We start from the raw sequence: 57,671 nt of genomic DNA, 5'->3' as shown, positions 1-57,671 counted from the left end.
TGGCTCATATTGGCAAGAAATTCGCTCTTAGCTTGGTTAGCAGAATCCGCCAATAATTTGGCTTGCTCTAGTTCTACAGTTCGTTCATTGACTTTTTGTTCTAGTTTTTGCGAATATTCTTCGAGTTCTGTAAATGAGTTTTGTAGCTGTTGCGCCATGTAATTGAAAGACTTGGCTAATTCTCCCAATTCATCTTCACTATCAACCACTAGAGATTGATGCCATTCCCCGGCTGCAATTTGTTTGGCGGCTGCATTTAGGCGCAGAGTTCGATTCACAATTAGCGAGCGCGCCAACCAGCGAACGATGGCAACTGTGAGTGCTAGGATTATCAAGAAAATGCCCAGCGCAATCGTACCCCCTATCATTTGGGTTCGCATGATCGAACTGGCATCTAATTCAATTGCTAAAATTCCCTCTAATCGACCGAATTGATCTTTGATGGGTGCGTACCCATGCAATACGAGCTTTCCATCCTCATTACTCAAAAACTCCTTCTCAACTTTGGGTTGAGAGAGAGGCGCTCCTTGTGATAGGAGAATTGGAGTCAAATTCACTAGACGATCGCCTACTGATATCAACGATTTTGATGTGGGAGCGTAATTTAAGACAACTGTAAATTGACCATTATCTTGCGGACGAAGAGTATAAATACGAGTGATTTCTTTGGTAGTTGCTTGAACAGTTTTAAGCGTCGTAAGATTAATTGTGTAATAAGGTTTATCCGTATCATTCGGGGTTAAAGTGAGCGAATGATAGTCGCTGTCAATTCCTGGTACTGTTAGACTGAGTATGTCCAATAGGCGATCGCGCATTGCTTGCTGCTGGGCGGTGCTAAACTGCCAATAAAGAGTCGTGGTGAGCACACCAGTCATCAGGGCAATTAAGCCTGAGTAAGCAGCAATCACTTTCGTGCTCAGATTCCAGTGCAACATAGACTTTACTCCTGACAATTACTCAATTCCTAAACTTGCTCGGTAAGCTTTTAATTGAGAGTCTCGACCCGTTTGATTTGTAATTTCCTCCCACTTTCGCTCGATTTTCCGCATCGTTTCCTGACGATTTGACTTGCCTGCGAGAAAATTTGTCAGTGCAGCATCCAAAATTTCTCGCTGATAGAGAGCGCTTTCCGGTACACGCAGATCTAAGACCATGTTGGGATTTTTTAAACTTACAGAAATCCCACCCAAGTATTTACTAACTGCGGCTTCTTTCATACCTGCCTTTAACCAGGTTTCGCGATTGGTAAATTGCGATACTCGGTAAGGATTAAAACCAGTAATGCCAATCGTTACGTCAACATTCGATTGGGTGGGCTGACTGATGTAGGAAATCAAAGCATAGCCAGCATCTTTAACTTTCGGTTGGGCTGTGGCATTAATCCCGCCAACCCATCCACCTACTGCCCCATAGGGTGCGTGATTAACGCCATCGATCGCGTAGGGACAAGTAAATTTATCGCAGGCTACTAGTTTGCCTGTTTTGCGATCGAGTACTTTTTTGCTACCCGGCAAGATCGATGCGCCAACTTTATCCAGTATTTTCGAGAGAGTTGGATCGATCGCTAATGTACCAACGTCGCCCCAATCTACAGTCATCGCACAACGTCCATCCAAGAATAATTTTCTTGCTCCATCTAGGTTCAAAGTCAATTCTTTGGGTGGCGCATATTTGGTCGTTTCTTTATAGATATCCAAGGCTTTAGAAAAGGCGGCATTATTTACTAATGGCTTCATTGTTTCGGGATCAAAAAATGCTCCTTCCTTTGTTCCTTTGCTTTGGAGAAATGGAGACACTACCGACCACAGCATCTGATGACTGACGTGGTTTGGCTGTTTAGCCATGCAAGAACCATAGTCTGCTTGACCATCAGCATTGAGGTCTTGTCCGTGAAGTTTTTTGGCAATAGCAATATAATCATCCCATGTCTGCGGGGGGGAAATCCCTGCTTTTTCTAATATATCTGTGCGATAGTATATCATCTGAAAATCACCATCTATCGGAACAGCGTAAATCTGCCCTTGATAGGTGGCTGTAAAATCTCGAAAAAAGGGCGCAATATCATCCCATTGCAGTTGGCTATCGGCCTTAACGCGAGTTGTTAAATTTTCCAGATATCCCGGCACTACAAAATCCGCCATCCATTGGGGTGAGAAAACAACGACATCATACTGGTTGGTTTTATTCAAAAACTCCCGTTGCATAGATGGAAAAACTTCTTTCTGAGGAAATGTGACTATATTGACCTTGGCACCTGTGAGTTTTTCAAACTCACGAGTTCGGCGCTCAACCCCTACCCCAATTGGTCTATCCATAGTCGCAACTGTGATGTTAATCCCGTCAAATCTTTGCTGGTTTTTTGAACTATCTACTGGATTTTTAGCTGGCGTTGTTTCAGGCACAGATTTACCCTGATGGCAACTCACCATATTGAAGAACAGGAAAAAAGCTGTGATTGAAGCAGAGAGAATGGCACTATCTTTTTTGTTCAGAATTTTCATGGTTTCAAAAAAGGTTACTGGTACTTTTTAGACAAACTCTGCATAAATCAACACCTTTTTTGACGCAGTTGGTGTTGGGGCGCAGGCATTGACTTGAATTACATCACGTTGTCATTAAGATACAGAGTTGGCAAAATCATAAGTCAATCATAGTTCGCGTTTTGAGAACCATCCAACCAAAGCCCAGATCAACGACGGTTGAATCGAAACATCCTGCTCTAGAATAAAGAGTCTCGATCGCCCCGCCAGAGCCATGAGCAACCAACCCCGCCGCTACCACATCACCACCTTCGGCTGTCAGATGAACAAGGCCGACTCCGAGCGGATGGCCGGCATCCTCGACACCATGGGCTTTGCTTGGACTGAAGAACCCGAAGAAGCGGATCTGATTCTCTACAACACCTGCACAATTCGCGACAACGCCGAACAAAAGGTCTATTCCTACCTCGGGCGGCAGGCCAAGCGCAAACAAACCAACCCCGACCTGACAATCGTGGTGGCCGGCTGCGTGGCCCAACAGGAAGGCGAGCAACTGTTGCGGCGCGTGCCCGAAGTGGACTTGATCATGGGGCCGCAGCACGCCAATCGCCTGGAAGACTTGCTGGAGCAGGTGTTCAACGGCAGCCAGGTGGTGGCCACGGAACCCGTCCACATCATGGAAGACATCACCAAGCCCCGCCGGGATAGCCAAATTACGGCTTGGGTGAACGTGATTTACGGTTGCAACGAGCGCTGCACCTATTGCGTCGTCCCCGGGGTGCGTGGCGTGGAGCAATCGCGCTATCCCGAGGAAATTCGCCGGGAAATGGAGGAGTTGGGTCGCCAGGGCTACAAGGAAGTGACCTTGCTGGGTCAAAACATTGACGCTTACGGGCGCGACTTGCCCGGAAGCTTGCCCGACGGACGGCATAAGTACAACTTCACGGACTTGCTGCGGGAAGTGCATGACGTGGCAGGCATTGAGCGGTTGCGCTTTGCCACCAGCCACCCGCGCTACTTCACGGAGCGACTGATTCGCACTTGCGCCGAGCTGCCAAAGGTTTGCAAGCATTTCCATATCCCGTTCCAATCGGGCGATAACGAGGTGCTGAAAGCCATGTCGCGCGGCTACACCCACGAGCGCTACCGGCAAATTACTGACACGATTCGCCGCTATATGCCCGATGCGTCGATTAGCGCCGATGCGATCGTTGGTTTTCCTGGCGAAACGGAGGAGCAATTTCAAAACACCCTGAAGCTGGTTGAGGATATTGGCTTTGATCAGCTCAATACGGCGGCCTATTCGCCTCGGCCGGGCACGCCTGCGGCCCTGTGGGACAACCAGTTGGACGAGGAAACCAAGAGCGATCGCCTGCAACGGTTGAACCATCTGGTGTCGGTTAAGGCGGCGGAGCGATCGCAGCGCTATTTTGGCCGCACGGAATATGTGTTGGTGGAAGATGTGAACCCGAAGAATCCGAGCCAGGTGATGGGCCGCACCGATGGCAATCGATTGACCTTCTTTGCGGGAGATTTTGCAGAACTGCGCGGCAAAATTGTCCCCGTCAAAATTACGGAGGTACGAGCCTTCAGTTTGACCGGTGAGGCTTTGTTGCCCGCTCTTTGCTAAGACAACCTATTCATATTGGGTTCATATTGGGCGGCGATCGCCCTGAGGTGCGAATTCCCTGGGAATACAGCCCACATTAGTTCGCCCAAATTAGTTCGCCAAAGCTAGTTAAGCCCGTTAGGCCAAGGCCGCTCGCGGCGCGTTCGTGCTGCTGGTGGCCTTCTGGTTGAGGGTTTCCAGGGCAGCGGCGGCGGCGGATTTTTCGGCTTCTTTTTTGGAGCGGCCTTGACCGGTTCCTAAAATTCGAGACCCCAACGAAACTTGGCAGGAAAAGAGGGGATTGTGATCCTGTCCGGCAATCTTTTGGGTGTTGTATTTCGGCAAGGAAAGACCGCATTTGTGGGCCCATTCTTGCAGTTGATTTTTCACATCAAGGCTCGATCGCGCCTGGAGTTCTTCGATCGGCACTGCGTCAAACAAGGCTTCCACAAAGGGGCGAACAATCTCCACATCCCCATGTTGATCGAGATAGTAGGCCCCGACCAGAGCTTCAAAAGCGCTGCTGAGTAGGTTGGGATTATGGCGACCTCCCATCTGCTCAACCCCTCGGCTCATGCGCAGTTGCTGACCCAAATTCAGGGCGATCGCAAACTGAGCCAGTTGCTTTTCGTCAACGAGGGCTGATCGCCGCCGGGTCATTTCGTCCTCGCCCAAATCGGGAAAGCGGCGATACAAATAAGCCCCACTAACAAAGGTCAAAATTGCATCACCCAAAAATTCCAGTCGCTCGTTATCCTCACCCAGCCGTGGATTTTCCCGCACGAGCGATCGATGGGTGAGGGCCTGAATCAACAGGCTTTGGCAGTTAAACCGAGGCAGCTCCGGCACCAAGTGGGGCATCAGCGACGTTTGGGCGATCGACTCCTGAACAGCAAGGGATTTGGCAGGTCGCGGCCAGGTAACCACCCTAGGGCGTTCGGAACCAGACGGCTGTTGAGCAAAGGCGGTCATAACGGCGTTGAGTCCTTGGATTGGGAGACTTTGGGCATTGGCAATGGGCCAGTGATCCTAAATAGGCAAGAGGCACAACAACAGGACAACTAAAGTTGGGAGCGCCAGCCACCCAATGCAATCACAACTACGGCGCAGCGTCTGATCTTGAATCTCAGCCGAGTTGCTAGCTATGTGGGCTGCGAACCTCAGGACTTTGGCGACTGTTGGCGTTCTTGCATATCAAACCTTTACCGAAACTGGAGCAGAGCTTAAACCCCTATTGGGTTTGGCAGATTATGAGTAGAGATTGTCTTATATGGTTAATACCGTATCGATCAATCGTAAAAAACTCGGGAAGACAATTCTTCAATTCAAACCCGCTCTAAGGGTAGTTTACCGCGCTCGAATAGTTGCAGGCCAAAGCATTGGGGGCTTTTTAAAGGTTTCATCAAGCCCCTTGATCATGAGTGACAGATATCAAATTGGCACGCGATCGCCCAAAGGACTCTTGCTCCTCCATCTAAGAGGATGTCTGAGAAGTATCTTTTAGTGCGGGCCAGGCATCGACACAAGCATTAGTAGAAGCGTCAATAGAAGCGCCAATTATTTTAGGGGCAAGGAGTTTCAGCCCCTTGTCTATGTCGATTGCTGGGGTATCCAGAGCAGCAACTTTGGCTTTTCAGACATCCTCTAGGAGGACAGATTAGTGCTAGGAATTGGCGCGATGGATCGGTAACACCACAAGGATTTCCGTTCCTCGATTGAGGGTCGATCGACAGATCAGTTGTCCCCGATGATGTTCCACCACAATTTGATAGGTAATGCTTAGCCCCAAGCCCGTTCCCATGCCCACGGGCTTGGTGGTGAAGAACGGATCGAATAATTTGGGTTGAATGGCTTCGGGAATTCCGGGGCCATTATCCGCGATCGTGATGGTGAGGTGCTCAGAGTCGGACAGGGCTGTGGCGATCCGAATTTGACTCGGTTGATTGAGGCATTCTTGGTAGCTTCGTGATCGATCACGCTCATCCAAGGCATCGATCGCATTGGTCAGCAAATGCATCAACGCTTGATTGAGTTGTCCTGCAAAACAGTCGATCGGGGGAACAGGGCCATAATCACGAACAATTTGAATTTCCGGACGTTCATTCTGCTCCCGCAATCGATAGCCCAAAATCGTGAGGGCACTCTCGATCGACTCATGCAAATCAATTGTTTTGAATTCCGCCTCGTCCAGCCGCGAAAACACTCGCAGGGATTTCACAATATCGCGAATCCGACCAGTGCCCACTTCCATCGAAGAAAACACGCGATCTAAATCACCTTGAATGAATTCCAAATCGCTTTCTTGAATCGCCTCTTGCAAATGTTGGGGAGGGTTGGGATAGGCTTCTTGATAAAGCGCCACTAGGGCTTGCAACTCCTGGGCATAGTTCTTGGCATGGTAGAGATTGCTATAAACAAAACCCGCTGGATTATTAATTTCATGGGCAATGCCTGCCACCATTTTGCCTAGGCTAGACATTTTTTCCGAATGGACGAGGCGACTTTGAGCCTGGTGTAGCTCGCTCATATATAAATCGGCCCATTCAACCAATTGATTAAACGCCATGGATAAATCAGCAGTGGTTCTATCCTCTTGGGTAATCGATGCCCTTAATTTTAAGTTGTTCTCTGTGGTAACTTTTTGAACTGTTTCAGTCAGCTCCAACAGGGGTGTTGTGATCGTTTTGCCGGCCATTAACGACAGAAAAATTCCCAACAGCAAACTCACGAACAGACTGCCACCCACAATCAGCGCTTGAATTTGTCGAATTTCCTGTAGTTGGTCAGTGCCAATATTTTCCTGTTCTTCTACTTTTTCCGCAACAGTCAAAAGTTCCTGGTGAATGCTGTTCAGTTCTAAATAGAACGATCGATAGGAATCGCTCACCAGAAAATTCACCAGAGTCTGATGGGCCACCTCATATTCCTGAGTCGTGTATCCCGGCCGAAGGGTCAATGACTGTAACAGGGGAGAAGCAAAGCGCTGATAGTGGCGCATCGACTCATTCAGGCGATTCATTAATTGTTGCCACTGAGCCGCATCGATTCCATCTTCTTTGTCTTTCATAGTGACCGAGAATTCCACCAACTCTCGGCGCAACTCCGCCAATTTATCGAGGTGTTGTCGTTGGCGATCTTGGAATTGTGATGGATATCGCAACAAGTACAAAGACTCGAATGGGTAATTGAGAATGACCATCCAGTCGTCTGCAAAGTGCGCTAATTCCTCTTGGCGAATATCAGCAGCCCGAATTTCCGCCACTGTTTGGACGGCATAGCGGTTGCCCACAAATAGGCCAACACTGGTTCCCAAAATGGCTGTAAAAATTGCTGTTCCAGAAGCCCAACACACTTTCCGTGCAATACTCCAATCGCGCGAAAAATGATTCAAGAGTCGTTGATATTTCCCGATCGTGAGGTCTGCCAAACGCCGTGACCAATTTCCTCGGGCAGCCGATTGGGGACGCGACCAAGGATCCTGTGGAGGGGATGATTGCAGCACGGTACGAGACTTGGCGATCATGGAGAATCAGTCCTGCAAGGAGAGTGAAGCACGACTGGCACAATGGGAAACATGACTCATGAAACTTCACTGAGAAAAGCTGGCTCAATTGATCCTGAAGGCTCAACGGAGTTGGATCAATTTTTCAGGCTAATTTCAGTCTTGATTAAGCTTCATTTTCGAGAAATTGAAAAATTATGGATTAATGGTCACTATGGTTGGGGCGATGATTTGGGCGATCGCTCGGTGGGGCAATTCAGGCGGGGATTTTTTGAGGAAATTGAAATTCAGATCTGAAATCCAAATTCGTCAATTCATGACCACAATCACCATTCAAAGATTGACAATCAAAGATTAGCAACCAAAGATTGTTTGGCTGATGATTTCTGCCGAGAATTTTTGCCCAGATTTAGAGCCAAAGCAATTTTATCAAGTGGGGTTCATCAGCATAGACCGATTCAAATGGATGCCAATCGATTCAAATCAACTCAAGTGATTCAATTTGGGTAAATTAGTGAATCAAGTGAATCAAGTGAATTGGGTGAATGAATTGAAGCGGACTGGGCAGTGACGATTCCGCAAAAACCAAGATTTAGCAATGCGTTTAGGGTTGTTGTATTTGACTTTACTCGCCAAGTGTAAAAATCTAGGGAAGATAGAGGAAAATTTACATCAAACCTAGGAAAGGCGGGCTTTTTGGAGGATTTCGCTAAAAAATCTTGGCACAGAGGTCGATCGGGGGTAAGGCCTGTCGTTATTTCCTGAAATCAGGTGAAAACGGTTGATTTTCGATGCCTCAACCGCCATAGCAAGGGGCTTAAGCCCCTTGTCTTCGCTGATCCACTAAGGTTGGAATCAGGGTTTTGGACGATCTGACAACAGGCCCTGATGCCCTTGGGGGTGGATGGCCAGGGAATGGCGGGCTAGGCACAACCTAGACACAACTCTTAGCAACCTGTGATTAACTGGTAGCTACGTTGACCATTGCTGGCAAACGGGTCTTGATTTGGGTGAATGGAACGATTGGCAACATGAGCAATCCCCTGCGTATTGGACTGTTGTTTGGTGGGCGATCGGGCGAGCATGAGGTGTCGATTCGATCGGCCGCGGCCGCGGCTCGGGCCCTGCAAGCAGACAGCAATCGCGATCGCTATCAGGTGTTGCCGTTCTATTTGCAAAAGGATGGACTTTGGCAAGGGCCAGCGGTGGCCCAAGGGGTTTTGGAGTCGGGGCAACCGTTGCCGAGTGACGATCGCCCCGTCGATCGCGCGGCGCTCTGGCAATTTCCGCCCGAGGCCAGCACGGTGGATGTGTGGTTTCCGACGCTGCACGGGCCTAATGGGGAAGATGGGTCAGTCCAAGGGCTGTTGCAACTGATGCAGGTTCCCTGGGTTGGGTCGGGGGTGCTGGGATCCGCAGCGGGCATGGACAAGATCGCCATGAAAATGCTGTTTGCCCAGGCGGGTTTGCCGCAAGTGGCCTATCGATTGGTGACTCGATCGGAAGTTTGGTCAAATCCTTGCGTGTTTCCGAAGCTTTGCGATCAGCTTGAAGCAGATTTGGGCTATCCCTGCTTTGTGAAACCGGCGAATCTCGGATCCTCCGTGGGCATTGCCAAGGCCCGATCGCGTGCTGAGTTGGAAGCGGCCCTGGACAGTGCAGCCAGTTTCGATCGACGAATCATTGTGGAAGCGGCGGCGGGGGGCAAACCACGGGAGGTGGAGTGCGCCGTGCTGGGCAATGATCAGCCGATCGCCTCGGTGATTGGGGAAATCACCTTCGAGAGCGAGTTTTATGACTACGACACCAAATATTCCGACGGGGCGGCGGATTTGGTGATTCCGGCAGCCTTGCCCGCCCCGGTGGTCGATCGCCTGCAAACCATGGCCAAGGAGGCTTTTTTAGCCCTCGATTGTGCTGGGTTAGCGCGGGTTGATTTTTTCTATGTGGAAGCCACGGGCGAAATCTTTTTGAACGAGATCAACACGCTGCCGGGTTTCACCGCCACCAGCATGTATCCCCAATTGTGGGAAGCGACCGGAATTCCCTTTCCGGAATTAGTACACCGATTGGTAACGCTAGCAATTGAACGTCATACCGTGGCACAAGGGGCGCAGTAAATGACGGCTGGAGCATCGCGATCATCTTCTTTACCGGATGGGGAATCGAATCCTTTTGATGCGGCCCTGAAGCGAGGATCGCCCCAGTTGCCTGCCTTGCCGCCGCGCCCGATGCCGCCGGCCGCGCCCGCTCCGTTGCCGCGCTATGGGCCGCCACCGCCGCTATCGGCTCCGTTGCCGCGATCGCCCCAACCGCTGCCCACACCGGCCCCAAAGCCTGAACCAGCACCCAGAGCAGAGGCGCTGCCCCAGCCCGGCGATCCTGATCGCAGCGGCTCGATCATTGGTGCAAAGCGCCCTCGATCGATCTCCATAGGTCGCATTGGACTAGACCGCGCTGGACTGGATCGCACTGGACTAGACCCCACTGATCAACCTAGTCAATCTAGATCCGCCGACCAGGATTCAGCCCAGCCCAATCCTACCTTCGGAAATCGCGGGCGATCGCGCCATCGTCGGCCCGGACGATCGAGTGACGGAACCGGGGCCACCTCAACGGCCCTCGCCCCGATCGGTCGATCGCGTCGTCGTCGGCCGTCACCGGCCTGGCTGGCCCAAATGCCAACGGTGGTGACCGCTTTGGAACGCCTGTTGCGGGGGCGGGTTTTGATTGGGCTATTTGTGTTTTGGGCTTTGTTTTGGCTGGTGGGCGGCGTGGCGATCGTCCGCTTGCTGAAGATGGATCGCCCAGCGGAAGTGATTCCGTTGCAAGTGGGGCAAAACCCAGAGGTTTCAGGGGCGATCGGGAACACCGCCAGCCCCAGCCCCGCGCCGTCTCTCCTGCCCACCGATAGTGAGCGCCGTTTTCAGCAAAATTCCACCACCGCCAACGCTCCGGCCAATGGCTTCGGAGAATTGCAGCCCATGGTGCGACCGCAGCGATCGGGCCCACCGTTGGGACTATTCGCCGGGGTGGTGGTGCTCTGTAGCCTGGGTGCTTGGGTGCGCTTGCAACAAATGGGTCGCCGGCCCTAGGGCGCTCATGCAAATTAAGCGCTAGAGAGCGAGTCGGGCGATCGACCGGCAAAGTCTAAACTCCCCCATCCATCAGCTTGATGGCCTTTGGGGTTGAATTTTGTGGTTGAATTTCGGTCTACACAGAATTTCGGTCTACACAGAATTTCGGTCTAGACCAAGAATCAGGCAATGTCCAGGGTTGCGAACCAAACCGTTGCGATCGGGCAACAGGAGAACTGAATTTGGCCTTGCGCATTCAACAGCTACAGCAATGGAAACAACAGGGTCGCCCGATCGCGGCTCTCACGGCCTGGGATTGGCTGTGGGCCCGTCTGCTCGATCGCGCGGGGGTTGATCTGCTGCTGGTAGGCGACTCCCTGGCCATGGTGGCTCTGGGCTACAAAACCACCCTGCCCCTGACCCTCGACCAAATGATTCACCACGCGGCCGCCGTTGCCCGTGGGGTGGAGAGCGCTTTGGTGGTGGTGGATTTACCCTTCTTGACCTACCAAGCCAGTGAGGCAGAAGCCATCGCCTCCGCCGGTCGGATTCTGAAGGAAACCGGGGCACAGGCCGTGAAGCTCGAAGGGGGCTATCCCGAAATGGCCGCCACCGTGGCTCGGTTGGTGCGATCGGGCATTCCCGTCATGGGCCACGTGGGCCTCACCCCCCAATCGGTGAATCAACTGGGTTATCGACAACAGGGCCGCAGCCCCGCTGAGGGCGATCGGATCCTGGCCGAAGCCCTCGCCCTAGAAGCGGCCGGTGCGTTTGCCATTGTTTTGGAGCATGTGCCCGCCACCCTGGCCGAGCGCATTACCCGAGAACTCACCATTCCCACCATTGGCATCGGGGCGGGCAATGCCTGCGATGGCCAAGTGCTGGTGACCGCCGACCTGTTGGGTTTGAGCGACCAAACCCCGCCTTTTGCCAAAACCTACGCGGATTTGGGAGCAGCGGTGATTGCGGCGGCGGAAACCTACTGCCAAGAGGTGCGATCGGGACAATTTCCACCGGCTCCCCTACCAGCCGCTGCCCAGACTCACCAGTCGATCGGCTCCTGATTCGCGTCTCCTCCTTGGCTGCTGATTGGGGCCCACATCACCCCATCAGGCCCAGTGCCCAGCGTTTTGGCTACCAGCCCCTCAAGAAGGCGCATTGGGCTGCCAGAGTGGAATCGTAATTTCAAACGTGCTGCCTGCCCCAGGGGTCGAATCGCAAATCAGCGTCCCCCCGTGTTTTTCGGTCACAATTTGGTAGCTAATGGACAATCCCAGCCCCGTGCCCTTGCCCACGGGCTTGGTGGTATAGAACGGGTCAAACAGCCGCTGCTGCACCTCCTGCGGAATTCCCAGACCATTATCTTGAATCCGAATAATCGCTTGCTCTCCCCGGCGTTCCGTCATAATCCGAATTCGGCTCGGGTTCGCTTGCATTTCCGCCATCGATCGCTGCTGATCTCGTTCCTCCAAGGTGTCAATCGCGTTGACCAAAATATTCATAAACACCTGATTGAGCTGCCCCGCGTAGCACTCAATTTCTGGCAATGTTCCATACTCTCGAGTTACCTCAATACCCAACCGATTATTCTTCGGTTTCATCCGCCCATTCAAAATCGTCAGGGTGCTATCCAATCCCTCATGGATATTCACCACCTTCATTTCCGCCTCATCCATGCGTGAGAAAATCCGCAGCGATTGCACAATTTCCTTAATTCGCTCTGCCCCCAATTTCATCGAATCAAGCATTTTGGGCAGATCAATCATCAAAAAGTCCAGATCAATTTCCTCAATGAGGTCAGCGATCGGCTGTTCTAAATCAGGATAAAAGTCGCGATATAACGCCACTAATCGCAATAGATCTCTGCTGTAATCTTCCGTATGAGCTAAGTTGCCATAAATAAAGTTCACGGGATTATTAATCTCATGGGCTACCCCGGCCACCAACTGCCCCAAACTCGACATTTTTTCCTGTTGCACCAATTTGGTTTGGGTCAGGCGCAATTCTCGCAATGCTTGCTCCAGGGCGATCGCCTTGGCCCGGGCTTCAGCGGCGGCCATTTCAGTTCGCTCAAACAAATCCGCCTGATTTTTAGCGATCGCCACCTGATTCACCACCGCCTGCACCAACGCCACCTCATCCGGCTGCCATCGATGCTCATGGGACATCTGCAAGCAAGAAATTACTGCCATTCGGGAGCCATGAATTCGCACCGGCACCATGAGGAGCGATCGAACCTTCATCCGCGACAGGGTTAGCCGCTCTCGCAAAGGCAGTTGCTTCACATCGTCAATTTGCACCACCTCCATACGGGTTAGCCCTGCCAGCAACGAGCCAAACTGGGACTCATGGTAAGTACCAATCACCGAGGGAATGGCCGGATCTCTCGCTTCCGCCACGATGCTCCAAGCCCCCTCTGCCAACACTTCAGTTGCTGAATCAGTTGCTGAATTGGTCACCAATATTGTTTCTGTGGCCGGCTGGTCAGCTTGCTGGTCAATTGGCTGGTCAGTTTGTTGATTAATTGGCTCACCGAGTTGCTGATCCTCCAGTGGCTGAGCTAACTGATTGAGCTGATTGAATTGATCAATTGGTTGATGCACTTGATCATGAACCGGTTGGTCATACAGGGCAAAGGTCGTTAGATCAACCCCCAAGGCCAGGCGAATTTCCTCCAAGGCAAACCCAATCACCTGTTCCTTGGAGCCATGAATGCTTTTGCGAATTTCCGTTGACAGGGTGTTAATCAGCCGCTCCCGTTCCACCTGTCGTTGCAAACAGTGCTGGGAATCTCGCAGGGCCTGTTCCACCTGCTTCAGGGCTGCAATGTTGCGGGCCACGTTGGACAAATATTCCACCTGTCCATTGCGCCCGTAATGCACCAGAGCCACTTGGGACACGGGAATCGGATTCCCGGCTCGATCGCAAAATAAGCCTTCCCCTTGCCACACGCCTTCCTGCAACAACTGGGGAAACTGCTCTTGAATTAGGTTTCGCTCTGAAGGGTGGAGCAACTGGGCAATGTTCAAGCGCAAAATTTCCCCGGCGCTGTAGCCCAACATGGCGCAACCAGCGGGGTTGACATAGGTTAAGTTGCCGTGAATGTCGGTGGTTCCCACAAAGTCCGTGGTCGCCTCCAAAATGGCTAACAGGCGCTGTTGTTCCCGTTCAATTTGCTTGCGCTCCGTGGTGTCGATCGCCACCAACAGCAATCCGGTAATTGCGCCCGTGTGATCTCGCAGGGGCGTTTTGACCACATCAAAATCACGCAATTCGCCGGCCGAATTGGGAAACTGCTCTTCAACCTGAATCGTTTTCCCGAGGGAAAGGCAGCGTTGATCGGACAGCAGACAAACGCGGCAGGACTCTTCTCCCAGTACGTCTTGATAGTGATTGGCCGCCAGCAGGGTGGATTCTTCGACACCAAAGGTTTGACAGAGGGGCCGATTGGCCAATTGCACTCGCCCTTTAGCATCCGTGAGCCAAATCAGCAGGGGAGCCGTGTCCAGCACGGTGCGCAGGGTGCGCTCCTGTTCCATCAGACGAATTTCGGCCTGTTTGCGTTCGGTGATGTCCGTGTCCACCCCCACCCACTCGCGAATGGTTCCATCGGCTTCCAGGACGGGCACACCCCGCACCACCATGTGGCGATATTCACCATCGGCGCGGCGCAACCGATGCTCAATTTTGTAGGGCTGGCGCTGTTGTCGGGCCGTTTGCCAAGCTTCTTGGGTGTAACCGCGATCGTCGGGGTGAACGGCCATCAACCAACCTTGGCCGCAGTAGTCCGCAAAGGATTGGCCGGTGAAGTGGGCCCAGTGGGGCATGGGTTCGGTCACTTCTCCATCGGCGTTGGTGCGCCAGAGGGTTTGGCCCATGGCTTCCACCAGGCAGCGATAGCGTTCTTCGCTTTGGCGCAGGCGATCTTCGGCCAGGATGCGGGCGGTGATGTCGGTGGCAATGGACAGACAGCCAATCATGTCCCCCTGTTCGTTGCGAAGGGGGGCGTTTTGCCACTCGCAAAGGATGATGCGGCCGTCGCGGGTGCGGTTGTAGTTGCGGAACCGGCTGCCGCCACGACCGGTCATCAGATCGGCAATCAGGGCATAGACTTTGGGCTGTTCGTTTTCGGGCAGGATTCGATCGAACGGTTGATTGATCATGTCTTCGGCGGTGTAGCCGAAGAGTTCGGTGGCGGCACGGTTCCAGGTGATGATGCGCCCATCGGAGAGCCATTCAATGATGGCAACGGGGATGCGTTGCACCAGGGATGACCAGCGCTTTTTTGAGGACTGAAGGGCTTGTTCGGTGGCTTTGCGATCGGTTACGTCAAAAATCACCCCATCCAGCCACATCAGTTGTCGGTTGTGGTTAAAGCTGGGTTGTCCCTGTTCCACCACCCAACGCAGTTCGCCGCTGACGTGGCCAAGCCGATACTCGACGCGGTAGGGTTGCTGCTGGGCGATCGCGGCTTGAATTTCCGTCCACACCCGATCGCGGTCTTCGGGGTGGGTGAGGTCTTGCAGGGTGCGATTGCGATATTGAACGAAGGTTTCGGATCGGTAACCGGTGAGATGTTCGATCGCCTCGCTGGCAAACAGCAATGTCCGTTCCCGATCGCCCAAACAACGATAGATCACGCCGGGAACATTGGCCACCATGGTGCGGAAGCGCTCGTTGTTGTCTCGCAAGGCGGTGTCGGCCTGTTCTTGGGCCAAGCGCAGCACGCGCCGCTCGGTGATGTCTTGGGCAACGGCGTAGATCAGATCCTGGGCCCGATCCCAAAAGAAATTCCAGCGAAACCAACGATAGGTTCCGTCTTTGCGTCGGTAGCGATTTTCCAGGACGCGGGTGGGGGTTCCTTGGGGTGAAAAGTGAGTTTCCGCCTGGGTGCGGGTGCGATCGTCCGGGTGAACGTAATCGGTGAAAGGCCGCCCGATCGCCTCTTCCCGCCAGCCCAAAACCTGATCCCAGGTTTCGTTGAGAAATTGAAATTCCCCTTGACTGTTGATCGTGCAAAGGCAACTGCCCGATTGGATAAAAAGCTGTTTCCAGGCTTGCTCCATCACCACCCGATCGCTCACCACCCGCAGGGAAATGCAAACCAGGTTGTGCCCGGCATCGTTCGGCCCAAGGCCGCCATTGCCCCAGGGAGCCACCTCCCATTCCAACCAAAGGCCCGGATGGGGTGACCGTTGCAGCCAATGGGGTTGCTCTGAGCGCATGGTTTGCCCCTGACTGGCTCGGGCAATGGCCGGTTGCCAAAGGGTGGCCAGTTCTGGACAAAGGGTCATGACCGATTGGCCGGGGGTGGCTTCCGGCAGCGATAGCGCCGTTAACCAGGCCGGGCTGGCAGCCCAATAGCTCCCTTGGCCATCCACCAGGGCGATCGGCAGGGGCAACCCGGCCACAAGCTGTTGTAAAGCTGCCTCAGGGGTTACGGGAGGTTCCAACGGTTGCGAAGTCGCCGTCACGCAACCCCCATCGCCACCGGCGGGTTGCGGATCGCTAGATTGCGGAGCGTCGGGGTTGGTCATGGGTGGAAATCTCGGAAGGCAGGCGAAACAGGCGAACAAAAGCAGGCAAGCAGAGGGCAGCATGAGCGGCCAACGTCAACCTCTGTCGCGCAAGCCCCAGCAGCGATCGCTAGGATTGGGTCTAGCATAGAAAAGCTCGCAGGGATTGCCAGTGATCCGCAACCTTGCTGCTTTGGTTCCTGCTGCCCTAGTCCCTGCACCGCCAGCCGTCATGAAAAGTTTTTTACAACAAACAATCGCGAGCATTCTGGGAACGCTGGTTGGCCTCACGATCTTCGCAGGTGGCAGCCTCCTGGGACTCATTGGTTTGATTACTTTTTTGGCGGCCCTGTCCAGCTCCTCGGAGCCAGTGGCCCTCAAGGGGCGATCGATGTTGGCGTTGGATCTGTCGCTGGCGATTCGGGATGAGCCGGGCCAGGCAGAGGACTCGATCGATCGCTGGCTCAGCGATCGCCCTCGAACCATTCCCCTCAGGGTGTTGCTAGACACCTTGGCCCAGGCGGCCAAAGACCGCCAAATCACCGGTCTTTATCTTTACGACAGTGCCGGAACGGGCCCGATCGCGGGCTATGCCACCCTCCGGGAAGTGCGGGAAGCCATTCTGGAGTTTCGGAAAAAGAAGCCTGTCATTGCCTATGGCACGGATTGGGACGAGCGTACCTATTACCTAACATCCGCCGCCAATGAAACGCGGTTGCATCCGGCGGGAGGGCTGGAGTTCAACGGGTTGGCCGCCGAAAGCACCTTTTGGAGCGGGGCCCTTGAAAAATATGGCATTGGGGTACAGTTTGTGCGGGCCGGCAAGTTCAAGTCGGCGGTGGAACCCTTTGCCCGTCGGGATTTCAGCCCTGAAAATCGGGCCCAAACGGCAGCCCTACTTCAGGATTTGTGGCAAACGGTGCTGACGGCGACGGGCCAAAGTCGCAAACAGTCGATCGCCCAGTTGCAAGCGATCGCCGATCAGGGAGGGTTGTTGCGCTCCGATCAGGCGGTGAAGCTGGGTTTGGTCGATCGCCTGGCCTATGACGACCAGGTGATTGAACGGGTGCTGAAGCTGGCCGATCGGGAAGACAACAAGCCCACCTTCCAACGGGTTGCGGTGGCTGACTATGCACGCCAAGTGGGAACCGTGGAAGCAGCCCAAAGCAAATTGGGCGATCGGCGCAAAAACGCAACGGGCCAAGAAATTGCCTTGCTCTATGCCACGGGCACGATGGTGACCCAAACCACAGACGGCGAGCGGGATGCGATGAATGGCACCGCGATCGCCACGGAACTGCGGAAGTTGCGCAAAAACGAGGATGTTAAGGCGATCGTTTTGCGAATTGACAGTCCCGGTGGCAGCGCCACCGCCGCTGACATCATTGCTCGGGAGGTGTCCTTGGCGGCTAAAGACAAGCCGGTGATTGTCTCCATGGGCGATGTGGCCGCCTCTGGAGGCTATTGGATTGCTGCGCCGGCCACGGAAATTTGGGCGGAACCCACCACCATTGCCGGGTCGATCGGGGTTTTTGGCCTGTTGCCCAATATCCAAAAACTGGGCGAGAACAATGGGGTGAATTGGGATGCGGTCACCACGGCTCCCTTTGCCAACATTGGCTCCGTGACCCGCAGCAAAACGCCCGCTGAGCTGGCCCTGCTGCAATCGTCGGTGGACTGGACTTACGATCGATTTTTGGATCATGTGGCCCAGTCGCGATCGATCGATCGGGCCAAGGTGGAAGAGTTGGCCCAGGGGCGAATTTGGTCGGGCAAAGCCGCAGCAGATTTGGGCTTAGTCGATCAGTTGGGGGGGTTAGATCAGGCGATCGCCGCCGCCGCCAAGGCCGCCAAACTGGGGAAAGACTGGGTGTTGGCGGAATATCCGCGCCGGGAACCCTTTGGCCTCAGTTGGCTAGAGGACAAGAGCCAAGCCCTCTGGAGTCGGTTGGGCTGGAGTCAGTCCCCCTTAATTGCGCGATCGCTGGCTCAGTTACCGTCGCAGTTGTGGCTCTTGAATGACGATCCCCGATCAACCTATGTTTGGTGGCCCGATCGGCTGGAAATTCGCTAGGCCGGCCAATGTTGAAGAGTCACCGTTGAGCGGGCAGATCACCAGAAAAATAACTAGCTGGGAAAATAACTAACCGGGAAAATCATCGGGAAGCAGCCCCAGCAACCTTGCCACCCAACGGCTCAACTTCAACATTTTGTTGCTAACTGCAACCGAGACAGGCATCTGCACAGGCCGCCCGCGATCGAGATGGAATAATGGAGCCGGGCTAGGCAGCCCGACCCAAGCGGGAGGCCGCCACAAGCGAACACCAAAAAGGGCGAGCGAGAAGCATGAAGGGGCGCGCGTTTTTTTCAATTTTGGCGGCGATCGCAATTTCGCTGGTGGCGGCCGGGGCCGCCGGAGCTGTTTGGATTGCCACCCACAGCCCCCTGGGCTTGTTGGACGGTGTGGCTAATGCTCAGCCCGAAGCCGCTGTGATGATCCCCAAACAGGCTCCGGCCATGGTTTCGTTGTTGGTGAATCCCGATCGCGTGGAGGCCTTGCGCCAAGCGATCGCGCCCTTGGGTCGGCGCAGGGCGGCCCGCCACGAATGGCAACAGGCCCGCGATGCCTGGCTCACCCGTAGCGGCCTAACCTACGATCGCGATGTGCAGCCCTGGCTGGGGGATGAAGTGACCCTGGCGGTGACCACCGTGGACATCGATCGCGATCCCAACAATGGCCGGGAGCCGGGCTATTTGCTGGCGGCGGCCGCCAACGATCCCGATCGGGCCCGGGAATTCTTGCAACTGTTCTGGCAAAAACAAGCCCTGAACGGCATTAACCTGATTTTTGAGCAATACAAGGGCGTAAAAATCGTTCATGGGGAAGCGTTGGATCTGATTCCACGCGGTTGGGCCAAACGCTTGGCCCAGGGCGGCCGAGTTTCGACCCAAACGGACTTGGCCACGGCCCTGGTGGCCGATCGCTTCGTGCTGGCTGCCAACGATCCCAAAGTCCTGCGGGATGCCATCAACAACATCCAAGCGGCTGACTTGAGCCTGTTGCGAGAACCGGACTATCAACGGGAATTGGCAGCGCTCCCGCCCGATCGACTGGCGATCGCCTACGTGAACCCCACGGCCTTGGGTGCACTCCTAGAACCCGCCACCGCCACCCGCCGCCGATCGAAAGCACTGTTACCCGCCGAGTGGTTGGCCGCACTGCCGGCCCACAGCGCCACCCTGTCCCTGAAGGCCGAGCGATCGGGCTTGGTCACTGAGGCCGCTTGGGTGGCGGCCGATGGCCTGACCCTGGTGGCGGCCGAATCTCCCCTCACGGAACCCGCCACCGCCACCCGCTATTTACCCAGCACCGCCACCATTGCCCTCAGCGGCACAAACCTGCAACAACTCACCCAACAGTGGCAGCAAATTTTGGGCGACGGCCCCATCGCCCAGGCGATCGGCCCGCTGCTGAGTCAGGTGGCAACCCATTCGGGGCTAAATTTGCAAAACGACCTTTTGGCCTGGAACACCGAAGATTTTGCCCTGGGCTTAATTCCTGTGGAAGTGGGCGATCGGGCAGCGGAACGAGCCTTGGGTGAATTTCCCGGCGATTGGGTCTTTGTGGCCCGCCGCACTCCCGAAACCGCCGCCGCACTCGATCGAATTGATGCCCTGGCCAAACAACAGGGCCTGACTCTCGGAACCCTGAACTTGGACAGCGACCAACTAGCCACCGTTTGGACGCAACTGATCGCACCGTCCAGCGCCGGCCTAATGGGTTGGCGCAATGCGGGTCAAGTCAGCACCCAAGTGCAAGGGGCCCGGGCCACGGTGGGAGACTACGAAATTTTAGCCACCTCCGTTCCCGCCTTGGCCGCAGCAGTGCAAGCGGGGCGCGATGAAACAGCCTCCCTCCTGGGCGATCACCTCTGGCAATCCGTTGTCACCACCCTGCCTGTCCCCAACGATGGCAACGTTACCCTGAGCTGGCCCGCTGCCCGCCCAGTGGTGCGCCGCTTGATCCCCCTGTTCCGGTTGGTGGAAGTGCCCCTGCGGCCCCTGTTCGATCGCCTCGATCGCCTGAGTTTCACCAGCGAAGGCGGCCCTGAAAATCTTCGCCGCTTCTCCCTGTTTGCCCACTGGACGAGCTGGTAACCCGATCGGGCGATCGGGTCGCGGCCCCATCCCGCCTTGGTCTTGTCTCGAAACTCAGTTTCCGAGCAACGGCCAATCAGCCAACCAGCAAAAATCAACCAGCAAAAATCAGCCCAAAAAATCCAACAAATCATAGAGGGGCGATCGAACTAATCGATCGCCCCTCTATTACTCATTGACTGAATGATTCATGGACTCAAGGGGCCAACGCCCCAATGGGCAGCAGCGCTCACCAACCCGCAGACATTGCCCTAGGACAACGCTTCCAGATAATCCCGTACCTGGTTGCGATGGCGCGGTTGGCGCAGTTTTTGCAAGGCCTTCGCCTCAATTTGCCGCACCCGTTCCCGTGACAAGTCCAGCGCCCGCCCAATTTCCGCCAAGGAATAGGGGCTGCTGTGACCCAAGCCAAACCGCATTTGAATCACGTCCCGCTCGCGGCTGGTTAGTTGTGCCAGCAGTTGTTGCAAATCCCGTTGCAACGACTCCCGCATCAGGTTCTCTTCCGGCGAAGCGCTATCCGCCTCCAGCAGATCCCCCAACTCGGTGTCCTTGTCCTTGCCCACCTTCGTTTCCAGCGAAACGGCCCGGGGCACGCGCATCAACACCTCGCGCACCTGGGCGGGGGTCATATCCAACTCAGCCGCCACATCATCAAGGGTGGCCGTGCGGCCCTTGGCTTGGGAAATTTTCCGTTGGGCCTTCTTGATTTTGTTCAGCTTCTCGGTGATATGCACCGGTAACCGAATGGTGCGGCTTTGGGTGGCGATCGCCCGAGTAATGCCTTGGCGAATCCACCAATAGGCATAGGTGCTGAAGCGATAACCCTTGGTGGGATCAAACTTCTCAACGGCCCGCTCCAGGCCCAGGGTTCCTTCTTGAATCAAATCCAGCAGTTCCAAACCCCGGTTTTGATACTTCTTGGCCACGGACACCACCAAGCGCAGGTTGGCCTTGATCATCCGCTCCTTGGCCCGCGTGCCTTGGGTTTGGATGTCTTCCAACTCCGCCAGGGTCAGTTGGGCGACGGCGGCCCAGCGGTTTTTGCCCTTGTTTAAATCGGTCTTCAGTTCCGGCACGGTCACACCGGCTTCGCGGGCCCAACGCTCGATCGAGGGGCGATGGCCCAGGGTGGCGCAAAGGCGATCGCGCACAGCCACCAAGTTCACCAACCGTTCCAGTTGCGGTTCCTCGGGGCAGGCGGCCGTTTCCCGCAGCCGCAACAGTTGCATATATCGCTGCACCTTTTGGGCTTCGGTCACTTCCTCGTCCCGGCCCAACAAACGCACACGCCCAATCTCTTGGAGATATAGGCGCACGAGATCGGTGGTTCTGCGGCGATCGCGCCGGCCATCCTGGGCCAAGGCCGCCTTTACGTCCTCATCCTCTTCCTCAAGGCGATCGGCCCCGAGGTCATCTGTGCCCAAATCCTCAGCACTCAAATCATCTACGCCCAAATCTTCAACCTCAAATCCTGAGCCACTCAGCTCATTTTCCAGAGTCGTTTCATCAAAATCCTGGTCTCCGGAATCAAGGGATTCTTCGGAGTGGTCTTCTTGCTCATCCAGCAGGCCACTGGACAACTCAGGCGACAAATCGATTGGCGATTTACTAAAGAATTGATCTGAATCGAAAAAGTTGATAGGCATAGCAGTCATAGTCTCTACCGCTCCGAAGATGCGCATGAATCAAGCGAGTCCAACACCCTCAATGCGCCAGTTGCTGCATAGCTATCGATCTATCGCCGCATGGGTTCGTTTTTAAGCCTGGATCGCCAGTGCGCGCGGCCGGAATAGGGATCGATGGGAAGCTGCCCTGATGCTAACTATCGTAGTGAGGCTCCTCTGAATGCTCAGTGACCGAAGCGGCGTTCTCGAACAATCTTCGTCACGGAGCGCTAGTTAGCCGGATCGCCATTACGGTCGATAATCGATCGCCATCCTGTGTGATCTCGATCGCTGGTAGGAACCTCCGTCCACAAATTCACCCCTAAGATGTAGTTATCGTGAATTGTTCCCGGGATGACTGTCTCCCAAGAATGTCTTAAGACTTCTTTGGATTTTGTCTGAACTTTTACAAAAAAAGATAAATTTTGTAAATCGCAATACCAGCAATTTAGGAATTAATCCTGATCAACTATCAATTAAAGACCCATCCCCAGAATTCTGAAATTGGGTTGAGCCATAGGGGTTAAGACTCTGATTTCATCCAATTGTCAGTGATGAGTCCATGGATGGTTGTTGAATTACTCCTTGATTATTGATTGATGATGATTCTCAATTTCAAAAGACCGCATTAATTTGCGTGAACTTGCTCTGGCTGACACTATCAGGGTTATGGATTTTTGTATTGATTTTTAACTACTTTTGATCAGGCTGCAAAGAACTTCTTACCCAAAAATCATGGGAGCATCTCGCTCAAGATGCCCCCATGATTCACCTCTCTCCAGGGGTGATCAGACTCGTTGGGCGATCGATGACGGGTGGACATTGCCCACCCTGCTCAACCCGAGCTGATGATTCCGTAACTCGGCAATAACTCAGCCGCGACTTAGCCACGACTTAGCCACGACTCAGCAGCCATCAGCAGCAAGCGGTTTAGTCCATTTCCACCTGCAAAACGTTGGCGATCGCCTGTTGGGAATCGGTTTTGAACTCCCGCACATTCACCCACCACAACAGCCCGATCGCGATCGCCATCATCAACGCTTCCGCCGCAAACACCGTAATGAAGCCATAGATCGGTTGCCCAAACAGCGCCAGCCCAACCCGTTGGTAAATTAAGCCGCCCAACCAGGTAGACAGGGCCTTGGCCAAGGCCTGAGCCAGACCCCAAGCCCCAATGAACGTGCCGGCCGTTTCCGCCGCCGTTAGATCCAACATCAGGGTCAAGGCCCCAGTGGTGACAATGCCCGAGGTGAGGCCAAAAATGCCGACGGCCGCTTGCAAAACCGTGGGATTAGCCCCGATCGCCCCGGGATTGGGATTGCTGGAAAATCCCGCCAAGATGATTAGCCCCAGCGCCGCGATCGTCAGCAAACAACCAAGCTTTGTGGTGCGCTGTTTGCCCAACCGGGGAATCAGGCCAAAGCCCGTGGCCACCAACCCCAAAAGGGTTCCCGTGCCAAAGAATGCATTCAAACTCGTGGTGGACGAAGGGGGCATGTTGAACACTTCGCCGCCGTAGTTTTCGAGAACGGCCTCTTGCAAAAATAGACCCAGGGTCATAGCTAGCAAGAATGCGAAAAAGATGCCCGTTTGCCGACTGGCGGTCAAAATTCGCAGGGCCCGCCCGAGGGTAATTTGGTCTTCCCGTTCCGCCAGGTGCGATCGCAGGCCATAGCGCGAAAACCGTTTTTCCACACCCCAGGTGGCCGCAAAGGCCAACCCAACCACAGTCGCGGGCACGATGATGAACAGTTGGTTCAAGGCCCCTTGCAAAGCGGCGAGGCTGTTGGCCGCTTCGGCCCGTTTCAGGAGAATCGAAGTCAGGATGGCCCCGATGATGATCCCCACCATCAGCATTGACCAAACCACCCCCACTAGGCGCGATCGATCATCTTCGTCGGACACGTCCACCAACAAAGCCGCAAAGGGCGTGGAACTAGCACTGATGGAGAGGCCATAGCCCGCAAACAGCAACCCAAGGGCGATCGTCCAGAGGCCCGTGGTTCCCTCCCAAGACCAACCGCCCGCCTGCGCCACGGCCGCGCCCAATTGCCACATCACCTGCACAATCAAAAACGAGAGCACAGCAAAAACCATCGATCCCAGCCAGACATAGCCCGATCGATGCAGTCGGAACAGGGGCTTGGCATCGGACAGTTGCCCAAACCAAACACGGGCGGGCGCAATGAACTGGTGTAGGGCGATCGCCCCCGCCGCCACATCCAGGGGAATGGCCAACTCATTGCCCATCACCCGGTTCAGCAGCCCCAAGGTGAGCACCGACATCATGCCCAGGCCCATTTGAAACAGGCCCAAGCGCAACATCACTGGCAGGGAAAGCTTAGGGGGCTGTTGGGGCAAGTCATGGTGCGGGGGCAACTCCAATGGAGGAGACAACGGATTCAAAGTGGATTCGGGAGACTCTGGAGGCATGGTGCTAAGAAGGGCAGAGAATTCAAAGATGGATTGGGATCGTGGATTGAGGGCTGTGATTCGGATTCGTGAGCCTCTGATCCTGCCGTCGCGAGATCCCAGGAAGCAAGGCGAGATCCTAGGGAGCAAGGGGCTTAAGCCTCTTGTTTGAGGCGGTTAGGCCAGGAAAATCAGCCATTTTCGCCTCAATCGATCGAATTCGATGACAAACCTCGGCTCCTGGGTTGGATCTGGGTTGAGATTTTTGGATCTGGGTTGAAATTTAAGCTGGTTGATAAAAGGTTTTGACCCAAATTTTGCAGCCGACTCGCCGGGGCGATCGCTCTCCAATTTTAAAAGGCACACCGGAACTTCCCCTTCAGTCCCGAAATCCTGACGGAATTTTGGGGAATACCCAAATTTCTTGAAGAATAAATCCTTATAATTGGTTCACAGAAATTAATGTTTTGTCTAAAACTTCTCATCAACTCCAGCCCAAACCTTTAGAGAACGAGATCCAACCATGACCGGATTCATTCGTGGCCTGTTCGGCGGCAACAAAAAAGAAGAAGCACCCGCGCCCCAACCCGCTCGCCAAAAGGAAACCCAGGACTTTTTCTTGGATTTTGACAGCGCTCGCACCTTCGGAGACATTGAACGGATGCGCAAGGAAGTGGAAGTCCACAAGACTTTCCCCAAGGGAACTACGCCCGTTGAACAACCAGCCAAACCCAAGGCCAAGGCTGCGGAACCCACCAGCAGCGCTCCGGCCAGCACGGCCGGCGAAACCCTGGAACGCCGCAAGGCCGATCGCAACTTGGATGCGTTCCGCAGCATGGCTAAAGACCTGAAAAAATAGGCGGGGTCTCAAAACTGGGATCGCCAAACGAATCCAGTCGATCGCCACGGGAGGGAGAGCAATGTTGAGTTGTTCTCCCTCCTGTGTGTTGATGGGTTCTGATGTTGATGAGGTCTGATGTGGCTTAACGCTGGCTGGTTAGTTCCGGCGGTGATTGATTCTTGTGCTGGCTCATTTTGCGAGCGATCTCTGGGCAGTTAAGCTGTTGGTTGCCACTTCCAGCTAGGGCGATCGCGCCGCTGATGGCTTTTGAAGGTGGCTGCCCGGTGCAAACTCCTGCTCATTGAGACAACGAGATCTGGCCTATGACCTACTTGCGGACTGACGACCCATCCTCCCAGCGGCCGAAAATTAGTCCCGGTCGGTTACGGGAAATTCAGGAGGAGGCTGAACGGCTGCAATGGTTGCTGGCCTCGCTGCTGGTGTTGCCGGGAGTGTTGGATAACGAAGTGGGCAAGGCTTTTGCGCAGTTTTTGGGAACGGTGCTGGAGCGATCGCGCGATGCGACGGATATTACGTTGGCCTATGGGCGCTGGTTTCGGGCGCTGATGACCACGGGCCAAAGCTGGGGCGATTATTTGCTCGATCGCCTGGTAACGGTGGATGCGGTGTTGGCTCCGGTGCTCAAAGGCAAGACGATCGAGCAATTGCCCAAGGCCACGATCGCGGCGATCGACCATGATTTGCGGGCATTTCAGCAACTGTGGCAGTTCGAGCCGGCCTTGGCTTGTCAGTGGGCCCAGGAGTTGGCGGGTGGGGCGATCGAGCTAGTGGCCTGGAGTGGGCCCAGTGCTGACTCAGAAATGGAATTGGATTCACTCGACGCATCTGATCCGCTTGATGTCTCTGATCAACTGGACAAGCCCGATCACAAGCCTGATCAATTGGCTGCGCCTGATCCTGATCAACTTGATAAGCCTGATCAATCCGATGCGTCGGATCAATCTAACGAGTCGGATCAATCCGATGTGTCGGATCAATCTGCCGTCACCGAGCCAGAAACAAAACCAGAAACAAAACCCAATCCAAAAGCCGCACTCCGGGCCCAGTTGCGCAACCTGGACGACTGGGCGACAGCCACGCCAGCTTTGGTGCGTTATTTGGCAGCGGCCGATCGGGGACAGTTCAGCGAGTCCCGCGCTTTCCGTTGGCGATCGGGGCAGCTTGTGCCGGTGACCCATCCTGACCCGATCGATCTGCCCGACCTGGCCGGCTATGACGGCCCCAAGGCGCAACTAATCCAAAACACGGAATTTCTGTTGGCGGGTCACCGGGCGCTCAACGTGTTGCTGTATGGGGCGCGGGGCACGGGAAAATCATCCCTCGTGAAGGCGCTGCTGTCGGCCTATGGCGATCGGGGGTTGCGATTGGTGGAGGTGGCCAAGCAAGAGTTGGATCATCTGCCGGAGATTGTGGACTTGCTGCGGAGCGCACCCCAAAAATTCATCCTATTTGTGGATGATTTGTCCTTTGAGGAGGATGACGAGGCCTTCAAGGCGTTGAAGGTTTGCCTGGAGGGCGGCATCACGGAGCGGCCAAAGAATGTGGTGGTCTATGCCACTTCCAACCGACGACATTTGGTGCGGGAATATTTTGCCGATCGCCCCCGGCCCAGCGATGCGGATGAGGTGCAGTCCTGGGATACGGTGCAGGAAAAGCTCTCCTTTGCCGATCGCTTTGGCCTGACGTTGACCTTTGAGGCGGCCGACCAAGACACCTATTTAGAAATCGTGAATCATTTGGCTGATTTAGCCAATCTCGGGATCGATCGGGCAGAATTGCGGTTCCGAGCTTTGCAGTGGGCCACGCGCCACAATGGGCGATCGGGTCGCACGGCTCGCCAGTTCATCGACTTCCTCACCGCTGAGCAGGCCTTGGCGGCCAAGGCCGCTCCCAGCACTGAGACTTCGGAAGCTTCTGAGACTTCAGAAGCTTGATGGCGCTCATGGCTCTGGGTTAACCGCTGATGCTGATTTGGACGAGCCACCTATGCATGGGCCCATTCCGGAACACCGCTTTTTTGCTTATCTAACTTGGCAAGATATCGCGGCCTTGCCCGATCGGGAGCGGGCCGTGGTGATTTTGCCGGTGGGGGCGATCGAGCAGCATGGGCCCCACTTGCCCCTGAATGTGGACAGCGCGATCGTGAACGGAATTCTCGGGAGATCGCTCCAATGGCTCGATCAACAACGGCCTGACGTGGTGGCCTATGCCCTGCCACCGTTGTTCTACGGCAAATCTAACGAGCATCTGGCGCTGCCGGGAACCATTTCCCTCAGCGCCACCACGCTCCTGTCCTTGGTGATGGACATTGGCCACAGCCTCTATCGATCGGGCTTTCGGAAACTGCTGTTGCTGAATGGCCATGGAGGACAGCCCCAGGTGTTGGATATTTCCGCCACGGATCTCCATGAGCGATATCCCGACTTTTGGACCTATTCCTGTTTTGTGTGGCGATCGGCCAATTACAAACCCCTTTTGAACCCGGCGGAAACCCTGGGAATGCACGCGGGCGATGCGGAAACCTGCGTGATGTTGGCCCTTGATCCCGATCGGGTGCGGATGCAACGGGCCCAAGCAGAGATGCCCCTGACCCATCCGGGCAAGCGACTGGGGCCCAAGGGAGCCTTAACCTACGCCTGGACAATTCAAGATCTGAGCCAAAGTGGCGTGATTGGTGACCCAACGGCGGCGGCGGCGGCCGATCGGGGCGAACAGATTATTGAACTGCTCGCCCGCAACTGGGCTGAGATCCTGGCCGAAATTTACGACTACTACCCGATCGCCCAGCCCTAGCCCAGGATGGCCCAACTGTTGAAACTACTGGACAAGTTGGCAGGCGCATTGGGGAAGGTGGCGATCGTTTGCACGCCGGATCCGTTGTTGAACTGCAACGCGACCCCCGTGCCGCTACTGACAAAGGCAAACCCGCCCCGCTCCGGATCCACCGAGAACACCCGCAGGGTCGTAATTCCCCCAAATCCGGTGCTCCGAATCACCAATTTGTCCAACGTGGGGTCAAAGTCCGTCAGCACATCACCCCCTTCAGCGGGCGTGTTGTAAATAAAGAAGTCGCTTCCCCCCGTGGCCAGCAACGTATCAGACCCCAATCCCCCTTCCATGGAGTCATTGCCCTCGCCGCCATCAATCAAATCGTTGCCGCCACTGCCCTTCAGCAAATCTGCACCACCCAAACCGGTGACCGTATCGTTGCCATCCAAAGCATCGATCGTGTCATCCCCAAACGTGCCTTGAATATTGTCATTGCCGGTGGAGGGCTGGGTGGAACCGGTGCTGCCCGTGCCGCCCGTGCTGCCGCTCACGCCGCCCGTGGTGGTGTCTGTGCCCACGGGGGTGAGGAAACTGAGGCGCTGGCTGTTTTTCACGATCGCAATCAGCCGCTCCGTGTTGTTGGTATCCACCAACGTCAGGAACGTATCGGCCGCGTTCAGCCCCGTTCCCGGAACCACCACCACCCGCGAGGCAATGTTGCCCTCGAACCCAATCAGGTCTTGGGTGAAGTCATAGTCAGCAATGATGTCAACGCCACCCGCTTGGCCTGACACGATGAAGGTGTCGCCGCCATTGCCCCCAATCAGGGTGTTGCTGCCCTGGTTGCCATACAGGGTGTCGTTACCGTTATCCCCGGACAGGCGATCGTCCCCGGTTCCGCCGAAGATCACATCTTCGTTGTCGCCGCCATTGATCGTATCCGCATCGCCGTTGCCGTTGAGGGTGTCGCTGCCTTCGCCGCCGTTGATGATGTCAAGGTCGCGGCCGCCCAGGATCAGATCAGCCCCGCTGTCGCCATTCAGATCATCGTTACCATCGCCGCCATTGATAGTGTCGGCTTCTCGGCCACCAAAAACTACGTCATCCCCTCGACTGCCATCAATCCGATCGTTCCCTTGGCTGCCAAAAATCAGGTCATTGCCCTGGCCACCAAAGATGACATCGTTGCCCAAATCTCCAAATAGGATGTCTTCGCCCTCGTTGCCTTGCAGCAGGTCATCGCCCTGGCCACCGTAGAGGGTATCGGCTCCCACGTCGCCCCATAGGGTGTCGTTGCCTTGGCTGCCTCGCAGGATGTCGGGATCTTGGCCACCAAAGAGCAGATCGTTGCCATCGTTCCCATCCAGCAAGTCGTTATCTTCGTTGCCGTAAAGGGTGTCATTTCCCTTGCCGCCAAAGAGTTGGTCGCTGCCAAAGCCCCCTTGCAGGAAGTCGTTGCCATCGTTGCCATTGAGGATGTCGTTGTCGCGGCCCCCTTGGAGGGCATCGTTACCGGCTAAGCCAATGAGGGTGTCGCTCCCTTCGTTGCCAAAAATTTGGTCGTTGTCGTTGGTTCCGGTGAGGAGGTTGGGAAGGTTGTTACCGTTAATGATGGCCATGGGGCGCTCCAAGGTGGGCTACAGTCCTGCGGGCGAACCGATGCGTGAGAAGGCTGAAGATGAGGTGATGGTGGGTGTGGCTCGCGCGAATCGATGATGGTCGATTTGTTCTGGGGTTGTCAAATGGGGGATGTGCCGAAAATGGCGGGTTTGGGGCGGGTGCGAAGCGGAGAGATGGGGCCGGCAAGGTCAGGAATTGGCCTGGATCCCTGGGGCGATCGGGAGGGGGCAAACCCAATTAACCCGATTGTTAACATAGGCTTGCGTGGGGCGACCCCGCACGGCGTTGGGGTGGGGTGGTTCAGGAAATCCGGAAGGGACGGGGGCGATCGATCGGCCCGGCCAAAGTAGCCCAGGACGATCGCCCCCAGTCGTTTGCGTCCTAGATTCCCAATCTGAGCGGTATTGCAGCGCACAAAGCAGAGGTTTTTGATTCATGAGTCAATCGTTGAGAGCGGCGGCGGCCAGCCCGATCAAATTCGGTACGGATGGTTGGCGGGGGGTAATTGCGGCGGACTTCACGATCGAGCGGGTGGCTCGGGTGGCCCCGCTGGCGGCGGAAGCGTTGGCCCAGGAGTTTGGGGCCAGCACCGGCAGCCGCACTATTTTGGTGGGCTACGATCGCCGGTTCATGGCTGAAGATTTTGCGCGGGTGGCCGCTGAAGCCATCCAGGCGATCGGCTATCGGGTGAAGCTGTCGGACTGCTATGCCCCCACGCCGGTCTTTAGCTGGATTGCCCACCATGAACAGGCCCTTGGGGCGATCGTCCTGACGGCCAGCCACAATCCTGGTCGCTATTTGGGTCTGAAGGTCAAGGGAGCCTTTGGGGGTTCCGTGTCGCCGGAGGTGACCCAAAAAATTGAGACGATGTTGGCGGCCGAAACGGTTCCGGCCGTGGTGGAGCATCCGGAGCCGATCGAGTCGTTTAATCCTTGGGAAAGCGGCTACTGTGAAGCGTTGCGGCAATTTGTTGATCTTGCTGCCATCCGAGCTGCCATTGCCGATGGCAAGCTGGCGGTGTTTGTGGATGCGATGCATGGCGCTTCGGCCGGCGGCCTCAGCAAGGTGCTGGATGTTGCCGTGCAAGAGCTGAATACCAATCGCGATCCGTTGTTTGAAGGGGGCGCGCCGGAACCGTTGCCCAAATACACCACCCGCTCGATCGCCCAAATTCGCGACCACCAACAAACCCATCCCGACCAGTTGGCCGTGGGGCTGGTCTTTGATGGCGACTGCGATCGGATCGCCGCGATCGATGGGTCTGGGGAATTTCTCACCTCCCAGATCTTGATCCCAATTTTGATTCAACACCTGGCCGTGGTGCGTGGGCAAACCGGCGAAGTGGTTAAAACCGTCAGCGGCTCCGACCTGATGCCCAAGGTGGCGGAACTGTATCAATTGCCGGTTCATGAAACCGCCGTGGGCTACAAATACATCGCCGATCGCATGTTGAGCGTGCCGGTGTTGATTGGGGGCGAAGAGTCCGGCGGCGTGGGCTATGGCAACCACATTCCCGAGCGGGACGCGCTGCTCTCGGCCCTGTATGTGCTGGAAGCCGTTGTGAAAGCGGGCAAAAGCCTGAATGAGCTTTACGGAGATCTGCAAACCAAAACCAACTTTTTCAATGCCTACGATCGCATTGATTTAGCCCTGGCCAGCATGGCCGCCCGCGATCGGCTGTTGGGACAACTGCAAGCCAACCCACCCCAAACGATTGCCGGGCAAGCGGTCACCGACTGCCAAACCACCGACGGCTATAAATTCCGCCTAACCAGTGGCGATTGGTTAATGGTGCGCTTCAGCGGCACGGAACCCGTCCTGCGGCTCTATTGCGAAGCCGTCACGCTCGATCGGGTGCATGAAATCCTGGAATGGGCCCGGCAATGGGCCGAAGCTGCCGCCGCCTAAGGTTGCTGCTCAATTCCCACAGGCGCACCCACCCAAAACCAACCGTGCGCTCTTGATTTAACCCAAACCTGCTGGACTTGGTTCGCCCGGGCTAATCCCCGGGTGATTTTTTTGGGTGGTCATTACCGTTGGTTGCCCTTTGCCAAACCACCCCCGATCGGGACAATTGGGAAGTTCTGTCCATCCTGAAATTTCTTTTTTCGCCATGCCCCGTTTAGTCGTTGCCACCGGAAACTCCGGCAAACTCAAAGAACTACAGGCCTACTTGGATGATTTGGGCTGGGAACTGGCCCTGAAGCCCCCGGAGCTAGAAATTGAAGAAACGGGCCAAACCTTCCTCGAAAATGCCCGCCTGAAAGCCACCCAAGTGGCCCTGGCAACCGGTGAATGGGCGATCGCCGATGATTCCGGCCTGGCGATCGATGCCCTCAATGGCGCACCGGGTCTCTACTCCGCTCGCTATGGAGTCACCGATGCCGATCGAATCAACCGCGTCCTCACCGAACTGGCCAACCAGCCCGATCGCCGGGCCCAATTTGTTTGTGCGTTGGTGGTCGTGCGGCCCGATGGCACAGTGGCCGCCGAAGCCGAGGGCATCTGTCCCGGTGAAATTACCACAGCCCCCCGGGGAGAGCAGGGGTTTGGTTACGACCCCATTTTTCTGATGCCTGAGTTGGGTCTCACCTACGCCGAAATGTCTGCCGCCCAAAAACATGAACTGAGCCATCGCGGCCGGGCGATCACCCTGTTGCGGCCCCAACTCGCAACCCTGTAACCTCCACGCCAATTCATCACCCCCACCCCAAGGGCCAGCGACCTCGTCTCCTCACCCCCCCAGCTCAACATTCACCACAGCACAAGCGGCATACGCAGCAGGCAAAGGACTAATCCCCTTTGCCTTTATTTTTCAATCCCCTCATTGCCACTCTTTCTCCATAGTTTGCACAGCGCTTCAAGCACACAATTTCAATTGATGAACTTAATATTTTTTACAGAATTTCAGTTATAGAGCCTTAGGATGGGTGATCAGGTTCACAAAACTTTGATTTGACGTTGAAAGGTCGAGGATCTGAGGGGGTCAAACCCCTCATTTGCGATGATCTGACTTAGGAGATTAACTACACTTTTCTTCAAGAAGTTAGTTAGCGATCCACCTTAGTTGAACAGAAGAATTTTTACCAAAATTCTTGAGCTTCAGTTATTCAAAACCAAGGCAAATGTATGATTTTTAACACCCAACCCCCTTGGTCATGTATCCAATGATATCTGCTCGTTAAATTGATCGATGAGCCACGATTTTTAAGTCCATTCAAGAGATTAAGATTCATTACAATCACTGCTTTTTCTATTTGCGATCAAAATTGTCTTAGCCTAGAGTTAATCTGACCTTTAAACAGCATTAGACCTAAGATCATTCCACCCCTCCAGTCGGAATTTCTAGGTCTTGACTCAAGCATCTTGCTTGAGCGAATAAGCTTCGTCCATGAGAGTCATTGTTGGGCTGTCTCTCTTGAACTAGTCACTTCGAAAAATCTTCCAAGGCTTAAGTTAAGTCGGGTTTCCGTTTGGTTGAATTTCAAAACGATCAAGGGATTATTGAGCTGAAATAATCCCGCTATTTGGTTCAGCAATTTTCGCTGGCGAGGCTATTGAAATGGCAGATTTTGACGTTTTAATTACGGGTGGTGCTGGCTTTGTCGGCAGCGCGATCGCACGCTATCTACTGAGTGTGGGCAAGTCAGTGGTTTGTTTAGATCGCCACGATCCCGGTCGGCTAGTTGATATTGATGATCGAATTGAGAACGTCGCGGGCGATATTCTCGATGCTGATTGCATGGATCATTGGATTGCTCGCTGCGATCGAGTGATTCATCTCGCGGCCGTTGTTGGTGTGGATGAATATGTCACTCGGCCCCACGATGTTTTGGATGTGAACATCTTGGGAACGCGCAATGTCTTAATGGCTTGCTTGAAGCATAACCGCCCTGTTTTAATTGCCAGCAGCAGCGAAACCTACGGCTTAAATACCGGCATTCTGGAAGAAGATAGCGATCGCATCTATGGCACTTCTCGAAACCATCGCTGGAGCTATGCCATTTCCAAAACCACCGGGGAACACTACGCCTATGCCCTGGGCCGTTTGGGACTGACCGCCGCCGCCGTTCGATACTTTAATATCTATGGCCCCCAACTTGATGCACCGGGAAAAGGACGTGTCATCAGTAAGTTTCTGGGCAGAATTCGCGACGGTTTGCCCTTGATGTTGGTGGATGGCGGTCAAGCCGTGCGCACCCTTTGTTATATCGACGATGCGGCAGAAGCAACCGCAAGACTCGCCCTTGAACTCAGTCCCGACTGTAGCTATAACCACTCAGCCGTTAATATTGGCCGTCCTGAGCCAATTACCATGCGTGAATTGGCGGAAATTATGATTCGCCTCTCAGGCCACAAAGCCGGAACCGAAGACATTGATGGAAAGCAATTTTTTGGCGAGGGATTTGAAGAAATTCCCGTGCGTGTGCCTGATGTGTCCAAGCTGGAACGGATCCTAAACTTCAAAGCCAAAATTGACATGGAGGAAGGGTTGCGCCGAACCCTCGACTATTGGGGACTGCTTAGCCCCGATGCCGGTCGCGGTGCGTTCTCTCGCAGTTCCAGCCATACTCCTCCAGTGGTGCCCATGGTGCGCCCGCACTTTGCGCCCAACAGTGTTCTCATCCAATCCTTCCAGCAATCTTTGGCCACCGGGCAAGCCACCAACGGCGGTCCCCACTTGCACAATTTTGAAAAGGAATTGGCCCAGTATCTCGGCGTGCCCGATGTGGTGGTCTTGAGCAATGGTGCGGATGCGCTGACGTTGGGTATGCAAGTGCTGGGGCGCAAAGGCAAGGCGGTGTTGCCGTCCTATACCTTCATTGCCACTTTGAATTCGATCGAGTCGGCGGGTCTAGAGCCAATTTTCTGCGACATCGATCCCGAAACCTTTACGATGTCGCCCACGGCCCTGGCGCAAATTCTTGACCAGGAGCGGGATGTTGCTGTGGTAGTGCCGGTGAATGTGTTCGGGGTAACGCCTGACTTGCCGGCGATCGCTGCCCTTTGTCAACAGGCGGGGGCGGAGCTAATCTATGACAACTGCCACGGATTTGGCACTGAAACCCATGGCCGTCGGGTTCCCGCAGAACCGCGCCTGCAAATGTTTAGCTTCCATGCAACCAAGGTGCTGCCAGCGATCGAGGGCGGCGCACTGGTTGGCCATGATTTGGACTTGCTCAATCAAGTGCGACAGTTGCGTAACCACGGCATTGCCCATCACAACTTGTCAGAATCGAGCTTGGGCATGAACGCCAAAATGGATGAGTTGCGGGCCGCCACCGGTCGCCACGTCCTGCGCCACTTCCCCAAAAATCTTGAGCAACGCCGCCAATACGCCCAACAACTGCGCACCTTCTTCCAGGAGTCCTGTCACGGGGCCCTGATGCCCCAGCGAATTCCTGAGGGCGTGATTTCCAATTTCCAAAACCTGGGAGTGTTGATGCCGGTTGCCAAGCAAGGGGAACTGAGCCGCGTCATTACCGCCCTGAGGGAAGAAGGGGTGGAATGTCGCTCATACTTCAACCCCGCCCTTCATACCCTGGCACGGGCTAAGAGCTATGCACGCTATCCCCTGCCCGTCACGAATCAGGTTTGGAATTCGCTGCTATGCTTCCCCATTCACAGCCAAATGGATGCGAAAGACATTGATCGGGTGCAGTTAGCGGCGCGATCGGTTGCTGATGTTTTGACCCTCGCGCAAGTGTCCTAACCAATCCGTTCGATCGGCAGTGGATCAGAAATTCACTGCCGATCATGACTAGATCAAGCAATCATGAAATGCTCACGAATGACTTGAAATTAATCGGTGCACTGAACTGGTGTCGATTGCCCATTAGCTCATCACCAGTTCATTGATTGTGACTTGAATGCAAAGCGATCGCGAGTTGATCACCAGGTTAATTTGGCCGTCAATTTGCCGCCAATTCAATCAGTCATTCACCTGCTCGGGTTTTGATTGCCCTTGCCGCTTAGCTTCCCTTTGCCTGAACAAGAAATTTCAGCAGAACACTATGGATATTGCAATCGTAACTGGCGCATCCGGCTTAATTGGCTCTGCGGCTGTGCGCTTCCTGGCCGATCGGGGTTTACAAGTGGTTGGCATTGACAATGATTTACGTCGCTACTTTTTTGGTGAGGAAGCTTCCACCGCCTGGAACCGCGATCGACTGCAAGCCGAAGTTGCCCACTACATTCATGAAAACGAGGACATTCGCGATTTAGCAGCCCTAGGACGCATCTTCAAAACCTACAACACAGACATCAAAATCATTATTCATGCAGCAGCTCAACCGTCTCACGATTGGGCCGCAACAGAACCTTTAACCGATTTTGCAGTGAATGCCAATGGAACCCTCAATCTTTTAGAGATGACCCGCCAGCATTGCCCCGAAGCAGTGTTTATTTTCACCTCTACGAATAATGTGTATGGAGATGCCATTAATCACTATCCATTAGTGGAATTGGAAACTCGATGGGAACTAGAACCGTCTCATCCCTATTTTGAACGCGGAATTGACGAGACCATGAGCATTGATTGCTCTGTACACACCATCTTCGGAGCTTCCAAGGTTGCTGCTGACATCATGGTGCAAGAGTATGGCATTTACTATGGCTTAAAAACAGGCATTTTTCGGGGGGGATGTCTGACTGGCCCCGACCATTCTGGAACCCAGTTGCATGGTTTTTTAGCCTACCTCATGAAATGTGCCATTACCGGTCGTCACTACACTGTTTTCGGCTATCAGGCCAAACAGGTTCGCGATAATATTCACAGCTATGATTTGGTGAATATGTTTTGGCATTTTTATCAAAATCCTCGCTGTGGAGAAGTGTATAACGCTGGCGGCAGCCGCTATTCCCACTGCTCAATGATGGAGGCCATCACCCGCAGCAGCGAAATTGTGGGCAAGCCCATGAATTGGAGCTACAGCGAGCAAAATCGCCTCGGTGATCATATTTGGTGGGTCAGCGATGTGCAGAAGTTTAAGGATCACTATCCCGATTGGGACTTTAAATATAGTCTGGATGATATTTTAATTCAAATTTATGAGGGTTTATCCAAGCGAGAAGATATGGCCTTGGTTTAGGATTAACAGGATTAGAATGCGATGGCTCTTGAATCAAAAATCTTGACAGGTTAGCTCATGGTCAACAGCTTTTCGGAAGCTAATTTCTGGTCAACTATGCAATGGCACAATCCACCAGACGAATGGAGCGATCGCAATGGTCAACTTTGGGTTAAAACGGGCTTAAAATCCGATTTTTGGCGAACTACTCACTACGGATTCATTCGAGATTCGGGTCACTTTTATCATGGCGCAGTCAACGGCAACTTTCGAGCACGCATTTGCTTTGCGGGGCAATATCAAGATCTTTATGATCAAGCCGGATTAATGGTACGCGCAAGTGAAACTCACTGGCTCAAGTGTGGAATCGAATACGTTGAAGGCGTGCAATACGCCAGTGCAGTCGTAACGCGCGATCGCTCGGACTGGTCTGTTGCACCACTTCCTGGGCAGCCAGAGCGTGTTTGGTTTGAAGTGCGCCGAAAAGATGAGGCAATTGCAATTCTCTATTCCCTGAATGGGGAGCAATTCACCCTATTACGATTAGCGGATTTTCCCGAAGATCCTACAGTTCAGGTGGGGCCCGTTTGCGCTTCGCCGGAGCGGGCCCACTTTGAGGTCATCTTTGAAGCTTTTACGGTTGAATCTTGTTCTGAACCGGTTGTCGATTAGTAACTATCATTCAAGCTTCCTCGAAGCTAGCGGGTGTCATTTTTGCTGTGATTTTTCTGCAAGGCATATCCAAACCTGAAAACCGTGGCTTAACCTTATGACCCCTGAAGCTCAAGCATCTCCCAGTGATGATTCAGACAATCCAAAAGAGGAAGCAACCACCAATCAGTCCACCAGCCAGCCACCCACTTCTGAGTCTGATTCACAAAATCAGAACAATCGCCATTCATCACTGGCTTTTTTGTGGCTAATTTTGGGTCTAATCGCTCTCTCATCGACAGCCATTTTCATTAAGTTATCGATTCGAGAAATCAGTGCAGAAGCAACGGTTTTTAATCGATTATGGATTGCAACGCTGGCGTTTACGGGGTTGAATTGGCTCCAAAGAGAACAGCCTCCATCAGCAGTTTCCGAAAGCAAAACGGAAGGTGGCCATACTACCCAAAATTCTGGAGCAGCCGACCATTCTTCCGCAGAAGTAACAGGCCAACAACAAAAACTACCTTGGGCAACCATCAACCTGTTGTTGGCACTGGGGTTTGTGCATCTTGTGGGGCGTTACTTGTGGACATGGTCGCTCACCAGCACCACCGCAGCCAATGGGGCAATGTTGGCGAATATGCCTCCCCTGTTCACGGCCCTTGGGGGTTGGCTTTTTTTGGGACAACGGTTCGATCGACGGTTTTTGAGTGGGTTGGCGATCGCGGTCGTTGGGGCAATCACCCTCGCGATCGGTGACTGGATTCAACCCAAAGAAGCTCTTTTTGGCACTAGCGCCTTGCTTGGAGATGGGGCAGCCTTGCTCTCCTCGGTCTTTTACGCAGCCAGTTTCCTGCTCGTTGAAAAACTGCGGCAACGTCTTTCAACCTCAAGAATTTTAGTATGGCGCTGTGCCATTGGTTTGCTCTTGGCAACACCGATTGTTTGGGCGATCGATAGCACCATCTTTCCCATTAGCACCATGGGTTGGATTGCAGTCATTGGACTCGCATTAATTAGTGAAGTCACCGGCCATGGATTAATTGTTTATAGCCTCAAGCATTTCTCTTCTACATTTGTCACCATTGTTTTGTTGCTAGAGCCAGCCCCTGTTGCTGCCATAGCTTGGTTGTGGTTTGGTGAATTTCTTGATCCTCTTAATATTTTGGGTTTCTTTCTAATTACCCTCGGAATTTATCTAGCCAAAACAGGCACTGGAGCAACAGGAAGCAAAAACAATAGTCCCAATCTAATTCCCAATCCATCAAATACATCTACTAGTCAAGATTTGGCACTAGAGACACCAGAAATTTCTGGCGAATCGTAGTAGCTTTACGCGACATCTTTAGCTTCAAATTCAAGGAGAATTGCTATTATGAGTCATTCAGAATTAACGAATCAAGACAACCAAAATTTATTTTATAACGGTTGCTTTTACGACTTAATTTTTCAGGGATCCTATCGACACTCAGTTCAATCTCAAGACATTGGATTTTGGCAGTCGATCGCCCAAGTTCACGGCAGTCCCATTTTGGAACTGGCTTGCGGAACTGGAAGGGTTACCGCTGATTTGGCAGAAGGAGGCTTTCTTTGCACCGGCATCGACATTTCAGAATCCATGCTCAATGCGGCTCGTACTAAATCCCAAAAAGCCCATTGGGTTCAAGGAGACGTTCGTGATTTTGATCTTCAGACTCAGTTCTCCCTCATCATTTTTCCCTATGACACATTTACCCACTTGCATAGTCTTGATGATGTGCGGCAGTGCTTAAGTCGGGTTCGTCAGCATCTAGCTCCTGGCGGTCATTTCATCGTAGATTTCAAAAATCCCTACTATATTTTCGACATCCTGCAAAATCCGGATCGAATTGATCCTTATTCTCAGTTTCCAGATCCTCAGGATGGCTCTTTGGTGACCATTAAACGGCGGAGGCAGTATCATGCCTGGAGCCAGATCCATACAATGACATTGATGTTTTATCGAAATGGTGTTCAGTTTGCGGAAGAAGATTTAGATCTTCGAATTTTTTGGCCGCAAGAGATTATGACACTCTTGCAAGTTAATCATTTTCAGATCGTGAAAACCTGGGGAGACTATCAATCAGGATCCTATAGCATTAATTCTTCACACCTGATTTTAGATTGCCAAGTAAGTCCTAGTCCTTAGTCTTTTCAGTTAATCCTCTTCGGCAGTTTTTCATTGCAATGATTTCTAGCTCTTGTTCTACTTCACCCTTGTCTCGTCAAGCAATGACCATCAATTTTTTGGCATGGCTTTATGGTGAAGAGTCCCTATTTCGCAGTGGGACAGGCTTAGTTTATCCAATCAATCTATGCTCTTGGGTTGAAAAACCACGAAGTCCAAGGCAGGTTTTGGGCAACTTAAAGCTTGAAACAGGTCAATTTCCAAGCAGTAGCTGGTTACTGGAGAAAATGCAACGCACAAGGAATCATTTATGGAATGGAAAAACCTATGCATTGGATTTTATGGATCGATTTAAGCCTGCTTCTGATGCTGAAGATTTTCTGGCGGGCGATCGCCTCCACTGCACCGTGGGATCGTACTTTGATACTGTCAATACTTGCACCATTTTGGAAGCTGAATTGGAGCAGGCGATCGCCACCTTACCGCTCGATGCTTCCCCCCAAGACTGCTATCAAGCCTTGCCCTTGCGACAGAAACTTCATGGCGATCGCCGAGGGCAGGAGGCGCTGCAAGATACCTGGACAGGACACAACCGCAGTGCCGCGATCGCCATTTCCTGTTGCTTTGTTGTAAATGCCAGTTCTGAGACAGATTCCAAGGATAAATATCGATACTTTCTGCATCAGCGATCCGCACAGGTTGCTGAGGGAGCAGGTCAGTATCATATTGTCCCGTCGATGATCTTTCAGCCAACGGGTGTTGACCCTTTTGATCAGCAATCTTATAACTTGGAAGCAACGATCTTACGAGAAGTTGCGGAGGAATTATTTGACCATGAAGAAGGAGAGCAAACAGTCAATTTATATCCTGAAATTGCTGATCTCCAAGCCCTATTGGTCAATGGGGGAGCAACTTTGCTGATCACAGGGGTTGCGATGGATTTGCTTTGTCTACGTCCCGAGTTTTTAGCACTGCTTTGGATTCGCGATCGCACGTGGTTTGAGCGCCATGGATCATCTCTCAAATTTTCTCAGCATGAATATACCCCTAACTCAACCATTCAAGAAAGCTCGCGGGATATTACCGATCCGCAACCTTTTCAAGAAACAGGGGAATTTGCGCCCCATTGTTGCGTAGCCGCCGGGGCAGCTAGTGCCCTTTTAGCCAGGGACTATATTACTCAGTTTCTTGGCTGTTGAAGTCAGGTAAATGAATTGAGCTGGTTAATCTTAGCCAGTTGCCTTGGGTTGGTTAGGATGGGTTGGCTATCACTTACCAATCCCAATCAGTAAATTGCATTTGATTTGTGGCAGTCGATTAGCTGGAGTCAATTCAAAACCCACTGCAAATTATTGTTGTTATTTGGGTTTTAAGCCTGATCATTACCTCGGAAGCCATTGCCCCAAATCCAAATGCATTGTCATTCGGACACAAGAATCTAGCTCTGGAGTTTTGAGCCATGAATACTGCTGAGTTAACGCAAAGCGATCGCAAGGTCTATCTGATTCTTGACACCATTCAAGCCCTATTAATCACCAGTGCTGTTGGCATTGTGGGCTTCAACCTTTGGGGAATTACACACTCCAATATGTTGCCAGCCAGCTTTGCAGCAACAGGTCTCATTGTTTTTCTTTTGTTGGTGAACCGAAGTGTTGGCAAGGCAGTTCGCCAAGCGGCCCGCGAACGGGAGAGTAGTTTTAAGGGATCTCTCTACGGGCAGTTTAATCCAGACAATGAAGATGTTGATGATGCATCAATCAACTTGTTGCGCAGTCGTGCAATTCAATATTGCGAGGACTTGATTTCTGACTATCGGCTCATGCGGAGTCAGTCTCAAATTATTTATTATGTCTTTCAGGTAGCGACCATTGTGTTGTCGGGCGTGACACCGATTTTGGTGCTGCTAGATAAAACAGAAACTGGCCTTCCTTGGCTCAAGTGGTTACCGGTGCTGTTCCCGGCTGTTGCATCGATCGTCACAAGTATTTCCACGTCTTTTCCTTTTCAGGAAAACGCTGTGGCTGCCAATACGGCTGTTGAGTTTTTGGAAGCCGAGCTAGAGAAGTTCATTCTTGGGGTAACGAATGCCTATCGCTTTAGCGATTTACCGCCTCGGGAACGTCGCATCAAGCTGCAAGAAGCTGTTGAAAGTTTTATTATTCAGGTGAATAAAATTCATTTGAAACAGTTGCAAAACTCTGGCGATGCTGAATCCCAAAAGAAGGGGCCGGACATGAGCAGTGATGCAACGAGTAACCCAGAGGGCAATCCAGGATAGGGCAGTCCAGGATAGGGTATGAATTTAAGGGCTGCATCTAGAGACGAACAGTCGTGTTAGTCAAAGCATTTGTGGTGACACCTAGCCTGTCAGCGATCGCCGCCCTTTCCGATCGCTGCCCACTGGGTGTCACCACAATAGATTGCTACGACGAATTGCGATGATCAAGATTTAGGGACAGCCATTCACTAAATCTGGACGGCGTTGATCAAATTCATTCCAATAATTCTGAAATGCGGCTTGTGAGCGTTCACGAGCTTGGCTCAACCGATCGGAAGAACGCCCATGTTGCTGAATATAGATCTTGGCGGCTTCGGCCCCTCGCAACCTGGCTTCCGCACCGGCCACGCCACAATCGCGTAAGACGGGATCAGACAACCCAGCCGCCGCATTTAAAGACCGACGATAGTTCATGATTGCAGTATCAAAATCTCCGCGCTGTTCTGCTTGGTAACCCGCATTTTGAGGATGCTCCACGGCGGGGCCATAGGGTGTAGTTCCTTGGGCAGTTTCAATGGTTAGGCCGATCGAACTGGTGATCGTTAACGTCAGGGTACTGAGACCGATCGCCCAGCGTTTTGCAGACCAAACAAGAGCCATAAAACCTCCAATGGAAAAATTCAATTGAATCCACATTCAATACACATTTCCGTGCATGTTTAACACCTGTTTAATACATGCTCAAGACCCGGTGTTTAGGTCTTAGCACAGGATGACTTCCCCAGGATTGGTGTATCGGCCAGCAATTTTTCGGGGCGGTAACCGTTAGGATTGGCAGTGGTTTTCTCCTCGATGCATAGCAGATGCATGGTTGCCTATGTCTTCGCTCGATCGCCCGTCTGAAATCCTGACAGCCTTGCAACGTTTGATCGATGTGGTGGCCCAGTTGCGCGATCCGGTGCGGGGCTGTCCTTGGGATTTGGCACAAACGCCCGAAAGCCTCGTGCCTTACATCCTGGAAGAAGCTTACGAAACCGTGGCCGCAATTCGCAGTGGCGATCGCGCGGAAACAGCGGAGGAATTGGGCGATTTATTGCTTCAGGTGGTGTTGCAAGCACAACTGGCCAGCGAGGCGGGGGATTTTGATTTAGGGCAGGTGGCCAACGGCATTGCCGATAAGTTGGTGCGTCGTCATCCCCACGTATTTGGCGAGGCTGAGGCCACCGATGCGGCGGCGGTGCATCGGCAATGGGAACAGATTAAGGCTGCGGAAAAGGGGGAGCCGATCGACCAACCGCCCCCCCTCAGCGCCAAACTCGATCGCTATGTCAACCGCTTGCCACCCTTGATGGCAGCCCTGAAGATGTCGGAAAAGGCGGCGGCGGCGGGCTTCGAGTGGGACAGCCTGGAGGGGGTTTGGGAGAAATTTCACGAGGAGTTAGCGGAGCTGCAAGGGGCGATCGCCCAAGGCGACCCGGAACACCAGGCTTCGGAATTGGGCGATTTGCTATTCACAGTGGTGCAATTGGCACGCTGGCAGGGCATTGACCCTTCGGCGGCGCTCCATGGAACCAATCAGCGATTTGTGCAGCGGTTGCAAATGATGGAGTCCCTGAGCGATCGCCCCTTGGAACAGTACAGCCTTGAAACCTTGGAAGCCCTTTGGCAGAAAGCGAAGGCTCAATTGGGCCAAGGATCCGGTCAAGGATCAAGTGCTCAGAATCAGGAATTTCAATTTCCCGCTTGAGTTCAGCAACTGTCCATTGGGGCCGCTGCCATTCACAAAATCTAGAGCCAAAAAATCTAGAGCCAATCCAAAAAATCTAAAGCCAATCTGAAGTTATGGCCGGGATCACCGGAAGCGTCATGATCAGGGCGGGCGATTCCTGAAACCCATGGCAGCATGAGGATGTGGCCCCGATCGCGCGAAGGCGAGGCCACCCTCGCGGCCCCAAGCGGGCCTCGGGGAGCTGTTTCGCCAGTGTGAGTTCCGCACTGCTCTTGGTCATGTCCTACCATGTTTCCCTCCTCGGCCCCGTCAGCGGCCAAATTCAGCGCTGTTCCGACTTAGATGGTTGGGTTCCTGAACCCGGCGATCGGTGGCAAAGTTTCCGTTGGGATCGACGTACCCTCCGTCAATTGAGCGATCCGAACCTGGGCCGGCAACAGTGGCTTCAATGGCTGGGCCACGCGGAGGTGGCCACAGCGGAAGCCGTGAAGAGCTTGATGGTGTTGGAAGGCTGGGATCGCTGCCAGCATCCCTAATTCGCTGGGGGTTGGGCCGATGCAGCCTTACTGGGCCGGGGAATTTTGGGCTAACCAATCCAAAACCCGATCGCCCAAACGCACCCCGTCGAGCCGATCGATCTCGCGCATTCCCGTGGGGCTGGTGACGTTCACTTCGGTTAAGTAGCCGCCGATTACGTCAATGCCCACAAAGATCAACCCGTCGCGCTGGAGGGTGGGGGCCAAGGCGGCCGCAATTTCCCGATCGCGATCGGTCACGGCCACCTTCACGGCCGCCCCGCCCACGGCCATGTTGCCGCGAAACTCACTGCCGGTGGGAACCCGATTCACCGCCCCGATCGGCTCGCCATTCAACAAAATCACCCGTTTATCGCCGGCCTTGGCTTCCGGCAAAAACTGCTGCACCATCACCGGCAATTGACCCCGCTGGGTGCTGATTTCCACTAGCGAATTGAAGTTGCGATCGCCCGGCTCCAAAAACAAAATGCCCTCGCCCGCTTTGCCGCCCAGGGGTTTCAACACCGCCGCGCCCCGCCGCTCCACAAACGCCCGAATGATTTCCCGATCGCTGGTGACGATCGTTTCGGGAATTACCGAAGTGAATTGCAGGGCATACATTTTCTCATTGGCAGCCCGAATCCCGCTGGGGCGGTTGATGACCAGGGTTTTAGCCGGATTGACATAATCCAGCAGATAGGTGGCGTACAGATAGGGCACGGTCACGGGCGGATCGGTGCGCATAAAAACCGCATCCATGGCCTCCAGAGGCTGCCACAGCGCTTCACCCAAGCTGAACCAGTCCTCAACGGCTAACCAGCGTCCTTCGCCCAGGGTCACGGGGGCCAAGGTGACCGGCAACAGCTTGGCCCAGGCCTGGGAATCCCGCACACTCAGATCCGTGGCTTGGGTAATGAAAACCTGGTGGCCCGCCAGTTGGGCCGTTTCCATCAGGGCAACGCTGGTGTCGTGGGTCGGATCGAGTCGTTCGATCGGGTCAATGATAAAAGCCAGTTTCACGAGGTGCTCCCGAATGTTGATTGACGAAGGGCGCTCAAGAATCTGGGTTCAAGAGCAGTTGTGAGTCCAGGGTTGCGATCGCCGTGTCCAAATCACCTAGTGGGCCCCTAGCTCGCCCCGTTGCCAAGCGGCAAACAGTTGCTCAAAGGCTAGCCCCATCAGTGTTGAATAGCGGCGACTGTCAAAGAAAACCGGGTTGGCCGCCATGGCCCGCCGGATGCGATCGCTCAAGGCCTGCCGCCAGTCGCGGTTTTTAGCCAACCGCACCGCCAATTGCAGATAGTCCGCCTCATCGGCCGCAATCAGCTCCGGAATTCGCAGCGATTGCAACAGGGCCGAGGCCATCCGCGATCGGAACGCCACCCCTTCCACCACCACGGGCGGCATTCCCACCAGCAACGGATCGATCGTGGAATTCACCCCCGCAAAGGGGAACGAATCCAAATAAACATCCCCCAGCTTCAGGCACTCGCGAATGTCGGCCATGGTGGGCAAAGGATTCAAAATCACTAGGCGCTGCGGATCCACACCCACGGCGGCCAAGTCCGATCGGAACCGATCGATGAACGGTTGCGCGGGATAATTTTGCCCCCAATTGGGATTGAACGGATAGAGCACCAGCACCGAATCCGCCACCTGTGCCAGCAGTTTCACCCAGACCGATCGCAACTCCGGCACAATTTTGTTGAAATTGGCCCCGGACATATAAACCGTGGTTTGATCCGTAGCTCCCCAGGAAGCCCGCGAGGGTTGAATCGTCGCCGTTTGGGGCAACACATCATAGTTAAAGGCATGGGCCGGCCCCTCAAGCGCCAACAGCTTTTCCGTGTAGCGGGTTTGGGCATCGGTGGTCTCCGTCAGCGACCCGGAAATATAGGCATCCACATGGGTCATTCCCGTGGTGACCGGTGCTGAGGTGGACATCACCTGCACTCGGGCCAGGCGCTGCACCGCCAACACCGTGATCGGATTGGTCACCATGGTGACGTTCGTGCCAATCAGCAGCAAATCCAGGTCATCGGCCCGCATCCGGGCCGTCTGTTGGGCCAAGCTTCCTTGCAAATGCACAAACTGATCGGCGCGGCTGGCGCAATATTGCTCCAGGGGATGACCGGTGGCAAAGACGCTATAGAGAATGATCTCAAAGCGCGATCGATCCAAATATTCAAAGGCGGGCAGGGTGGTGAAGGTTTCCGTTTGGGGCGTGAAGTGATCCTTCAAAATCCCCACCCGCAGCTTTTGCCGCTGGGGATCCCTGGGCCCAAACCGATAATCGACCACTTCGCCCTGATCCTTCAGGGTTTTCGCAATCAGGAACGCTCGCTTGCGATAGATATCCGTTGGGCTGTCGGCGGTGAAATACAAAGGCGTGAAAGTGCCGCGATAGGCCAGCCAGCGGGCCAGTTTTTGGGAAACCTCATCTTCAGGGCGCGTTTCGTTGGTGCGATAGACCTGGTTAGTCCAACGGGTGATGTGCTGGGCAAAGCGATCGGCATCGCCCACCTCTTGGAAATAGAGGGGGGCTTCCTGCATGTAGAGGGCATAGGCCTCTAGGAACCATTGGGGCAAGTAAATCGCGCCATATTCCAAGGGCAGTTGATAGGCCCGGCAATACATCATCAGGATGATGAAGTTGCGAAGCTGGCTCAGGGTTTTGATGCCTCCCTGGAGGCTGCTGATTAGGGGTTCAATGAACGATCGCTCGTCAGCGGTCCAGGGTTCATAGCGCAAGTCCGTTTCCACCAGGGCCTTGTTCGCTTGACCCAACCGGGCCAGGTAGGCCTCATCAAGGCGATCGAACGGAATTCGCAACCATTGTTCCGCCAATTGGCGACGGGCATTCCGCAACCGTTCAATCACCTTGGGATCGGTGGAATGTTGACGATAGGCGGCCACGGCCTGTTTCACCTCGTTCACCAAGGGCACAAACAGCACCACCATGGAAGCCAGAGGGGTAATGTCCCGAACTAGGGCTTGGGTCTCCTCGGTTGTGGCAGTTGTGGCAGTTGTGGTCAAGGGGGCGATCGGGGCCGGATCCACCGGAGCAGGTGAGTCCGGGGCCGCGGGAGCCGTTTGCAACAGACAGTCAATGACGGCCGATCGGGTTTCGATCGAATCCTCACAACGGAGCGCTTCCCGCAGTTGCGCGATCGCCGTTTCCCAGTCAGCCCGCTTCAGGCTGTCTTGGGCCACCCCGATCGCGTATTGGGCATAGTACTGCAAGGCGCGGCGAGCCAGGCGATCGCGCCGATCGGTGGGGAGATAGGCGCGGGCCAGGTCAATGGCGCGGCGAGTGTCGGCAATGTTGGCCCCAGTGCGGGTGAGTTTGGAGGTGGTGGAACCGTCATGCCGCCGAAACACCGCCAAGGGTTCTGGCTCAAACCACAGACCCCAGCGACTGGCTAGGCGCTGCCACATTTCCCAATCGGCCGCCGAAGCCGCCGCCGGGTCAAACCCTCCCAATTCCTCATAGGCCGCGCGGCGCACCACCATGGCGGAAAATTGCACCCGTTGGCGCTGGGCAATCCGATCGACCCAATCACTCACGGGCCCGGCCGTTTCCCGTTCCAGTTCAGAAGTCCAAACAATTCGCCCCTGGTGATCGATGTGGTGATGCCGACAGAGCACCATGCCCACCCGGTCGCCCGCCTGCTCGATCGCCCGGGTCATCCGCTCCACAAATCCCGGCAGCAACCCATCATCCTGGTGCAACAACAACACCCACTGGCCAGACGATCGACTCAAACAATCCTGCCAATTGCCTAGCAGTCCTCGATTTTTGGGCTGACGGGTATACAGCACCCGATCGCCCGCCACCCGCTGCACGATCGCCCGCACATCCACCCGATCGGACGCATCATCCAACACCTCGATCTGCATTCGATCGGCCGGCAGGGCCTGATCCAACACACTTTGCAGCGCCAAGGCCAATTGCTGCGGATCGGGGTTATAAACCGGCAACATCACCGACCACAGGGGCCGCTCCGTTCCCGCCGGAACTGGAGCCAGGCGCGGCCGCTCGGATTTCAGCAGCCGATCCATATGCTTGGTCATTGCCTGAGCAATTTGTTGCGATCGGGAATGGAGCTGATCAAACCAGGGAGCCGCCACCAGCTTGTGATAAAACCGGCGAGCATCGGTTTCCAACTCTTTCTCCGCCGAATTGAGCTGGGTCACCTGCTGGGCATGGATCCGCCGACTGGACAGGGGGCGCGCAATAAAGCCCACCTTGTACTTGGCCAACAGCCGCAACCAAAGATCCAAATCCACCAATTGCTTCAGGGCCGGATCAAAACCACCCACGGCCAACAGAGCATCGGTACGCACCAACACCGCGCTCGGTTCGCCAATTTTGTTGATTTGCCCCACCTTTTCCACAGGATCCACCGGATCCTGAAACAGCTGTTTCAGCTTGTCCAGCTTGGTCGGATCCGTGGGAGCCAGCAGCAAGCGCGGATCTCGCAGTAGGTCTACCCCCGGTTGCACCGCCTGCAAGTGCGACCAACCATGGTGCAAGTTCTCACTGCCGGCCGCCAACCGTTGGGAAGCGGGATCCTGGGCCGCCGACGGATCCAGCAACAAGCGCCGGGGGGCAAACACCAGGGCAATTTCCGGATCGCTTTCCGCCAAGGCCACCATGGCCTTCAGACAGTCGCGATCGAGCAAATCATCCTGGTGCAAAAACTTCAAATATTTGCCCCGCGCAAATTCCGCACAGTGGTTCCAGTTGGCCACCATGCCCGCCTGCGGCCCCGCCACCAGTTGAATTCGTTGGGGATCCTGAGCCGCTGCGGTTTGCAGTTGCTCGATCGTCCCATCGGTGGAACCATCGTCACTGACAAACACTTCCAAGTGGGGATAGCTCTGCTGGAGCGCACTGGCCAGGGCTTCATCAACATAGCGCCGGCCGTTATAGGTGGGAATGGCGATCGTGACGAGGGGCTGTTGGCTATGGATGGTTTGGGCTTGCAACCGTTCGTAGTCCCGGCGAAATCCCGGGCGATCGAGCAACCCGGCCAGGGCGGGACTATAGCAAAGGTCATAGCGCAACTGGAGATCCCACTTGGTTTCCAAAACCCGCAATGCCGCCTGGCGCTGGGTTTCCGGATCCGTGAGCTGATGTTGCCAAGCCAGGGGGTGGTGCTGGCGCAGGCGCGATTCGGGCACAAAGATATGGCGATAGCCGGCCGATCGCAACTTCAAACAGAAATCCAAATCCGCCGCAAAAATGCCCAAACGCGGATCCACACCACCCACCCGCGCCCAGGTCGATCGGCGGCAACACATCCCCGTCCAGCGCAAGGCCGAAACATTATTGGCCAGGTCTATGTGGGCTAGGTTGGCGTAGTTAGAGACCTTGGTATCCAAACCCTGATAGAGACAAAGCCCCTCGGGATTGAGGCCTAAGGTTAGGCCCGCCTGTTCAATTTGCTGCTCTGGATCCAGCACCATGGGGCCAGCCACGCCAATGCGCGATCGCTGAACCTGTTCCACCAGACGGGTTAACCAAGCGGTTCCCATCGGCTCCATGCCATCTTCCCAAAACACCAGATAATCGCCCCGGGCCTGTTGCGCCGCGTGATTGGCAGCAGCAGCCCAATTGAAATCCTCACAGGGCACGACCCGCAGTCGATCGGTTCCCAACTGGGTTTGCCACCGTTGCAACACCTGCAAAAGGCCCGGCTCCGGTTGGGTGGTTCCCAACACGGCCAGCACCTCATAGGGGCCATAGTCCGTGTGGCGAACAATTCCGTTCAGGCAGCGATCGAGGTCGGCGGGACGATCGCCCACAAAAATCAGCAGGGAAACCAATTTGCGCTCAGCGATCTGGTAGCGCATTCGGTAGTGGCCCGGTCGTTTGGCGATGGTTTCCACTTGCCCCGGTTCCCCGCGCCGCTCGATCGCCTCCCGCAAGGCCTTTTTCGCCGCCTCATAGGCATAGGGCTTGGCTTCGGTGGAACCCGCCGCCGATCCGGAGTGAATCCGCCAGTGATAGAGCACCCGAGGAATGTGATAGACCCGATCGGTCTGCTCCGTAAATCGCAGGGCTAAGTCATAGTCTTGGCTGCCCTCAAACCCTGCCCGAAACCCACTCACCTGGGTCAAAATCGATCGCCGGTAAACGGTCAAGTGGCAGATATACATCCGCGTCAAAAACGAGTCGGGGCACCAGGCCGGCTTACAGGTCGGTTCCGACAAAATCCCCTTTTCATCGATTTTGTCTTCGTCGGTGTAGATCATGTCCGCATCGGGATGCAGTTGCAGCAGCGAGGCCACTTCAAACAGGGCATCCGGCGTAAGCAAATCGTCATGATCCAGCAGGGCAACATATTCACCCGTTGCAATCTCCAGGGCGGAGTTGGAAGCACGGGAAATATGACCGTTTTCAGGGCGGAAGGCGACTTTAATTCGCGGATCGCGCTGTTGATATTGCTCAAGCAGCGGCCGCATGTGGGGCGCGGTGGAGCAATCGTCCGCAATACACAATTCCCAATCGGGATAGACCTGGGCCAATACCGACTCGATCGCCTCAATCAGCAGTTGCTCCGGTGTGTTGTAGGTGGGCATCACAATGCTGATGGTCGGCCGGTAGCGGAATCCTTGCCGCGCCGTGGTGGCCATGCGATCGAGGTCGGCGGCGGTGGGCCGGTTCGCGATCGACCATTGGTGGTAGGTACGCGGCTGGGAATTGTCGGCCATCGGAGTTGCGGGCTGGTTGAGGGTTTGGGGGGCGATCGAGTCGAGAATAACGGTTTTCTGGAGCGGTTCCAACCCAGATCAACGGAGCAGGGCCCCGAATTGATCTAGCAATTGATCTAGCAGTCGAATCACCGCTTCCACCTGCACCCAAAGATCTTCAGGGTTCGCCACCATGCGGGCGAATCAACGGCTATTCATCCAGTCGCTAACGCCGCTGCCATGCTTCCAAAGCGGCGGTTACCGCTGGAGCCAACCAATCAGGTAACTGAGGATAGATTCGCTCCCACACTGAGCGATCGACCGCTGGAATTGGATAGGCGATGGCCACCAATGCCGTCCGGATGGCCGATTCGGGTTCCGGCAAACCACTGCAATATTCCACAAAAGTCAGCAGAAAATCGAGATCGGTTGGCAGGATGGGCCGCTGTCCAAACCGACTCGCCACTAGCCGCTGATAAATTTGTCCGCTGGTGCTTTGCCAGATCACCGGCAAGTCTTCGATCGGCGCTTCCTTCCAGTAATGGGCATAGCGAGAGCGAGCATTACTGAGTTCTGCCAAGGCCCCCCAATGTTCAGGCGATCGCTCGTAAAGATCCAAGCAGCTATCTATCCAGTTCAACCAAAACTCGTCCCATTCTGGCAATCCCGGCTCTCCCAGTTCGCGCGACGGGAATGAAGGGGCGATCGCCCCAGCGGTCGTCCGTTTGCGGAGGAAACCGTTCAGACACCAGGTCATATTCCGTTCATAGAAGTCACAGAAATAGGTGTCAATCTCATATTCATCCCCGCAAACCATCAAGAATTCTTCCAAGGCTTGCAGTGGCTTCCCGGCACTGAGGCTATCTTCCACAATCACATAATCACCCTGCTCCAGCCAGCCGTGGAAAAACTCCAACACCGCAATGGTTGTTCCGTAGGAGTGATCCGCATCCTCAATCACTAACCAAGGGCGCGGTAGGCTGGCCAACCAGTCCGGCGAAAGGGTTTGCCCCAAGTCTCGACCATCCCCTGCCAAAAAGGTCACCCTTGGATGGCTCACATCGGTCACCGGGTTGATGTCGATCGAGTAGATATGCCCATCAATTCCAAAATTATTCAGGTGATCTCCCAACCAGAGAGCGCTTCCCCCGGCAAAGGAGCCAATTTCAAAAATGGTGCGCGGCTTCAGTTCCCAGAGCAGCAGGGAATAGAGCGCCCAATCAAAAGGATTTTTGATGGTCTGAATGCCCCGATAGCTGTAGCTGCGAGCGGCCATCTCGATCGCCACCGCGTCGCTACCCGTCAGGAAGGAGGTTTGGATGGGGCGCACTGAGTCCCAGGGGCGATCGCGCCAGTGGCAAAACCGACCCTCAGCATTCATTAGCCCAGCATTGGGGTCTGGGGCTGACGGTGTAGCAGACTCTGCCCGATCGTTGGCCCCCGATTCGGAGCCAGCTACCTCCGTTAACTCAGGCAATTGAGGACTGCCAGCCTCAGCGTTCCCTAGGAAGTCATTTTTTTTTGAGCCTCGGACTCAAACACCGCCGCGTACAGCGGGAACAGCCAACCGGGCAAACGGGTTGCCGCATCCTTCACCTGCATTTGTCCCGGCGCGTAGTACATCATTGCGCCCAAGAACGCATTCAAACCACCGGGCTGCTCGAAACCACGCGCTGCTGTTTCCGCCAGCTTCACCAGCAGTTCCCGCTCCCCATCCGTCAACGGCTCCCGTTGGAATCCTGATTTCAGGTACATGCCATAACGGCGACCCAGTTCACTGTTGAACACAGCCTCCAGTTGAGATGGAGGAACCGTCAGCCAAAACTCAGCCACCCGTTGTCGCAATTGGCGCAGTTCCGCCACCGTTTCCCCATCTTCCGGGTCGATTTCGTAGAGATTGGAGCAGCCCAGGAAGCGGTTCAGAAACACCATATCCTCCGCCAAATTGGGGGGCTGGCTCACGGAGGGTGGAGCAGCCGCAGCCGGGGCGGCCGTGGGGACGGTTGGTTGCGGGGACGGCACTAAGGGAGCAGTTGTCGCTTGATCCGCTTCAAAAATTCGCTGATAGTCCGGCAGCAACCAAGCCGGTAAGCGATTGGCTGCGTCCCGTACCTGCATTTTGCCCGGTGGCAGATACATCATGATGGCCAACAGCGCATTCAGCCCCGGGTAGCGATCGATTCCCTGACTGATCAGCCCCGTCAACTCCTGAACAACGGACTCCTCTTCCGGGCGTAAGGGATAGTTTTGATAGCCACTGTCCAGCAGAGCTAAGTAGCGGCGACCAAATTCACTCTTGTAGAGAGACTCCAGTTGCTCAAGGGGCGTTTGGGCCCAAATTTGCCCCACCTGCTGACGGATCAGCCGCAGCTCTTCTGCGATCGAGGTTTCTTCGGGGTCGATGTAGTAAAGATTGGCACAGCCTAACAACCGATTCAGGAAGGTCATGTCCTGATGAAGGGGCGCGGTTGCTGAGGTTGGCGGGGCGATCGGCTGTGGATCACTGGTCGGCTCTACAGTTCCAGGCGGCTCAAAAACCGATTGATAATCCGACAGCAGCCAAGCCGGAAGCTTCATTGGGGCCTGATCAACCTTCATCTTGCCAGCGGGGAGATACAGCATCACCCCCAAGAACGCCTGCAAGCCAACCGGATGTTGAACGGTATGCTGACTCACTTGATTAGTGAGAGCTTGAAGGTAGTTGGCTTCTTCACCCGTGAGGGGCTGGGATTGGAAGCCGCTGTGCAGCAAGGAGCGATAGGCTTGGCCCACAGAGCCTTGGTAAAGATCTGGGAGTTGCTCCGCTGGCGCAGCCTTCCAAAGCTCGGCAGTCTGGCGGCGTAGCTCCCGCAGGAGGTTAATCGTGCTTTGGTCATTGGGATCAAGTCCATACACCCGCACAACGTTTGTGATGCGATCGCACAGCCACTGGGTGTAGGGATCGGTGGCAGGGGAGGTGGGAATGGAAAGGGCCATAGGGCTGCTGAGTTCGGCTTTTCGGCGCAATAGCTCCTCGAATTTTAGTTCGAGTTGGTCAATCGATCGCTCAATATCAAATTTGGCAAAGGCTGCTGCTTGTCCTATGGCAGCCAGGCGCGCCCAACGTTCTGCATCCTGCGGCAAACTGATCAGAGCAAAGCAACTCACCCCATTTTGCCATGGCATTATTTATTTGAAACTCTCGAATTGGCATTGAGGGGAAGCAGGTACAAACTGGAGCGATGAATAACTACTGTCAGACTGTTATCATTGACTTCACGAGCACTATTTTGTTTCAAAACACTTTAATAGCTGAATTTTCAACTTCCGATAAAAGCCTAAAAGAGATACACTTCAAAGTGTTGCTTATAATTGGATTCATTTTTGCGAGTTGAGTGTTCATGATTTGTCTTGACAATGATTCATATGCATTCGAGTCGTAATCTTTCAAGAACTTCATACCAGCTCGAATCCATATGTGTTGATCATAATTTGTGTCATGCTTCAGATGATAGGCAAAAGGAGTAACCGCGTACTTAATCGTAAGATGATTTTGTACTGCAGTTGCAGGAATCCAATAGTCCCACCATGGGACACCTAGGCAAAATCTAGAGGTCTGGAAATAACTTAATAGGTTGCGATCAAAGAAAAAGACATCAAAGCCCAGCTCGAAAAGCTCGCCATGTTCATCAGTTAATTGATTTAGATCCCATCTGGAGGCGAAAACCAGGGAGTTTTTGCACTCAAGTAATATCAAATTCAGAAAATGCGGAGTAGTTCTCAGAAATATATCTGAATTAATCAATCCACATATATCTGTTCCGTATTTCTTCAGGTAATTCATTATATCGTTTAGGTATACATAGTCTTTTCCATACATATTTTTACCAGTATGTTCGACTTTGAGAAACTCAATCTCTCGAAAAAAAGGAGTTAGATATTCAATTTCCTGATTTGTGTTTAATGAAACAACTGAGATGCCCAAGTCTAGCCATGACTTGATTGCAAGCTTTTGAAGTTCAATGTTTTTAGGCGCAATGCTTGTTGCTACAACGATATCCATCTTTCTTAGACTCTTGTTCCAAGGAGATTGTACTAAAAATACTGCTGATAAATAGGCAACAACCAAGCTGGAAGCTTACTCGCCGCATCTGCTACCCGCATTTGCCCCGGCGTAAAATAGAGCATCACTGCCAAAAACGCTTTGAGACCTTCAGGACTGGGAAGGGGGGACCTCTGCAAAGCAGTTGTCAAAGTTCGGCGGTGAATTACCTCTAGTTGTGTCAAGGGGTGATGAACTAATCCGCTGCTTAAGAGTTCCCGGTGGAATTGGCCGGGAGGACCAGCGTAGAGATCGGCTAATCTCTCGGCAGGACTATTACACCAAAACTCAGCGATCATCTGGCGATAGTTACGTAGCAGGGAGAGCGTATTTTGATCACTGGGGTCAAGTCCATACACCCGCACAACGTTTGTGATTCGATCGCACAGCCACTGGGTGTAGGGATCGGTGGCAGGGGAGGTGGGAATGGAAAGGACCATAGGGCTGCTGAGTTCGGCTTTTCGGCGCAATAGCTCCTCGAATTTTAGTTCGAGTTGGTCAATTGATCGCTCAATGTCAAATTTGGCAAAGGCTGCTGCTTGTCCTGTGGCGGCCAGGCGCGCCCAACGTTCTGCATCCTGCGGCAAACTGATCAGAGCCTGAGCCAGGGCGAGCGCATCACCGGCTGGGAATAACAGACCACTCACTCCGGATTCAATCACCTCTGAAGCCCCGCCCACCCCTGTGCTCAAGACCGTTAGCCCGGCCGCCATTGCTTCAACCTGTACAATCCCGAAAGCTTCCGGCTGAATCGAAGGGAACACAAAGACATTGTGCTGAGCAAAACAGTCAGCCAGTTGCGCTCGATCTAAATGGCCAACCAGGCGCACCCGATGGACTAACCCTGTTTGTTGCAGGTACTGTCGCAGGGCCGCCAAATAATCCGCATGAATTGCATTACCTGCGATCGTGCATTCAAAGTCCACCTGCTGCTGTTGCAGCACGGTCAGGGCCTCCAGCAGGGTGTGGGGCCCCTTGCTTTGAATCACTAAACCAGCGTACAAAATCCGGAGTTTATCCCGCTGGGGCAGCGTGGGCCGGCTAAATTGCCGTACCAGAGCGCCGGGATAAGTCGTTGACGTTGCCAGTTGCGTTAACCCTGAATCTCGCACCGCCTGAGCCACGGCCTCGCTAGCGGTGGCCAAGTGATAGAGCGGGTGCTGGGGAGCAAGGGTTGGTGGGTAAGGAACTTGGGCAAACCCCAGGTGATGAATTGTCGGAATTTGTTGTTCTAGCAAAGGCCCAAAAATCGCCGGGCCGAGGAATGAGATATTACCAACCAGGCAAAGATTGGGTTGAAGTTGTGCCAAAACCTCGCGCAGGATGCGATCGTTATGGGCCACGATCGCATTGATTTGGTTAGGATCCTGCAACTCTTGGGTTTGACCTTCGTAGGTTCCCCACAGTTGCAAGCGGCGATCAATGCCATCTTCTCGATCTGGTGTGCGACCCAGGTAAGGTGCATCGCTGGTTAGAACATGTATTTGGTGACCACGGGATTGCAACCCAGCAGCAAAATCCGCAAGCGATCGACCATACCCCCCCAGTTCTTGGGGTGGATAGAGATTGGTAATAACAAGAACACGGCAATGACTAGATAGCTGAGTCTGATATAGGGGTACGTCGTTATAGTGGAAGCCATACTCTGCTTGTACACGGCGTGTTTCGGGTAGAGCGGCCGCGATATTCATGGACAAGCCCTGCTGATTGTTGTAGTACAGTCCTAAAACTTCAGGAATACATACAATCTTCTCAGTTTTGGCAATTCGCAAAACGAACTCGTAGTCACCAGCCGACTTCAAATCTGGTCGGAAGTAGCCATACTTTTGGTGCAGAGACGCTCGCCACATCAGGTGAGATCCAAGGTTATAGCCCTGGGCTAACCATTCAGGATTAAAAGTTGTCCAGTTAAAGACGCGATTGGCTTGTGTTGTTTCAAAGGTTTCGTTAGGAATATCCGTAATCAACTGATAGGGATAAACCATTGCGACATCAGGATGCTCATCAAGATAGCGGGCCATTACCTCGATCGCATCTGGTCGGAGCCGATCGTCAGCATTGGCATTGATCAAGTACTTTCCGCGCGCCCCCTGAATTGCTCTATTCCATGCAGCGTAGATAGTTTCCCTCGAGTGACTTCGGTAGTAGCGTATCTGATCTGGATGTAACTCGATGAAACGCCGAATAATCTCTTGTTCATTTTCTGGGGATGCGCTGTCAATAACAATAAGCTCAATTTCTTTTCGGCGAAAACTGGTTTGCGCCACTAGATCCTTAAGCAAACCTTCAAAGAACAACTCTGAGCAGTAGACTGAAACAATCACTGTCATTCGGACTACGCATTGAGTTTGAAGCATGGATTCAGGATGTTCTTTTTGTTTTCCAACTTCGAAATTGATGTCAGATTGATCAAAAAGTATCGAGCCTTGGTACGTTGTTGATCTATTTTCAATGCGAATGTTATCCAACATTAGATCTTTAGGTAAGAAATGTTCAAGATTTTTGCTAATAGTTTTTAGCAGGTTTATGTAATCTCGGTAGAGTAGTGCTACAGCATCATTGAACCCCTCAACACCATAAAGCTTGATCCCTAAGTCAAAACTTTCCAAGGCAATCTCTTTCAGTCCATGAAAATGGAAAAATACTAGAGGGCTATTGTCTATAAAAATTTGATGATTCTTAATACTGATAGGATAAGTATCTAAATTCCAGGGTGCAGCATTAATTCCAGGATTCTCTAGAATTTTGACATTCTCAAACAGTTCAGGAACTTGATCAAGATATTTTTGCAGAAGTGTTGAATGACAGATTCAGGTTATAAAAAAGGGGTAAGAAGATGTAATTCTTACCCCAAACAATCAAAAAGTAGTACACCAATGTTACGCTCATT

36 protein-coding genes (1 of these 36 running past the window's edge) are annotated in these 57,671 nt (G+C 54.0%); 20 read left to right on the top strand and 16 right to left on the bottom strand.

What is annotated here, in order from left to right:
• Together H6G53_RS05410 and H6G53_RS05405 are read right to left on the bottom strand one after the other, a co-directional pair.
• Nucleotides 1-935 carry the 5' portion of an ATP-binding protein gene (locus tag H6G53_RS05410; RefSeq protein ID WP_190531364.1) on the bottom strand. The gene continues 1,384 nt to the left of window position 1, outside the view, so only the first 935 of its 2,319 coding nucleotides appear in the window; its start codon is at nucleotides 933-935; the stop codon falls past the left edge of the window.
• Between the two features lie 18 nt (nucleotides 936-953).
• Nucleotides 954-2,501 carry an ABC transporter substrate-binding protein gene (locus H6G53_RS05405; protein WP_190531362.1) on the bottom strand — a complete coding sequence of 516 codons (1,548 nt, stop codon included), beginning with the start codon at nucleotides 2,499-2,501 and terminating at the stop codon, nucleotides 954-956.
• 253 nt (nucleotides 2,502-2,754) lie between these two features.
• Here H6G53_RS05405 and miaB point away from each other — a divergent pair, with 253 nt between their 5' ends.
• Nucleotides 2,755-4,110: a tRNA (N6-isopentenyl adenosine(37)-C2)-methylthiotransferase MiaB gene (gene miaB, locus H6G53_RS05400; RefSeq protein ID WP_190531359.1), complete on the top strand. Its 1,356-nt coding sequence runs from the start codon at nucleotides 2,755-2,757 to the stop codon at nucleotides 4,108-4,110.
• A 117-nt stretch (nucleotides 4,111-4,227) separates the two neighbouring features.
• Here miaB and rnc read toward each other — a convergent pair whose 3' ends face one another.
• Both rnc and H6G53_RS05390 read right to left on the bottom strand, forming a co-directional pair.
• A complete protein-coding gene (rnc, locus tag H6G53_RS05395; protein ID WP_234407052.1) occupies nucleotides 4,228-5,061 on the bottom strand; it encodes a ribonuclease III in 834 nt (277 codons plus the stop codon).
• Nucleotides 5,062-5,752: 691 nt separating this feature from the next.
• On the bottom strand, nucleotides 5,753-7,612 hold the full coding sequence (locus H6G53_RS05390) for a sensor histidine kinase (protein ID WP_190531357.1): 1,860 nt from the start codon (nucleotides 7,610-7,612) through the stop codon (nucleotides 5,753-5,755).
• 1,010 nt (nucleotides 7,613-8,622) lie between these two features.
• On the opposite strand from H6G53_RS05390, the gene H6G53_RS05385 reads away from it, so the two are divergent.
• From H6G53_RS05385 to panB, 3 genes are all read left to right on the top strand, one after another.
• Complete coding sequence (locus H6G53_RS05385) at nucleotides 8,623-9,711, top strand: D-alanine--D-alanine ligase family protein (RefSeq protein WP_190526189.1); 1,089 nt, start codon at nucleotides 8,623-8,625, stop codon at nucleotides 9,709-9,711.
• On the top strand, nucleotides 9,712-10,686 hold the full coding sequence (locus H6G53_RS05380; RefSeq protein WP_190531355.1) for a hypothetical protein: 975 nt from the start codon (nucleotides 9,712-9,714) through the stop codon (nucleotides 10,684-10,686).
• Between the two features lie 224 nt (nucleotides 10,687-10,910).
• Complete coding sequence (gene panB / locus H6G53_RS05375; protein ID WP_190531353.1) at nucleotides 10,911-11,732, top strand: 3-methyl-2-oxobutanoate hydroxymethyltransferase; 822 nt, start codon at nucleotides 10,911-10,913, stop codon at nucleotides 11,730-11,732.
• Between the two features lie 81 nt (nucleotides 11,733-11,813).
• On the opposite strand, the gene H6G53_RS05370 is transcribed toward panB, so the two are convergent.
• Nucleotides 11,814-16,205, bottom strand: coding sequence for a PAS domain S-box protein (locus H6G53_RS05370; protein ID WP_190531351.1), 4,392 nt, complete (start codon nucleotides 16,203-16,205; stop codon nucleotides 11,814-11,816).
• Between the two features lie 211 nt (nucleotides 16,206-16,416).
• Between H6G53_RS05370 and sppA the strand changes: the two genes are divergently transcribed.
• Together sppA and H6G53_RS05360 are read left to right on the top strand one after the other, a co-directional pair.
• Nucleotides 16,417-18,258 carry a signal peptide peptidase SppA gene (gene sppA / locus H6G53_RS05365; protein WP_190356251.1) on the top strand — a complete coding sequence of 614 codons (1,842 nt, stop codon included), beginning with the start codon at nucleotides 16,417-16,419 and terminating at the stop codon, nucleotides 18,256-18,258.
• A gap of 272 nt (nucleotides 18,259-18,530) precedes the next feature.
• Nucleotides 18,531-20,342 carry a DUF3352 domain-containing protein gene (locus H6G53_RS05360; RefSeq protein WP_190531350.1) on the top strand — a complete coding sequence of 604 codons (1,812 nt, stop codon included), beginning with the start codon at nucleotides 18,531-18,533 and terminating at the stop codon, nucleotides 20,340-20,342.
• Nucleotides 20,343-20,593: 251 nt separating this feature from the next.
• On the opposite strand, the gene sigC is transcribed toward H6G53_RS05360, so the two are convergent.
• Both sigC and H6G53_RS05350 read right to left on the bottom strand, forming a co-directional pair.
• Nucleotides 20,594-21,991: an RNA polymerase sigma factor SigC gene (gene sigC, locus H6G53_RS05355; protein WP_199291669.1), complete on the bottom strand. Its 1,398-nt coding sequence runs from the start codon at nucleotides 21,989-21,991 to the stop codon at nucleotides 20,594-20,596.
• A 948-nt stretch (nucleotides 21,992-22,939) separates the two neighbouring features.
• Nucleotides 22,940-24,442 (bottom strand): BCD family MFS transporter, encoded by a 1,503-nt coding sequence (locus H6G53_RS05350; RefSeq protein WP_190531348.1) that lies wholly within the window; start codon nucleotides 24,440-24,442, stop codon nucleotides 22,940-22,942.
• A gap of 502 nt (nucleotides 24,443-24,944) precedes the next feature.
• On the opposite strand from H6G53_RS05350, the gene H6G53_RS05345 reads away from it, so the two are divergent.
• The 3 genes from H6G53_RS05345 to H6G53_RS05335 all read left to right on the top strand — a co-directional run bounded on the left by H6G53_RS05345 (nucleotide 24,945) and on the right by H6G53_RS05335 (nucleotide 28,076).
• Complete coding sequence (locus H6G53_RS05345; RefSeq protein ID WP_099534674.1) at nucleotides 24,945-25,280, top strand: hypothetical protein; 336 nt, start codon at nucleotides 24,945-24,947, stop codon at nucleotides 25,278-25,280.
• A gap of 305 nt (nucleotides 25,281-25,585) precedes the next feature.
• Nucleotides 25,586-27,217 (top strand): ATP-binding protein, encoded by a 1,632-nt coding sequence (locus H6G53_RS05340; protein ID WP_242030712.1) that lies wholly within the window; start codon nucleotides 25,586-25,588, stop codon nucleotides 27,215-27,217.
• 52 nt (nucleotides 27,218-27,269) lie between these two features.
• Entirely contained in the window at nucleotides 27,270-28,076 is an 807-nt protein-coding gene (locus H6G53_RS05335) for a creatininase family protein (RefSeq protein WP_190531347.1), read from the top strand.
• Here H6G53_RS05335 and H6G53_RS05330 read toward each other — a convergent pair.
• Nucleotides 28,073-29,671: a calcium-binding protein gene (locus H6G53_RS05330; RefSeq protein WP_190525853.1), complete on the bottom strand. Its 1,599-nt coding sequence runs from the start codon at nucleotides 29,669-29,671 to the stop codon at nucleotides 28,073-28,075. The genes H6G53_RS05335 and H6G53_RS05330 overlap by 4 nt on opposite strands.
• 189 nt (nucleotides 29,672-29,860) lie before the next feature.
• Nucleotides 29,861-30,109, bottom strand: coding sequence for a hypothetical protein (locus H6G53_RS05325; RefSeq protein ID WP_099534671.1), 249 nt, complete (start codon nucleotides 30,107-30,109; stop codon nucleotides 29,861-29,863).
• On the opposite strand from H6G53_RS05325, the gene H6G53_RS05320 reads away from it, so the two are divergent.
• The 9 genes from H6G53_RS05320 to H6G53_RS05280 all read left to right on the top strand — a co-directional run bounded on the left by H6G53_RS05320 (nucleotide 30,108) and on the right by H6G53_RS05280 (nucleotide 41,817).
• Nucleotides 30,108-31,580, top strand: coding sequence for a phosphoglucomutase/phosphomannomutase family protein (locus tag H6G53_RS05320; protein ID WP_190531345.1), 1,473 nt, complete (start codon nucleotides 30,108-30,110; stop codon nucleotides 31,578-31,580). The two genes, H6G53_RS05325 and H6G53_RS05320, sit on opposite strands and share 2 nt — an antisense overlap.
• Before the next feature lie 205 nt (nucleotides 31,581-31,785).
• A complete protein-coding gene (rdgB, locus tag H6G53_RS05315) occupies nucleotides 31,786-32,355 on the top strand; it encodes an RdgB/HAM1 family non-canonical purine NTP pyrophosphatase (RefSeq protein WP_190531343.1) in 570 nt (189 codons plus the stop codon).
• Nucleotides 32,356-33,234: 879 nt separating this feature from the next.
• Entirely contained in the window at nucleotides 33,235-35,385 is a 2,151-nt protein-coding gene (locus H6G53_RS05310; protein ID WP_190531340.1) for a DegT/DnrJ/EryC1/StrS family aminotransferase, read from the top strand.
• A gap of 301 nt (nucleotides 35,386-35,686) precedes the next feature.
• On the top strand, nucleotides 35,687-36,763 hold the full coding sequence (locus H6G53_RS05305) for an NAD-dependent epimerase/dehydratase family protein (RefSeq protein ID WP_190531338.1): 1,077 nt from the start codon (nucleotides 35,687-35,689) through the stop codon (nucleotides 36,761-36,763).
• A gap of 57 nt (nucleotides 36,764-36,820) precedes the next feature.
• Nucleotides 36,821-37,414, top strand: a complete 594-nt coding sequence (locus tag H6G53_RS05300) for a DUF1349 domain-containing protein (RefSeq protein WP_199309133.1) — start codon at nucleotides 36,821-36,823, stop codon at nucleotides 37,412-37,414.
• A gap of 97 nt (nucleotides 37,415-37,511) precedes the next feature.
• Nucleotides 37,512-38,720, top strand: a complete 1,209-nt coding sequence (locus H6G53_RS05295; RefSeq protein WP_190531336.1) for a DMT family transporter — start codon at nucleotides 37,512-37,514, stop codon at nucleotides 38,718-38,720.
• 48 nt (nucleotides 38,721-38,768) lie between these two features.
• Nucleotides 38,769-39,560, top strand: coding sequence for a trans-aconitate 2-methyltransferase (locus tag H6G53_RS05290; protein WP_190531334.1), 792 nt, complete (start codon nucleotides 38,769-38,771; stop codon nucleotides 39,558-39,560).
• 68 nt (nucleotides 39,561-39,628) lie between these two features.
• A complete protein-coding gene (locus H6G53_RS05285) occupies nucleotides 39,629-40,738 on the top strand; it encodes a hypothetical protein (RefSeq protein WP_190531332.1) in 1,110 nt (369 codons plus the stop codon).
• Nucleotides 40,739-40,998: 260 nt separating this feature from the next.
• Nucleotides 40,999-41,817: a DUF4231 domain-containing protein gene (locus H6G53_RS05280; protein WP_190531330.1), complete on the top strand. Its 819-nt coding sequence runs from the start codon at nucleotides 40,999-41,001 to the stop codon at nucleotides 41,815-41,817.
• A 171-nt stretch (nucleotides 41,818-41,988) separates the two neighbouring features.
• Here H6G53_RS05280 and H6G53_RS05275 read toward each other — a convergent pair whose 3' ends face one another.
• Nucleotides 41,989-42,417 (bottom strand): hypothetical protein, encoded by a 429-nt coding sequence (locus H6G53_RS05275; protein ID WP_190531328.1) that lies wholly within the window; start codon nucleotides 42,415-42,417, stop codon nucleotides 41,989-41,991.
• 217 nt (nucleotides 42,418-42,634) lie between these two features.
• Here H6G53_RS05275 and mazG point away from each other — a divergent pair, with 217 nt between their 5' ends.
• Both mazG and H6G53_RS05265 read left to right on the top strand, forming a co-directional pair.
• Nucleotides 42,635-43,504, top strand: coding sequence for a nucleoside triphosphate pyrophosphohydrolase (gene mazG, locus H6G53_RS05270; protein ID WP_190531326.1), 870 nt, complete (start codon nucleotides 42,635-42,637; stop codon nucleotides 43,502-43,504).
• 260 nt (nucleotides 43,505-43,764) lie between these two features.
• Complete coding sequence (locus H6G53_RS05265) at nucleotides 43,765-44,022, top strand: hypothetical protein (RefSeq protein WP_143473140.1); 258 nt, start codon at nucleotides 43,765-43,767, stop codon at nucleotides 44,020-44,022.
• A 27-nt stretch (nucleotides 44,023-44,049) separates the two neighbouring features.
• Here the strand turns inward: H6G53_RS05265 and gshB are convergent, their stop codons facing one another.
• The 6 genes from gshB to H6G53_RS05235 all read right to left on the bottom strand — a co-directional run bounded on the left by gshB (nucleotide 44,050) and on the right by H6G53_RS05235 (nucleotide 57,390).
• Complete coding sequence (gene gshB, locus H6G53_RS05260; protein ID WP_099534665.1) at nucleotides 44,050-45,021, bottom strand: glutathione synthase; 972 nt, start codon at nucleotides 45,019-45,021, stop codon at nucleotides 44,050-44,052.
• A 96-nt stretch (nucleotides 45,022-45,117) separates the two neighbouring features.
• Nucleotides 45,118-50,793: a glycosyltransferase gene (locus tag H6G53_RS05255; RefSeq protein ID WP_190531324.1), complete on the bottom strand. Its 5,676-nt coding sequence runs from the start codon at nucleotides 50,791-50,793 to the stop codon at nucleotides 45,118-45,120.
• A 133-nt stretch (nucleotides 50,794-50,926) separates the two neighbouring features.
• The gene (locus H6G53_RS05250) at nucleotides 50,927-52,177 is read right to left on the bottom strand and encodes a CmcI family methyltransferase (RefSeq protein WP_199309132.1); all 1,251 of its coding nucleotides are present in this window, start codon (nucleotides 52,175-52,177) and stop codon (nucleotides 50,927-50,929) included.
• A gap of 26 nt (nucleotides 52,178-52,203) precedes the next feature.
• Nucleotides 52,204-53,676 (bottom strand): hypothetical protein, encoded by a 1,473-nt coding sequence (locus tag H6G53_RS05245; protein WP_190531322.1) that lies wholly within the window; start codon nucleotides 53,674-53,676, stop codon nucleotides 52,204-52,206.
• A gap of 298 nt (nucleotides 53,677-53,974) precedes the next feature.
• A complete protein-coding gene (locus H6G53_RS05240; RefSeq protein ID WP_190531320.1) occupies nucleotides 53,975-54,742 on the bottom strand; it encodes a hypothetical protein in 768 nt (255 codons plus the stop codon).
• Nucleotides 54,743-54,774: 32 nt separating this feature from the next.
• Nucleotides 54,775-57,390, bottom strand: coding sequence for a glycosyltransferase (locus tag H6G53_RS05235; RefSeq protein ID WP_190531318.1), 2,616 nt, complete (start codon nucleotides 57,388-57,390; stop codon nucleotides 54,775-54,777).
• Between the last annotated feature and the right edge of the window lie 281 nt (nucleotides 57,391-57,671).

This window comes from Limnothrix sp. FACHB-406 (assembly GCF_014698235.1).
In the GTDB taxonomy this organism is placed as follows: domain Bacteria; phylum Cyanobacteriota; class Cyanobacteriia; order CACIAM-69d; family CACIAM-69d; genus CACIAM-69d.
This window is presented reverse-complemented; position numbering and strand designations above follow the sequence as displayed.

Excerpts from the sequence above, each read along its gene's own strand:
- H6G53_RS05405 (WP_190531362.1), bottom strand. The coding sequence starts at position 2,501 with ATGAAAATTCTGAACAAAAAAGATAGTGCCATTCTCTCTGCTTCAATC.
- miaB (WP_190531359.1), top strand. The coding sequence starts at position 2,755 with ATGAGCAACCAACCCCGCCGCTACCACATCACCACCTTCGGCTGTCAG.
- rnc (WP_234407052.1), bottom strand. The coding sequence starts at position 5,061 with ATGACCGCCTTTGCTCAACAGCCGTCTGGTTCCGAACGCCCTAGGGTG.
- H6G53_RS05390 (WP_190531357.1), bottom strand. The coding sequence starts at position 7,612 with ATGATCGCCAAGTCTCGTACCGTGCTGCAATCATCCCCTCCACAGGAT.
- H6G53_RS05385 (WP_190526189.1), top strand. The coding sequence starts at position 8,623 with ATGAGCAATCCCCTGCGTATTGGACTGTTGTTTGGTGGGCGATCGGGC.
- H6G53_RS05380 (WP_190531355.1), top strand. The coding sequence starts at position 9,712 with ATGACGGCTGGAGCATCGCGATCATCTTCTTTACCGGATGGGGAATCG.
- H6G53_RS05370 (WP_190531351.1), bottom strand. The coding sequence starts at position 16,205 with ATGACCAACCCCGACGCTCCGCAATCTAGCGATCCGCAACCCGCCGGT.
- sppA (WP_190356251.1), top strand. The coding sequence starts at position 16,417 with ATGAAAAGTTTTTTACAACAAACAATCGCGAGCATTCTGGGAACGCTG.
- H6G53_RS05360 (WP_190531350.1), top strand. The coding sequence starts at position 18,531 with ATGAAGGGGCGCGCGTTTTTTTCAATTTTGGCGGCGATCGCAATTTCG.
- sigC (WP_199291669.1), bottom strand. The coding sequence starts at position 21,991 with ATGCCTATCAACTTTTTCGATTCAGATCAATTCTTTAGTAAATCGCCA.
- H6G53_RS05350 (WP_190531348.1), bottom strand. The coding sequence starts at position 24,442 with ATGCCTCCAGAGTCTCCCGAATCCACTTTGAATCCGTTGTCTCCTCCA.
- H6G53_RS05345 (WP_099534674.1), top strand. The coding sequence starts at position 24,945 with ATGACCGGATTCATTCGTGGCCTGTTCGGCGGCAACAAAAAAGAAGAA.
- H6G53_RS05340 (WP_242030712.1), top strand. The coding sequence starts at position 25,586 with ATGACCTACTTGCGGACTGACGACCCATCCTCCCAGCGGCCGAAAATT.
- H6G53_RS05335 (WP_190531347.1), top strand. The coding sequence starts at position 27,270 with ATGCATGGGCCCATTCCGGAACACCGCTTTTTTGCTTATCTAACTTGG.
- H6G53_RS05330 (WP_190525853.1), bottom strand. The coding sequence starts at position 29,671 with ATGGCCATCATTAACGGTAACAACCTTCCCAACCTCCTCACCGGAACC.
- H6G53_RS05320 (WP_190531345.1), top strand. The coding sequence starts at position 30,108 with ATGAGTCAATCGTTGAGAGCGGCGGCGGCCAGCCCGATCAAATTCGGT.
- H6G53_RS05325 (WP_099534671.1), bottom strand. The coding sequence starts at position 30,109 with ATGAATCAAAAACCTCTGCTTTGTGCGCTGCAATACCGCTCAGATTGG.
- rdgB (WP_190531343.1), top strand. The coding sequence starts at position 31,786 with ATGCCCCGTTTAGTCGTTGCCACCGGAAACTCCGGCAAACTCAAAGAA.
- H6G53_RS05310 (WP_190531340.1), top strand. The coding sequence starts at position 33,235 with ATGGCAGATTTTGACGTTTTAATTACGGGTGGTGCTGGCTTTGTCGGC.
- H6G53_RS05305 (WP_190531338.1), top strand. The coding sequence starts at position 35,687 with ATGGATATTGCAATCGTAACTGGCGCATCCGGCTTAATTGGCTCTGCG.
- H6G53_RS05300 (WP_199309133.1), top strand. The coding sequence starts at position 36,821 with ATGGTCAACAGCTTTTCGGAAGCTAATTTCTGGTCAACTATGCAATGG.
- H6G53_RS05295 (WP_190531336.1), top strand. The coding sequence starts at position 37,512 with ATGACCCCTGAAGCTCAAGCATCTCCCAGTGATGATTCAGACAATCCA.
- H6G53_RS05290 (WP_190531334.1), top strand. The coding sequence starts at position 38,769 with ATGAGTCATTCAGAATTAACGAATCAAGACAACCAAAATTTATTTTAT.
- H6G53_RS05280 (WP_190531330.1), top strand. The coding sequence starts at position 40,999 with ATGAATACTGCTGAGTTAACGCAAAGCGATCGCAAGGTCTATCTGATT.
- H6G53_RS05275 (WP_190531328.1), bottom strand. The coding sequence starts at position 42,417 with ATGGCTCTTGTTTGGTCTGCAAAACGCTGGGCGATCGGTCTCAGTACC.
- mazG (WP_190531326.1), top strand. The coding sequence starts at position 42,635 with ATGTCTTCGCTCGATCGCCCGTCTGAAATCCTGACAGCCTTGCAACGT.
- H6G53_RS05265 (WP_143473140.1), top strand. The coding sequence starts at position 43,765 with ATGTCCTACCATGTTTCCCTCCTCGGCCCCGTCAGCGGCCAAATTCAG.
- H6G53_RS05245 (WP_190531322.1), bottom strand. The coding sequence starts at position 53,676 with ATGGCCCTTTCCATTCCCACCTCCCCTGCCACCGATCCCTACACCCAG.
- H6G53_RS05240 (WP_190531320.1), bottom strand. The coding sequence starts at position 54,742 with ATGGATATCGTTGTAGCAACAAGCATTGCGCCTAAAAACATTGAACTT.